Origin of the sequence: Mycolicibacterium flavescens, from assembly GCF_001722335.1 — a bacterium.
GTDB classification, from domain to species: domain Bacteria; phylum Actinomycetota; class Actinomycetes; order Mycobacteriales; family Mycobacteriaceae; genus Mycobacterium; species Mycobacterium flavescens.
The window spans coordinates 228,735-284,550 of sequence record NZ_MIHA01000004.1; the positions used below are offsets into that span (position 1 = coordinate 228,735).

Annotated in this window: 57 protein-coding genes and 2 pseudogenes (2 of these 59 only partly in view); 20 read left to right on the top strand and 39 right to left on the bottom strand. The window is 70.3% G+C overall.

Annotated elements, in window-relative coordinates; all coding sequences use genetic code 11:
• Positions 1-474, top strand: partial view of a (2,3-dihydroxybenzoyl)adenylate synthase gene (locus BHQ18_RS07295; RefSeq protein WP_069412923.1) — the final stretch only. Its footprint begins 1,200 nt before the window's first position; 474 of the gene's 1,674 nt are visible here — the last part of the coding sequence; the start codon falls outside the window, past its left edge; its stop codon occupies positions 472-474.
• A gap of 78 nt (positions 475-552) precedes the next feature.
• Here the strand turns inward: BHQ18_RS07295 and BHQ18_RS07300 are convergent, their stop codons facing one another.
• From BHQ18_RS07300 to hemW, 4 genes and pseudogenes are all read right to left on the bottom strand, one after another.
• Positions 553-5,712: a type I polyketide synthase gene (locus BHQ18_RS07300; protein ID WP_109789211.1), complete on the bottom strand. Its 5,160-nt coding sequence runs from the start codon at positions 5,710-5,712 to the stop codon at positions 553-555.
• 231 nt (positions 5,713-5,943) lie between these two features.
• Entirely contained in the window at positions 5,944-6,477 is a 534-nt protein-coding gene (locus BHQ18_RS07305; protein WP_234794104.1) for a hypothetical protein, read from the bottom strand.
• A gap of 164 nt (positions 6,478-6,641) precedes the next feature.
• Positions 6,642-7,148 (bottom strand): annotated as a pseudogene (locus BHQ18_RS28995) (sigma-70 family RNA polymerase sigma factor); the annotation flags it as partial.
• 151 nt (positions 7,149-7,299) lie between these two features.
• Positions 7,300-8,472 carry a radical SAM family heme chaperone HemW gene (hemW, locus tag BHQ18_RS07315; protein ID WP_069412927.1) on the bottom strand — a complete coding sequence of 391 codons (1,173 nt, stop codon included), beginning with the start codon at positions 8,470-8,472 and terminating at the stop codon, positions 7,300-7,302.
• Positions 8,473-8,565: 93 nt separating this feature from the next.
• Here hemW and BHQ18_RS30900 point away from each other — a divergent pair, with 93 nt between their 5' ends.
• From BHQ18_RS30900 to BHQ18_RS07330, 4 genes are all read left to right on the top strand, one after another.
• Positions 8,566-8,670, top strand: a complete 105-nt coding sequence (locus BHQ18_RS30900; RefSeq protein WP_411550515.1) for an Ms4527A family Cys-rich leader peptide — start codon at positions 8,566-8,568, stop codon at positions 8,668-8,670.
• Positions 8,671-8,771: 101 nt separating this feature from the next.
• On the top strand, positions 8,772-10,454 hold the full coding sequence (locus tag BHQ18_RS07320; RefSeq protein ID WP_069412928.1) for a nitrite/sulfite reductase: 1,683 nt from the start codon (positions 8,772-8,774) through the stop codon (positions 10,452-10,454).
• 28 nt (positions 10,455-10,482) lie between these two features.
• A complete protein-coding gene (locus tag BHQ18_RS07325) occupies positions 10,483-11,187 on the top strand; it encodes a phosphoadenylyl-sulfate reductase (protein ID WP_069412929.1) in 705 nt (234 codons plus the stop codon).
• Positions 11,188-11,194: 7 nt separating this feature from the next.
• Positions 11,195-11,899: a sirohydrochlorin chelatase gene (locus BHQ18_RS07330; RefSeq protein ID WP_069412930.1), complete on the top strand. Its 705-nt coding sequence runs from the start codon at positions 11,195-11,197 to the stop codon at positions 11,897-11,899.
• 2 nt (positions 11,900-11,901) lie between these two features.
• Here BHQ18_RS07330 and BHQ18_RS07335 read toward each other — a convergent pair whose 3' ends face one another.
• Complete coding sequence (locus tag BHQ18_RS07335; protein ID WP_084293926.1) at positions 11,902-12,681, bottom strand: acyl-CoA dehydrogenase family protein; 780 nt, start codon at positions 12,679-12,681, stop codon at positions 11,902-11,904.
• A gap of 36 nt (positions 12,682-12,717) precedes the next feature.
• On the opposite strand from BHQ18_RS07335, the gene BHQ18_RS30055 reads away from it, so the two are divergent.
• Positions 12,718-12,894 (top strand): hypothetical protein, encoded by a 177-nt coding sequence (locus BHQ18_RS30055; RefSeq protein WP_165614541.1) that lies wholly within the window; start codon positions 12,718-12,720, stop codon positions 12,892-12,894.
• Here the strand turns inward: BHQ18_RS30055 and BHQ18_RS30905 are convergent.
• The 7 genes and pseudogenes from BHQ18_RS30905 to BHQ18_RS07360 form a co-directional block, all read right to left on the bottom strand.
• A pseudogene (locus BHQ18_RS30905) lies at positions 12,816-13,088 on the bottom strand (oxidoreductase); the annotation flags it as partial. The gene BHQ18_RS30055 and the pseudogene BHQ18_RS30905 sit on opposite strands and share 79 nt — an antisense overlap.
• An 84-nt stretch (positions 13,089-13,172) precedes the next feature.
• A complete protein-coding gene (locus tag BHQ18_RS07340; RefSeq protein ID WP_069412931.1) occupies positions 13,173-14,231 on the bottom strand; it encodes a sulfate/molybdate ABC transporter ATP-binding protein in 1,059 nt (352 codons plus the stop codon).
• Between the two features lie 17 nt (positions 14,232-14,248).
• On the bottom strand, positions 14,249-15,061 hold the full coding sequence (gene cysW, locus BHQ18_RS07345) for a sulfate ABC transporter permease subunit CysW (protein ID WP_069412932.1): 813 nt from the start codon (positions 15,059-15,061) through the stop codon (positions 14,249-14,251).
• The gene (gene cysT / locus BHQ18_RS07350; protein WP_069412933.1) at positions 15,058-15,924 is read right to left on the bottom strand and encodes a sulfate ABC transporter permease subunit CysT; all 867 of its coding nucleotides are present in this window, start codon (positions 15,922-15,924) and stop codon (positions 15,058-15,060) included. The genes cysW and cysT overlap by 4 nt, the downstream gene beginning before the upstream one ends.
• The gene (locus BHQ18_RS07355; protein WP_069412934.1) at positions 15,921-16,934 is read right to left on the bottom strand and encodes a sulfate ABC transporter substrate-binding protein; all 1,014 of its coding nucleotides are present in this window, start codon (positions 16,932-16,934) and stop codon (positions 15,921-15,923) included. Before BHQ18_RS07355 ends, cysT begins: the two co-directional genes overlap by 4 nt.
• A gap of 130 nt (positions 16,935-17,064) precedes the next feature.
• Complete coding sequence (locus BHQ18_RS30910) at positions 17,065-17,157, bottom strand: Ms4533A family Cys-rich leader peptide (protein WP_353378917.1); 93 nt, start codon at positions 17,155-17,157, stop codon at positions 17,065-17,067.
• A 137-nt stretch (positions 17,158-17,294) separates the two neighbouring features.
• On the bottom strand, positions 17,295-17,492 hold the full coding sequence (locus BHQ18_RS07360; RefSeq protein ID WP_069412935.1) for a hypothetical protein: 198 nt from the start codon (positions 17,490-17,492) through the stop codon (positions 17,295-17,297).
• An 11-nt stretch (positions 17,493-17,503) separates the two neighbouring features.
• Here BHQ18_RS07360 and BHQ18_RS07365 point away from each other — a divergent pair, with 11 nt between their 5' ends.
• A complete protein-coding gene (locus BHQ18_RS07365) occupies positions 17,504-18,742 on the top strand; it encodes an FAD-dependent oxidoreductase (protein ID WP_069412936.1) in 1,239 nt (412 codons plus the stop codon).
• Between the two features lie 56 nt (positions 18,743-18,798).
• Positions 18,799-20,835, top strand: a complete 2,037-nt coding sequence (locus tag BHQ18_RS07370) for a glycoside hydrolase family 15 protein (RefSeq protein ID WP_109789214.1) — start codon at positions 18,799-18,801, stop codon at positions 20,833-20,835.
• 99 nt (positions 20,836-20,934) lie between these two features.
• Here BHQ18_RS07370 and BHQ18_RS07375 read toward each other — a convergent pair whose 3' ends face one another.
• The 7 genes from BHQ18_RS07375 to lepA all read right to left on the bottom strand — a co-directional run bounded on the left by BHQ18_RS07375 (position 20,935) and on the right by lepA (position 28,746).
• The gene (locus BHQ18_RS07375; protein ID WP_069412937.1) at positions 20,935-21,981 is read right to left on the bottom strand and encodes a uroporphyrinogen decarboxylase/cobalamine-independent methonine synthase family protein; all 1,047 of its coding nucleotides are present in this window, start codon (positions 21,979-21,981) and stop codon (positions 20,935-20,937) included.
• 23 nt (positions 21,982-22,004) lie between these two features.
• Positions 22,005-23,237, bottom strand: coding sequence for an acyl-CoA dehydrogenase family protein (locus BHQ18_RS07380; protein ID WP_069412938.1), 1,233 nt, complete (start codon positions 23,235-23,237; stop codon positions 22,005-22,007).
• 42 nt (positions 23,238-23,279) lie between these two features.
• Positions 23,280-24,236: a LysR family transcriptional regulator gene (locus BHQ18_RS07385; RefSeq protein WP_069412939.1), complete on the bottom strand. Its 957-nt coding sequence runs from the start codon at positions 24,234-24,236 to the stop codon at positions 23,280-23,282.
• A gap of 54 nt (positions 24,237-24,290) precedes the next feature.
• Positions 24,291-25,274, bottom strand: coding sequence for an isopenicillin N synthase family dioxygenase (locus BHQ18_RS07390; protein WP_069412940.1), 984 nt, complete (start codon positions 25,272-25,274; stop codon positions 24,291-24,293).
• Positions 25,275-25,356: 82 nt separating this feature from the next.
• Entirely contained in the window at positions 25,357-26,058 is a 702-nt protein-coding gene (locus BHQ18_RS07395; RefSeq protein WP_069413037.1) for a sensor domain-containing protein, read from the bottom strand.
• A gap of 63 nt (positions 26,059-26,121) precedes the next feature.
• A complete protein-coding gene (locus BHQ18_RS07400) occupies positions 26,122-26,844 on the bottom strand; it encodes a sensor domain-containing protein (RefSeq protein ID WP_069412941.1) in 723 nt (240 codons plus the stop codon).
• A gap of 9 nt (positions 26,845-26,853) precedes the next feature.
• A complete protein-coding gene (gene lepA, locus BHQ18_RS07405; RefSeq protein ID WP_069413038.1) occupies positions 26,854-28,746 on the bottom strand; it encodes a translation elongation factor 4 in 1,893 nt (630 codons plus the stop codon).
• 42 nt (positions 28,747-28,788) lie between these two features.
• On the opposite strand from lepA, the gene BHQ18_RS07410 reads away from it, so the two are divergent.
• Positions 28,789-29,391 carry a type II toxin-antitoxin system PemK/MazF family toxin gene (locus BHQ18_RS07410; RefSeq protein ID WP_069412942.1) on the top strand — a complete coding sequence of 201 codons (603 nt, stop codon included), beginning with the start codon at positions 28,789-28,791 and terminating at the stop codon, positions 29,389-29,391.
• A gap of 95 nt (positions 29,392-29,486) precedes the next feature.
• Here BHQ18_RS07410 and BHQ18_RS07415 read toward each other — a convergent pair whose 3' ends face one another.
• Positions 29,487-30,092, bottom strand: a complete 606-nt coding sequence (locus BHQ18_RS07415; RefSeq protein WP_069412943.1) for a GNAT family N-acetyltransferase — start codon at positions 30,090-30,092, stop codon at positions 29,487-29,489.
• On the bottom strand, positions 30,085-30,513 hold the full coding sequence (locus tag BHQ18_RS07420; RefSeq protein WP_069413039.1) for a CBS domain-containing protein: 429 nt from the start codon (positions 30,511-30,513) through the stop codon (positions 30,085-30,087). Before BHQ18_RS07420 ends, BHQ18_RS07415 begins: the two co-directional genes overlap by 8 nt.
• Before the next feature lie 132 nt (positions 30,514-30,645).
• Here BHQ18_RS07420 and BHQ18_RS07425 point away from each other — a divergent pair, with 132 nt between their 5' ends.
• Complete coding sequence (locus BHQ18_RS07425) at positions 30,646-31,500, top strand: ribonuclease Z (protein ID WP_069412944.1); 855 nt, start codon at positions 30,646-30,648, stop codon at positions 31,498-31,500.
• 6 nt (positions 31,501-31,506) lie between these two features.
• On the opposite strand, the gene BHQ18_RS07430 is transcribed toward BHQ18_RS07425, so the two are convergent.
• Genes BHQ18_RS07430 through BHQ18_RS07440 form a run of 3 tightly spaced genes read right to left on the bottom strand, consistent with a single transcriptional unit; the run spans position 31,507 to position 34,989 of the window.
• Positions 31,507-32,346, bottom strand: a complete 840-nt coding sequence (locus BHQ18_RS07430) for a transglutaminase family protein (RefSeq protein WP_069412945.1) — start codon at positions 32,344-32,346, stop codon at positions 31,507-31,509.
• Positions 32,346-33,320: an alpha-E domain-containing protein gene (locus BHQ18_RS07435; protein WP_069412946.1), complete on the bottom strand. Its 975-nt coding sequence runs from the start codon at positions 33,318-33,320 to the stop codon at positions 32,346-32,348. The genes BHQ18_RS07430 and BHQ18_RS07435 overlap by 1 nt, the downstream gene beginning before the upstream one ends.
• Positions 33,321-33,333: 13 nt before the next feature.
• On the bottom strand, positions 33,334-34,989 hold the full coding sequence (locus BHQ18_RS07440) for a circularly permuted type 2 ATP-grasp protein (RefSeq protein WP_372516632.1): 1,656 nt from the start codon (positions 34,987-34,989) through the stop codon (positions 33,334-33,336).
• A gap of 158 nt (positions 34,990-35,147) precedes the next feature.
• Here BHQ18_RS07440 and rpsT point away from each other — a divergent pair, with 158 nt between their 5' ends.
• Positions 35,148-35,408: a 30S ribosomal protein S20 gene (rpsT, locus tag BHQ18_RS07445; protein WP_069412947.1), complete on the top strand. Its 261-nt coding sequence runs from the start codon at positions 35,148-35,150 to the stop codon at positions 35,406-35,408.
• A 22-nt stretch (positions 35,409-35,430) separates the two neighbouring features.
• On the opposite strand, the gene holA is transcribed toward rpsT, so the two are convergent.
• The 3 genes from holA to BHQ18_RS07460 are packed head-to-tail and all read right to left on the bottom strand — an operon-like array spanning position 35,431 to position 38,758.
• A complete protein-coding gene (gene holA / locus BHQ18_RS07450) occupies positions 35,431-36,390 on the bottom strand; it encodes a DNA polymerase III subunit delta (protein WP_069412948.1) in 960 nt (319 codons plus the stop codon).
• The gene (locus BHQ18_RS07455; RefSeq protein WP_234794105.1) at positions 36,387-37,931 is read right to left on the bottom strand and encodes a ComEC/Rec2 family competence protein; all 1,545 of its coding nucleotides are present in this window, start codon (positions 37,929-37,931) and stop codon (positions 36,387-36,389) included. The genes holA and BHQ18_RS07455 overlap by 4 nt, the downstream gene beginning before the upstream one ends.
• Complete coding sequence (locus tag BHQ18_RS07460; protein WP_069412949.1) at positions 37,928-38,758, bottom strand: ComEA family DNA-binding protein; 831 nt, start codon at positions 38,756-38,758, stop codon at positions 37,928-37,930. Before BHQ18_RS07460 ends, BHQ18_RS07455 begins: the two co-directional genes overlap by 4 nt.
• Positions 38,759-38,871: 113 nt before the next feature.
• Here BHQ18_RS07460 and BHQ18_RS07465 point away from each other — a divergent pair, with 113 nt between their 5' ends.
• The 3 genes from BHQ18_RS07465 to BHQ18_RS07475 are packed head-to-tail and all read left to right on the top strand — an operon-like array spanning position 38,872 to position 41,556.
• Positions 38,872-39,603: a hypothetical protein gene (locus tag BHQ18_RS07465; protein WP_069412950.1), complete on the top strand. Its 732-nt coding sequence runs from the start codon at positions 38,872-38,874 to the stop codon at positions 39,601-39,603.
• Positions 39,604-39,649: 46 nt separating this feature from the next.
• Positions 39,650-40,447 carry an SDR family NAD(P)-dependent oxidoreductase gene (locus BHQ18_RS07470; RefSeq protein ID WP_084293943.1) on the top strand — a complete coding sequence of 266 codons (798 nt, stop codon included), beginning with the start codon at positions 39,650-39,652 and terminating at the stop codon, positions 40,445-40,447.
• A gap of 23 nt (positions 40,448-40,470) precedes the next feature.
• Positions 40,471-41,556 carry an NAD(P)H-dependent amine dehydrogenase family protein gene (locus tag BHQ18_RS07475; RefSeq protein ID WP_069413042.1) on the top strand — a complete coding sequence of 362 codons (1,086 nt, stop codon included), beginning with the start codon at positions 40,471-40,473 and terminating at the stop codon, positions 41,554-41,556.
• Here BHQ18_RS07475 and BHQ18_RS07480 read toward each other — a convergent pair.
• From BHQ18_RS07480 to BHQ18_RS07530, 11 genes are all read right to left on the bottom strand, one after another.
• Positions 41,516-42,118, bottom strand: a complete 603-nt coding sequence (locus BHQ18_RS07480; RefSeq protein WP_069413043.1) for a maleylpyruvate isomerase family mycothiol-dependent enzyme — start codon at positions 42,116-42,118, stop codon at positions 41,516-41,518. The genes BHQ18_RS07475 and BHQ18_RS07480 overlap by 41 nt on opposite strands.
• 17 nt (positions 42,119-42,135) lie before the next feature.
• Positions 42,136-42,612 carry an SRPBCC family protein gene (locus BHQ18_RS07485; RefSeq protein ID WP_069412952.1) on the bottom strand — a complete coding sequence of 159 codons (477 nt, stop codon included), beginning with the start codon at positions 42,610-42,612 and terminating at the stop codon, positions 42,136-42,138.
• Positions 42,602-42,925 (bottom strand): ArsR/SmtB family transcription factor, encoded by a 324-nt coding sequence (locus tag BHQ18_RS07490; RefSeq protein ID WP_069412953.1) that lies wholly within the window; start codon positions 42,923-42,925, stop codon positions 42,602-42,604. The genes BHQ18_RS07485 and BHQ18_RS07490 overlap by 11 nt, the downstream gene beginning before the upstream one ends.
• A gap of 58 nt (positions 42,926-42,983) precedes the next feature.
• Positions 42,984-43,820, bottom strand: coding sequence for a DegV family protein (locus BHQ18_RS07495; RefSeq protein WP_069412954.1), 837 nt, complete (start codon positions 43,818-43,820; stop codon positions 42,984-42,986).
• A complete protein-coding gene (gene octT / locus BHQ18_RS07500; RefSeq protein WP_069412955.1) occupies positions 43,811-44,533 on the bottom strand; it encodes a diglucosylglycerate octanoyltransferase in 723 nt (240 codons plus the stop codon). The genes BHQ18_RS07495 and octT overlap by 10 nt, the downstream gene beginning before the upstream one ends.
• A complete protein-coding gene (gpgP, locus tag BHQ18_RS07505) occupies positions 44,523-45,179 on the bottom strand; it encodes a glucosyl-3-phosphoglycerate phosphatase (protein WP_069412956.1) in 657 nt (218 codons plus the stop codon). The genes octT and gpgP overlap by 11 nt, the downstream gene beginning before the upstream one ends.
• Entirely contained in the window at positions 45,176-45,559 is a 384-nt protein-coding gene (gene rsfS, locus BHQ18_RS07510; protein ID WP_069412957.1) for a ribosome silencing factor, read from the bottom strand. Before rsfS ends, gpgP begins: the two co-directional genes overlap by 4 nt.
• Positions 45,556-46,230 carry a nicotinate-nucleotide adenylyltransferase gene (gene nadD, locus BHQ18_RS07515; RefSeq protein WP_084293944.1) on the bottom strand — a complete coding sequence of 225 codons (675 nt, stop codon included), beginning with the start codon at positions 46,228-46,230 and terminating at the stop codon, positions 45,556-45,558. The genes rsfS and nadD overlap by 4 nt, the downstream gene beginning before the upstream one ends.
• An 85-nt stretch (positions 46,231-46,315) precedes the next feature.
• Complete coding sequence (locus tag BHQ18_RS07520) at positions 46,316-47,767, bottom strand: vWA domain-containing protein (protein WP_069412959.1); 1,452 nt, start codon at positions 47,765-47,767, stop codon at positions 46,316-46,318.
• Position 47,768: 1 nt separating this feature from the next.
• Positions 47,769-48,644 carry an AAA family ATPase gene (locus BHQ18_RS07525; protein ID WP_069412960.1) on the bottom strand — a complete coding sequence of 292 codons (876 nt, stop codon included), beginning with the start codon at positions 48,642-48,644 and terminating at the stop codon, positions 47,769-47,771.
• A gap of 18 nt (positions 48,645-48,662) precedes the next feature.
• Positions 48,663-49,919, bottom strand: a complete 1,257-nt coding sequence (locus BHQ18_RS07530; RefSeq protein ID WP_069412961.1) for a glutamate-5-semialdehyde dehydrogenase — start codon at positions 49,917-49,919, stop codon at positions 48,663-48,665.
• A gap of 73 nt (positions 49,920-49,992) precedes the next feature.
• Here BHQ18_RS07530 and BHQ18_RS07535 point away from each other — a divergent pair, with 73 nt between their 5' ends.
• From BHQ18_RS07535 to BHQ18_RS07555, 5 genes are all read left to right on the top strand, one after another.
• Complete coding sequence (locus BHQ18_RS07535) at positions 49,993-50,886, top strand: PfkB family carbohydrate kinase (RefSeq protein ID WP_069412962.1); 894 nt, start codon at positions 49,993-49,995, stop codon at positions 50,884-50,886.
• Positions 50,883-51,719: an enoyl-CoA hydratase/isomerase family protein gene (locus tag BHQ18_RS07540; RefSeq protein ID WP_069412963.1), complete on the top strand. Its 837-nt coding sequence runs from the start codon at positions 50,883-50,885 to the stop codon at positions 51,717-51,719. The genes BHQ18_RS07535 and BHQ18_RS07540 overlap by 4 nt, the downstream gene beginning before the upstream one ends.
• A 110-nt stretch (positions 51,720-51,829) precedes the next feature.
• Complete coding sequence (locus BHQ18_RS07545) at positions 51,830-52,159, top strand: ArsR/SmtB family transcription factor (RefSeq protein ID WP_069412964.1); 330 nt, start codon at positions 51,830-51,832, stop codon at positions 52,157-52,159.
• Positions 52,159-52,761, top strand: a complete 603-nt coding sequence (locus tag BHQ18_RS07550) for a cation efflux transmembrane domain-containing protein (RefSeq protein ID WP_069413045.1) — start codon at positions 52,159-52,161, stop codon at positions 52,759-52,761. Before BHQ18_RS07545 ends, BHQ18_RS07550 begins: the two co-directional genes overlap by 1 nt.
• 17 nt (positions 52,762-52,778) lie before the next feature.
• Entirely contained in the window at positions 52,779-53,384 is a 606-nt protein-coding gene (locus BHQ18_RS07555) for a methyltransferase family protein (RefSeq protein WP_069413044.1), read from the top strand.
• A gap of 34 nt (positions 53,385-53,418) precedes the next feature.
• Here BHQ18_RS07555 and BHQ18_RS07560 read toward each other — a convergent pair whose 3' ends face one another.
• Positions 53,419-55,461: an NAD(+) synthase gene (locus BHQ18_RS07560; protein WP_069412965.1), complete on the bottom strand. Its 2,043-nt coding sequence runs from the start codon at positions 55,459-55,461 to the stop codon at positions 53,419-53,421.
• A 43-nt stretch (positions 55,462-55,504) separates the two neighbouring features.
• On the opposite strand from BHQ18_RS07560, the gene BHQ18_RS07565 reads away from it, so the two are divergent.
• Positions 55,505-55,816, top strand: the 5' portion of a protein-coding gene (locus BHQ18_RS07565) for a cysteine hydrolase family protein (RefSeq protein WP_069412966.1). Its footprint extends 228 nt past the window's final position; the window shows 312 of its 540 coding nt (coding positions 1-312); it begins with the start codon at positions 55,505-55,507; its stop codon lies off the right edge, out of view.

The following is a 55,816-nucleotide window of genomic DNA, read 5'->3' on the forward strand; positions in this document are numbered from 1 at the left end:
GGTGAACTGCTGGTCCGCGGCCCGTACACGCTCAACGGGTACTACCGCGCCGAGGAGGCCAACGCGCGCTCGTTCACCCCGGACGGCTTCTACCGCAGCGGGGACCGGGTGCGCATCTTCGCCGACGGCCCGCGCGCCGGCTACGTCGAGGTGACCGGCCGCATCAAAGACGTCATCCACCGCGGCGGTGAGACGGTCTCGGCGTCCGACCTCGAGGAGCACCTGTTCGCCCACCCCGCGGTGTACGCCGCGGCCGCGGTCGCGCTGCCCGACGAGTATCTCGGCGAGAAGATCTGCGCGGCAGTCGTGTTCAAGGGCGCGCCGATCACCCTGGCTCAGCTCAACGAGTTCCTCGACGAGCGCGGCGTCTCGTCGCACTGCAGGCCCGATGTGCTCGCGCCGCTGCCCGCGCTGCCCAAGACCGCGGTCGGCAAGGTCGACAAGAAGAAGGTGGTCAGCCAGCTGACCGGCTGAGCCGCCGCCGCCGAAACTGAGGTTGTGTAGCAGAACCCGCCGATATCTCGCACATACCTTCAGTTTCGCGGCCGGCGGTCAGGACACCTGTTCGGCGGCCGGCGCGCACAGCAGCTCGCCGATGTGCTCGCAAACGGCTGCGGCCGTGGGGTATTCCCACAGCAGCGTCGGCGGCAGCGACAGCCCGGTCTGCTTCTCCAGGCTGCGCAGCAGCCCGACCGTCATGATCGAGTCCACGCCGAGCTCGACCAGCGGCAGCCCGGTGTCGACGTCGTCCACGGCGACCCCCAGCTGGGCGGCGACCGCGGCGGCCACCACCTCGGCGATCCGCTGCGGGTCGGCGCCGGCCAGATCCGGGACCGCGACGTCGTCGACAGCGGCTTCGTCGTGCGCGGCGGGCGCCACATCGGCCAGCATCGGCACCGATGCGGCAGCCGGAAGTACCGGCAGCACAACGACATTGGCTTCGTCGTACCGCATCGCCAGGTCCAGCGCCCGCATGGCCTCGTCGGCGCCGATGGTGTCCATGCCCAGCGCGTCGAGTTGGGCGGCGACGAATCCCGACGTCGACCCCATGCCCAGCCCCCGCCACGCGGTCCACGCGACGCTGACCGTGCGGTCGCCGAGCCGGCGACGGTGGCGGGCCATCACGTCGAGGAACGAGTTCGCGCACGCGTAGGCGCCCTGGCCGGGGAAGCCCGCGAGGTAGCCGCACGACGAGAACAGCACCATCCAGTCCAGTTGCTCGGGCGGGAACACCTCGTGCAGGGTCAGCGTGCCGTCGACCTTGGGCCGCATGGCCGCGGTGAAATCGTCGGCCGTGGTGTTGACCAGCAGCGCGCCCGCCTCGACACCGGCGGCGTGGATCACCCCGCGCACCGGCGGCAGTTCACGCAGCGCATCGCGCAACACGTCGGCGGCGCCGGCGGCGGCGATGTCGACCGCGAGCACCCGCACCGACACCCCGCGCTCCTCGAGCGCCGAAACGGTGCGCACCAGTTCCGACTCGGCGTCCCAGTCCGTGCGGTTGGGCATCCCGCTGCGCGACAGCAGCACCAACCGGCGGGCCCCGATGTCGGCCAGCCGCTGCGCCATCCGCAGACCCAGCGCACCGGTGCCGCCGGTGATCAGGTAGGTGCCGCCCGCCGAGCACTGCAGCGGGCTGCCGGTGCCGCGCGGGGCCGGCGCCAGCCGCGCCGAGCGGGCCCGGCCGTCGCGCACGACGACCACGGGATGCCCGTGCACGGAGGCCAGCACCCCGATCGGCAGCGGTCCGGCCGCGACGTCGAGCACGCCGCCGAACACGTCCGGGTGCTCGGCCGCGGCGACCCTGGCCAGGCCCCACAGCGGCGCGTGGGCCACGTTGACACCCTCGTACACCTGGTCGGTGAGCACCCAGAGCCGCGCCTTGGCGCCGTGGTCGAGCAGCGCGCGCAGCGTCTGCATCACCGCACCGACCGAAGCCTGCGGGTCCTCGCCGCGGCGCGGGATCAGCAGCACCGCGGTGTCGCGGTTCAATGCCGCAGCGGCGCCGGCGAATTCGGTGGCGTCGGCATGCAGGTCGTAGGGCACCTCGGCGGCCGACAGGTCACGCACCACCTGTTCGCGGGTGGCGTCGTCGCCGCCGACCACCGTCACCGCGGCCGGTCGGGCGTCGTCCTGCCACGGCACCGGATGCCACGACAGCTGGTGCAGCATCCGCGAAACGTCGCTGCCCGAAGGGTTCTCGAGTTCGTCGAACGTCATCCCGGTCAGCGCCGCCAGCACCTTGCCGGACTCCTCGGCCAGCACCACGTCTGTCGTCGTCCCGCCGGGCCGGCGCCGGACGTGCAGCAGCGCGACGTCGGGCGCCTGCCCGTGCACCTGGACGCGTTCGATGCGGGCCGGCATCCGCAGCCGCGGCGGCCCGCCGAACACCGTCGAGGCCGCCGAGGTGGCGGCATCGAGCAGCGACGCCCACGTCGCCGGGGTGGTGCGGTCACCGCGGGCGGCGACCTTGGCGATCAGTTCGCCGTCACCGCCGTGCAATTCGAGGATCTCCCAGTCGAATCCCATCGCGGCCACGCCCAGCGTGGCGAGCGTGTCGACGACGTGGCCCGACGGCAGCGCCTCGGGGCAGCGGTCGCGGGCGGCGCCCTCGTCGAGGACGTCACCGACGAGGTCCTCGATGTCCTCGTCGGCGGCGACCACCGCGCTGGAGTGGGTGAGCCAGCCGCCGTCCTCGTCGTCCTCGTCGTCGACGAGGCGGGTGGCCAGGGTCAACCCGCGATCCTGCAGCACGACCTGCACGTCGCGGGCGCGGCCCGGGGCGACGGGTGTCCGCAGCCGGACGTCGACGAGATCGCCGGCGCGGCCGCGTCGGCTGTCCATGGCGCGGGCGGCGGCCAGGAACGTGTTGACGATGACCGCGGCGGGCACGATCTCGGTGCCCTTGACCGGGTGGTCGCCGGGGTAGGGCCGGGTGTCGAGGTCGACGCGGGTCTGCCACATGCGGGAGGCCACCGCACCGGTCACCTCGGTGCGGCCGCCGAGCAGGGTGTGGCTGTCCACGTCGTGCACCGCGCGCCCGCCGGGCGGCGGGGTCGGGGTGCGCCAGAAGCGCCGGTGCTGCCACTGGGTCACCGGTACGTCGGCATCCCACGGCGCCGCGGCGGGCAGACCGACGTCCACGGGCGCGCCGTGGCAGTGCAGCTGCGCGACGGCCGTTGCGACGGAGCGCGTTTCGGGACGGTCGCGGCGCAGCAGCGGGACCACCGCGTGGTCGTCGACGCCGGATTCGGTGAGGGTCTCGACGATCGAATGCGCGACCACCGGGTGCGCCGAGACCTCCAGGAACAGCCGGTGTCCGTCGTCGATCGCGGCCGAGACGGCTTCGGCGAACCGCACCCGGTCGCGCAGGTTGGCCACCCAGTAGTGCTGATCGCGGCGCGCCGCCGAGCGCGGATCGGGCAGCGCGGTGGTGTAGAGCGGGATCTGCGGTGGGCGCGGCGGCGGCAACTGGCCGGTGAGCCGGCCGAGCTCGGCGGTCAGATCGTCCATCGCGGGGCTGTGGAACGCGACGTCGGTGTTGACGCGGCGCATCATCACGCCCTCGTCGCCCCACTGCCGGCACAGGTCCTCGACCCCGGCGACCACACCGGAGATCACCGTCGACTGCGGGGAGGCGCTGATCGCCGCCACCACGTCGGTGCGGCCGGCCAGCCGGCGCTCGGCTTCGTCGAACGGCAGGCGCGCCAAGGCCATCGCGCCCTTGCCGAGCACCGACCGGAAGCCGCGGGCCCGGTAGCAGGCGACCGCGGCGCCGACGGTCAGGTCGAACACCCCGGCGGTGACGCACGCGGCGACCTCGCCGACCGAGTGTCCGATGATCGCTGCGGGCCTGACACCGCGCCCGCGCAGCACCGCCGCGAGACCGACCTGCATCGCAAAGGTCAGGGCCTGCACCTGGTCGGTGCCGCCGAGTTCGCCAGTGGACAGCGCCGCGCGCGCCGAGAAGCCGAGTTCAGCGCCGAAGACCGGGTCGATGGTGTCGATCACCGCTGCGAACTCCGGTGCAGCGGTGAGTAGTTCGCGACCCATTCCGGTCCAGTGCGAGCCGTGGCCGGAGAACACCCACACCGCGCCGTCGGCCGCGGAGCGCAGCACCGATCCGGTGACCGCCCCCGGGTCGCCCCCGGCGACGGCGGTGAACGCCTCGGCGGCCGCGGCGGCGGTGTCGGCCACGACCGCGGCGCGCACCGGTTCGTGCGAGCGCCGCGACCACAGCGTCGCCGCGACCGGCTCGAGCGCCTGGGTGTCGTCGTCGCGGAGGCGGTTCGCCAGCGCGCGGGCCTGTGCCTGGACGCGGGTGGTCGACCGCGCCGAGATCGGCAGGATCATCGGGAAGCTCTGCGGCCGCGCGGTTTCGGCAGCCTGTGTGTCGGGCGCCTCCTCGAGCAGGACGTGGGCGATGGTGCCGCCGTAGCCGTAGCTGCACACCGCGGCGCGGCGCGGGGCACCGGCGGCGTGGTCCCACGGCTCGGTGCGCGTGGGGACCCGCAGGCCGCTCGCGGCCCAGTCGACGGCCGGGGTCAGCGTCGTGACACCGGCGGTGGGCGGAATGGTCCGATGGTGCAGCGCGAGGGCCGCTTTGATGAGCCCGATGACCCCGGCGCCGCCTTCGAGGTGACCGACGTTGGGTTTCACCGAGCCGATGCGGCACGGCGCGTCGGCCGGCCTGCCCTGCCCGTAGACCGCCGCCAGCGCGCCCACCTCGGTGGGGTCGCCGCTGGGCGTGCCGGTGCCGTGCGCCTCGACGAAGCTGACGCTCTCGGGCGCGACGCCCGCGAATTCGCATGCCCGCCGGAACATGTCGGCCTGCGCCTCACCGTTGGGCGACATGATGCCGACAGTGCGGCCGTCCTGCGCGACGGCGCCGCCGCGCACCACCGCGTACACGTGGTCCCCGTCGCGCAGCGCGTCGCTCAGGCGTTTGAGCACGACCACACCCGCACCTTCGCCGCGGCCGTAACCGTCGGCGGCGGCGTCGAATGTCTTGCAGCGTCCGTCGGGTGCGGTGGCGCCCGCCACGTCGAGCACCCGGGTCAGGCCGGGTCCGATGAGTGCGCTGACCCCGCCGGCGATCGCCAACGACGTCTCACCGGTGCGCAGCATCTGGCACGCCTGGTGCACCGCGACCAGCGATGCCGCGCACGCGGCGTCCAGCGCGACGCTGGGGCCGCGCAGATCCAACAGGTGCGACACCCGGTTGGCGATGCCGCACAGCGAGGTGCCGATACCGGTCCACGCCTCGATACCGGGCAGGTCCTCCATGATCAGCTTGCCGTAGTCGTTGGAGTTGACGCCCATCAGCACCGCGGTGTCGCTGCCCGCCAACGACTTCGGCGGCACCCCGGCGTGTTCGAGCGCCTCCCAGCTGACCTCGAGCGCGAGCCGCTGCTGGGGGTCCATGAGTTCGGCTTCGCGCGGTGAGACGCCGAAGAACTCGGCGTCGAAGCCGGGCAGGTCGTCGAGGAACGTGCCCCACCGCGTGACGTCTTTGAGGATCGCGGCGTTGCGCGGGTCGCGCCGCAGGTACGGCTCCCAGCGTTCCTCGGGCACCTCGCGCACGTCGCTGCCGCCGCCGAGCAGGAACTTCCAGAACTGCGCGGGTGTGCCGATGTCGCCGGCCACTCGGCAGCCGATCCCGATGATCGCGACGGGCTCGGGGTGGGTGTCGGTCGGGTGGGCCTCCGTCACGTCAGCCAAGCCCCCAAAGTCTGGATAGCCTTGCCTAATAACCCACACGCCATGGCGGCAATAGTGGCACAATCTCGGCCGCTTTTGGAATTTACGGCGGCAGTCGAAGGGTGGTGCCGGTCACGTCGCCGACGCTCCCGGGCGACGGCTGTGGGGCGCCGATTTCCACGCCAGGGCTGCGAACCCGGTCAGATCGCGACCCTGCCGCAAATTTCGGCGACCGGCGGCACGTCAGAAGGTGCGCACCGCCAGCGGTTCGTCGCTGCCCGACACGCGGATGTCGATGGCGGCGATCTCGGCGGTCGGGATGCTTGTCGCCGCGGACAGGCCGTTGGCTTCGTCGCCGGCCGGACGCCAGGAGCCGACCGCCGTCTGGGCGCCGTCGCGCGTCGTGACCACCAGGTCGTAGCTGTCGACGTCGCGGGCCCAGTCCTTGGTGTACTCGCACGCCCAGTTGAGCTCGGTGCCCCACTGCTTCTCGGTGACGGCCAGTTGGGCGGTCAGCCCCGGGCGCTGGCCCGGCTGCATCGGCGACATCGCCACCGTCTGCACCGACGGCGCCGAGCGCGGGAACACCGTCGCCCCCACCACGCCGCCGAGCACGGCCAGCGCCGCGGCGACCGCGACCGCACCGACCATCGTCGCGCGCCGCGACCGGCGTTGCCGCTGCGCGTCCAGCGAGGCCACCCCGGGCGGCGGCACCGAGGAGTCGGCGGGCGGCTCGATCAGCGCCAGGGCCTCTTCCGGGCTGAGCACGTCGAGCATTGCGGGCAGGTCGGCGAAGGCCTCCAGGTCGGCGGCGCGGTCGGGGTTCTTGGCGAGGTACTCCTCGTAGGTGCGGCGCTCGTCGACGTCCAGCGCCCCGAGCACGTAGGCCGCGTCCCACTCGGCGATCTCATCGGGCGTCCGGTCGGGTGTCTGGTTGCGCACTGGACCACTCCCCTCTCCTGCAACGCTATTCGCAACGCGCGCAACGCGTAGTGAAGTCTGGATTTGACGGTGCCCGGCGGGACGTTCTCCGAGCGGGCGATGTCGGCGACGGTCTGGCCCAGGTAGTAGGAGCGCACGATCGCGGTGCGGTGGTCGGCGCTCAGCGATTTGAGCGCCTCGGCGAGTATCCACTTGTCGACCGCGGGTCCGATCGCGTCGAGCGAGGGCCGCTCGGGCAGGTCGTCGGTCTGCAGTTCGCGGCTGAAGCGTGCGCTGCGCCGGTCGTCGATCACCAGGTTACGGGCGACGGTGAACAGCCAGGCGCGGGCCGCGTCGCCGGGCTGGTCGAGGATCTCGCGCTTGCGCCACAACCGCAGCAGCGCCTCCTGCACGACATCCTCGGCGAACGGCATGTCGCCGCGGGTCAGCCGCAGCACGTAGCGCAGCAGCGCCTGGCGGTGTTCGTCATGAACCGCGCGCAGCAGGTCCGCCTGATGCTCAGTCATGACCACCCCCGGTCAAGGCCATCCCCGCTTTCCCGTCATCCACACCGAACACAACGACGAGACGTCGGCAGCCGTTCACTGCTCCCGGCGACTGTGGGGTCGTGTCACGCGCGCCAGGGAAAAGCGTGCCTCAACCCCACACTCGGCGCATCTAATCGAGCAGATCGCGGACCACCGCGTCGGCCAGCAGGCGGCCGCGGTCGGTGAGCACGAGCCGGTCGGCGGCGCGGCGCAGCAGCCCGCCGTCGACCATCGCGTCGGCGCGGGGACGCTCGGTGTCGGTCAGCACACGCGCGGGCAGCCCCGAGCGCAGCCGGACCCGCAGCATCACGTCCTCGATGTGCCTGGTGTCGGCGTCGAGGCGCTCGTAGTCGGCGACCGGGAGCACACCGTCGGCGAGCTGGCGCGCGTAGCCGGTCGGATGCTTGGTGTTCCACCAGCGCACGGCGTCGACGAAGCCGTGCGCGCCGGGTCCGGCGCCCCACCATTCGCCACCGTTCCAGTAGCCGAGATTGTGCCGGCATTCGCCGCCGGGCCTGCTCCAGTTCGACACCTCGTACCAGTCGAAGCCGGCGTCGCGCAGCCGGCCGTCGAGCAGCTCGTACCGGCGGGCCAGGACGTCGTCGTCGGGCATCGCGAGTTCACCGCGCCGGACCCGGCGGGCCATCGCGGTGCCGTCCTCGACGATCAGCGCGTAGGCCGACAGGTGGTCGACCCCGGCGGCCAGCGCCGCGTCGAGCGAGCGCAGCAGATCGTCGTCGGACTCCCCGGGGGTGCCGTAGATGAGGTCGAGGCTGACGTGGTCGAACCCGGCCGCGGCGGCTTCACGCGCCGCCTCTGCGGCCCGTCCCGGCGAGTGGGTGCGGTCCAGGGTGGCCAGCACGTGCGGGGCGGTCGACTGCATGCCCAGCGAGATCCGGGTGTAGCCGGCCGCGCGCAGCTGCTCGAACAGCACCGGCGAGGTCGACTCCGGGTTCGCCTCGGTGGTCACCTCGGCGTCGGGGGCGAGGGCGAAGTTCGCGCGGACCGCGTCGAGCACGGCGGTCAGCCCCGCCGCGCCCAGCAGCGACGGGGTACCGCCGCCGACGAACACGGTGTCGATACGCACGGCGCCGACGTGGCCGGCCGCCGCGGCCAACTCGGCACCCAGCGCGGCCAGCCACCCGTCGGGGGTGGCGCCGCCGAGCTCGCCGGGGGTGTAGGTGTTGAAGTCGCAGTACCCGCAGCGCGTCGCGCAGAACGGAACGTGGATGTAGACGCCGAACGGCCGGCCCGGGGTCGGGCGCAGGGCGGGCAGCGCGACGGGCGCCGTTCGGACGGTCATGCAGCCAGTCTCCCAGAGCGCCGTTGGACTCACGGTGAGCGCAAATATGGCCCGGTTAGGGCCGATGCGCGAGTTCATGGCACAATTGACAACGTGTGCGCCGTCAGTAGCTTTCCCCAGCGTGTAGCGCTGGTGGCTCGGCGTCACGTCGACTTCAAGCGCGTGTGTACCTGTTGTTGTCTGCCCTCACGCGTGTGATTTAGGTCCCAGCCCACCCCGTACTTTCAGCTGGCCGCCGGATCCGCGCCGCCGGACAGCCCCGGCGATGACGCGCGATCCGGCTCCACGAAGGAGCCACCATGACCACAGCGGAATCCGCCCCCAAGCCCGCCAAGCGCAAGCGCGCCGAAGGCCAGTGGGCGCACGGCTACCGCGAACCGCTCAACGCCAACGAGCAGTTCAAGAAGGACGACGACGCGCTCAACGTGCGCAGTCGCATCATCGACATCTACTCCAAGACCGGTTTCGACGGTATCGACAAGCAGGATCTGCGGGGTCGGTTCCGCTGGATGGGGCTCTACACCCAGCGCGAGCAGGGCTACGACGGCACCTGGACCGGTGACGAGAACGCCGACCTGCTCGAGGCCAAGTACTTCATGATGCGGGTGCGCTGCGACGGCAAGGCGCTCTCGGCCGCCGCGCTGCGCACCCTGGGCCAGATCTCCATCGACTTCGCCCGCGACACCGCCGACATCTCCGACCGGATGAACCTGCAGTATCACTGGCTGCGGGTCGAGGACGTGCCCGAGATCTGGGAGCGGCTGGCCGCGCACGGCCTGCAGACCACCGAGGCGTGCGGCGACTGCCCGCGCGGGATGCTGGGCTCGCCGCTGGCCGGCGAGTCCCTCGACGAGGTGCTCGACCCGACACCGGCGCTCGACGAGATCGTGCGGCGCTACATCGGCAACCCGGAGTACTCCAACCTGCCGCGTAAGTACAAGACCGCGATCTCCAGTCTGCAGGACGTCGCGCATGAGGTCAACGACATCTCGTTCATCGGGGTCAACCATCCCGAGCACGGCCCGGGCCTGGATCTGTGGGTCGGCGGCGGGCTGTCGACCAACCCGATGCTGGCCCAGCGCGTGGGCGCGTGGGTGCCGCTCGACGAGGTGCCCGACGTGTGGGAGGCCGCGACCGCGGTGTTCCGCGATTACGGGTACCGGCGGCTGCGGTCCAAGGCGCGGCTGAAGTTCCTGATCAAGGACTGGGGTGTCGAGAAGTTCCGCCAGGTGCTCGAGGACGAGTACCTGGGCCGCAAGTTGATCGACGGCCCGGCGCCCGAGCCGGTCAAGCACCCGATCGACCACGTCGGCGTCCAGAAGCTCAAGAACGGTCTCAACGCCGTCGGTGTGTCCCCGATCGCGGGCCGGGTGTCGGGCACGATCCTGACGAAGGTGGCCGACCTGGCCGAGGCCGTCGGCTCCGACCGGATCCGGTTCACCCCGTATCAGAAGCTGATCATCCTCGACGTGCCCGACGACAAGCTCGAGGAACTGTCGGCGGGACTGAACGCGCTCGGGCTGCCGCCGGAGCCGTCGCACTGGCGCAAGAACCTGATGGCTTGCACGGGTATCGAGTTCTGCAAGCTGTCGTTCACCGAGACCCGGACGCGCGCGCAGGTGCTGGTGCCTGAGCTGGAGAAGCGGCTCGAGGACATCAACGCCCAACTGGACGTGCCGATCACCGTGAACATCAACGGCTGCCCGAACTCGTGCGCGCGGATCCAGGTCGCCGACATCGGGTTCAAGGGCCAGATGGTCGACGACGGCAACGGCAACTCGGTCGAGGGTTTCCAGGTGCATCTGGGCGGGAGCCTGGGCCTGGACAGCGGTTTCGGCCGCAAGCTGCGGCAACACAAGGTGCTGTCCAGCGAGCTCGGCGACTACATCGACCGGGTGGTGCGCAACTTCGTGAAACAACGCGAGCAGGGTGAGCGTTTCGCTACGTGGGCGATCAGAGCGGACGAGGCGGATTTGCGATGAGCGCTTGCGCGAAGAGCGGAGAACACCGGTGAGCGAATTGGCGACGGACATCGATCTGCAGGCACTGGCCGAGCGCGGCGCGGCCGAACTCGACGGCGCCAGCGCACTCGACCTGCTGCGCTGGACCGACGAGAACTTCGGCGGCAACTACGTGGTGGCGTCGAACATGCAGGACGCGGTGCTGGTGCACATGGCCGCGCAGGTGCGTCCCGGTGTGGACATCCTGTTCCTCGACACCGGTTACCACTTCGCCGAGACCATCGGCACCCGCGACGCGGTCGAGGCGGTCTACGACGTCAACATCGTCAACGTCAGCCCGGAGCGCAGTGTGCCCGAGCAGGACGCGCTGTTCGGCAAGGACCTGTTCGCCCGTGAGCCCAACGAGTGCTGCCGGATGCGCAAGGTCGAGCCGCTGTCGAAGGCGCTGAGCGGCTACTCCGCGTGGGTGACCGGGATCCGCCGGGTGGAGGCCCCGACCCGGGCCAACGCCCCGTTCATCAGCTGGGACAACGCTTTCGGGCTGGTGAAGATCAACCCGCTGGCGGCGTGGACCGACGAGGAGATGCAGGCCTACATCGACACGCACGGGGTGCTGGTCAACCCGCTGGTCGAGGAGGGGTATCCGTCGATCGGCTGCGCGCCGTGCACGGCGAAGCCGGTCGAGGGCGCCGATCCGCGCAGCGGGCGCTGGGCGGGCACCGGCAAGATCGAATGCGGGCTGCACGCGTCGTGAGGTTCTCGTGACGCTGGTGCTCACCGCGCACGGCAGCGCCGACCCACGCTCGGCGGCGGTCACCCACGCGGTGGCGGGCCGGATCCGCCGGCTGCGGCCGTGGCTCGACGTCCGTGCGGCGTTCCTCGAACAGACCGGACCGGACCTGGGTGAGGTGCTGCGCGGGCTGGACGGCCCCGCCGTGGTGGTCCCGTTCCTGTTGGCCAGTGCCTTTCACGCGCGCATCGACATCCCCGCGGTGATCGAGGAGTCGCGCGCGGTGGTCGACCGTGCCGAGGTGCTCGGCGAGGATCCCGCGCTGTTGACCGTGCTGCGTCAGCGGCTGACCGAGACCGGGGTCTCCCCCGACGACGACGACCTCGGCGTGCTGGTCGTCGCGGTGGGCTCGTCGCACCCGGCCGCCAACGCCAGGACTGCGACCGTCGCCCAGCATCTGTCGCGGGGAACCCGATGGGCGGCAACCGAAGTCGCGTTCGCCACCGGACCGTACGCCGGTGTCGCCGAGGCCGCCGACCGGCTGCGGGCCCGCGGGGCCGAGCGGTTGGTCATTGCCCCCTGGTTCCTGGCGCACGGTCGGATCACCGACCGGGTCGCCAGTTATGCAGCGGCGCAGTCGATTCCGATGTCCGAGCCGCTCGGTTCGCACAACCTGGTGGCCGCGACGGTGCTGGACCGCTACGACGCGGTGACGGCCGTCGACGTCGCCGCCTGACCTCACACGACCGGGCTGATCTGCTCGGCCACCCCGAGCAGCGACTTACCGAACACCTCGTATCCCACGGCCGCGTTCAGCCCGGCATGCCTGGCCATGACGTTCGCGTCGCGCCAGAACCGTTGCAGCGGGTGGGCTTCGGCGAAGGATCCGGCACCGTGCACATCGAGCAGCATCTGGATGGAGTCGAGGATCTGGCGGCTCGCATACCCCGCGGCGGCCCGCATCCGCGCGCGGTCGGCGTAGTCGACCGGCTGACGGGCGGTGGTCGCGGCGTCCATTTCGTCGGCGATCCGGTAGGCGTGCATCCGGGCGGTGTCGACCTTCAGAGCCGCCTCGGCGATCTGCACCTGGACCCCGACCGATTCGCTCTGCCGGGTGTAGACCGTGTGATGGATCCCCTTCGTCGCCGCCTTGGCGACGGTGTGCTCCAACGCCGCCTTCGCCAGACCCAGCAGCGGGCCCAGGATGACCACCGTCGAGAACGCCCCGACCGGCAGCCGGTAGATGGGTTCGCTGAGGGGCGGTTCGGCACCGATGACGGCGCTCAGCGGAAGTAGCCGGTGCTCGGGCACGAACACGTCCTCGGCCACCCAGGTGTGGCTGCCGGTTCCGCGCATGCCGACGGTGCGCCAGTTCTCGTCGAGCACAAGGTCTGTCCGGGGCACCAGCGCGAAGTACTGCTCGGCCGGCGCCGTATCGGCCTCGACCGTGACGCCGACCGCAGCCCAGTCGGCATGCGGCGACCCCGACGCGTAGGACCAGCGGCCGCTGAACCGCACCCCGCCGTCGACCCGGCGACCGTCGCCGGATCACCGGTGGCCGTGATCCTGACATCCGGGGTGTCCGCGAAGACCTCCTCCTGCGCGCGATCGCCGGTGAGGGCGGCCGCCCAGGAACCGCCGGCGCCGATGCAGACCACCCACGCCGCCGACCCGTCGGCGACGCCCAGCGTTTCGGTGACCTCCACCAGCGTGCGGACCGACACCGCGTAACCGCCGAAGCGACGCGGGGCGAACAGCCGGAACAGACCGGCACCGGTCAACGCATCGATCACCTCGTCGGCCTGCCGCCGATCGGCCTCCCCGTGCGCAGCGAACCGGGCCAGCACCGGCTGCAGTTGCTGTGCCCGGCTTACCAATTCGGCCCGGCTCGGAATGTCGGTGCTCGTCGTCATCGCATCTCCCATCGCGGTCGTCCCCTCCTCAGAGAGGTAAACGACCACGCGGCGGGATCGCCTCACCGGTGTGACGACGCTCACGCGACGCCGTTCTCAGGCGTTGGTCAGAGCCCCGTCGTCGTCGGCGCTGTCGCTGTGCGGGATGTCGGTCCCGCCGGGCAACTGCGGCACTCGGGTGGCGCGCACGTAGACCGTGTCGCCCTCCTTGAGCGCGAGTGCCTCGGCGTCGCCGCGGGTGATCTGCGCGGTGAACGACGTGTGATCGGTGGCGCTGGTCAGTTCCACGCGAACCTCGAAGCCCAGCATGACGATCCGGTTGACCGTCGCGCGCAGCACACCGGTGGCCTGGATCGAGTCGTCGGACGAGGCGATGGCCATGTCGGGTGTGCGTCCGACCCGGATGTCGTGCGGGCGCACCAGCGACCCGTTGAGGGAGGACACCGCGCCGAGAAACGACATCACGAACGCGTTGGCCGGGGCGTCGTACACCTCTTCGGGTGTGCCGACCTGCTCGATGCGCCCCTTGTTCAGCACCGCGATGCGGTCGGCGACGTCGAGCGCCTCGGACTGGTCGTGGGTGACCAGCACCGTGGTGACGTGCACCTCGTCGTGCAACCGGCGCAGCCAGGCCCGCAGGTCCTCACGCACCTTGGCGTCGAGCGCGCCGAACGGCTCGTCGAGCAGCAGCACCTGCGGGTCGACGGCCAGCGCGCGGGCCAGCGCCATGCGCTGGCGCTGCCCGCCGGAGAGCTGGTTGGGGTAGCGGGTCTGAAAACCGGCCAGCCCCACCACTTCCAGCAGGTTGTCGACCTTCTCGGTGATCTCGGCCTTGGGCCGCTTGCGGATCTTGAGCCCGAACGCGACGTTGTCGCGCACGGTCAGGTGTTTGAACGCCGCGTAGTGCTGGAACACGAAGCCGATACCGCGGCGCTGCGGCGGCACGTCGGTGACGTCGCGGCCGTTGATCGTGATGGTGCCGGTGTCGGGCTGGTCCAGCCCGGCGATGGCGCGCAGCAGTGTCGACTTGCCCGAGCCGCTGGGCCCCAGCAGGGCGGTCAGCGAACCCGACGGCACCTCGAAGTCGACGTCGTCGAGTGCGGCGAACTCACCGTAGCGCTTGTTGGCGCCCCGCACGACGATCGCATCGGTCATGTCTGTTCTCCCTGAACCTATTTGCTCGCCCGCGCCCGTCGGGCGTCGAGCACCACCTGCGCGATCAGCACCACCACCGCCACCGTCATCAACAGCGTCGACACCGCGTACGCGCCGTACTCGGCGCCGCGGGCGTACCGGTCCGACACCAGCAGGGTCAGCGTCTGAGACGTGCCCGGCAGGTTGGACGACACCATCAGCACCGCGCCGTATTCGCCGAGCGTGCGCGCGATCGTCAACACGATGCCGTACGTCAGACCCCAGCGGATCGACGGCAGCGTGATCCGCCAGAACGTCTGCCACCACTGCGAACCCAGCGTCGCGGCGGCCTCCTCCATGTCGGTGCCGATCTCGTGCAGCACCGGTTCGACCTCGCGGATGACGAACGGCACGGTGACGAAGATGCTGGCCAGCACGATGCCCGGAATGCCGAAGATGATCTTGAACCCGAGGCTGTTCTCGACGAACCCGAACAGCCCCGCCGATCCCCACAGCAGGATCAGCGCGACACCGACCACCACCGGCGACACCGCGAACGGCAGATCGATCACCGCCTGCAACGCACTCTTGCCGCGGAACTTGTTGCGCGCCAACACCAGCGCTGTCGGCACGCCGAACAGCACGTTGAGCGGCACCACGATCGCCACCACCAGCAGCGACAGGTTCAGCGCCGAGATCGCGGCCGGCGTCGTGATCGACTCGACGAACGCACCGAACCCGGGGGCGAACGTGCGCCACAGGATCAGGCCCACCGGCACCACGACCAGGATCACGATGTAGGCCAGCGCGACGTAACGCAGCAGGTGCTTCACGACCGGCGACGGTGTCACTGCGCCAGTTCCTCCCGCTTGGCCGCCCGCGACCCGATCGCCCGCAGGATGAACAACACGACGAACGAGATCAACAGCAGCACAATGGAGATCGCCGCCGCGCCGGTGCGGTCGTCGTTCTCGATCAGCGTCCGGATCCACTGCGAGGACACCTCGGTCTCACCGGGCACCGCACCACCGATGAGCACCACCGAACCGAACTCGCCGATCGCCCGCGAGAACGCCAACCCGGCGCCGGACAGCAGCGCGGGCAGCAGCGCAGGCAGGACCACCCTGGTGAAGATCACCCGGTTGCTGGCGCCCAGTGACGCCGCGGCCTCCTCGACCTCGCGGTCGAGTTCGAGCAGCACCGGTTGCACCGAACGCACCACGAACGGCAGCGTGACGAACAGCAGCGCCACCCCGATCCCCCACTTGGTGTGCTGCAGGTGCAGGCCGACGGGGCTGGCCGGGCCGTAGAGCGCCAGCATCACCAGGCTGGCCACGATCGTCGGCAGCGCGAACGGCAGGTCGATGACCGAGTCGACCAGCCGCCTGCCCGGGAAGTCGTCGCGGGTCAGCACCCACGCCACCAACAGGCCGAACACCATGTTGACCGCGGTCACCCCGAACGACACCGTCAGCGTCACCCGGAACGACTCGACCGCGGCGTTCGAGGTGACCGCCGCCCAGAACGCCTGCCAGCCGCCGCCGGCGGCCTGCCAGAGGATCGCCGCCAGCGGCAGCAGCACGATCAGGCTCAGCCAGATCGACGCGGCTCCCACGCGCAGCGAGGTGGTGCCGTGGCGGCGGCCCAGGAAAGCGGACGCCCGGCCCGGCTCACCGTCGGTGAAGTCGGGCCGGGCTGCCAGCGAAGAGGTCATCCGGTCGCCTGGGTGTAGATCTTGGTGATGGAACCGTTGTCCTTGTCGAACAGCGCGGGATCCACCTCGGCCCAGCCGCCGAGGTCGGCGATGGTCCACAGCTTGGCGGGGGCGGGGTACTTGTCCTTGAACTCCTCGAGCACGCCGGGGTCGACGGGCCGGAAACCGGCCTCGGCCCACAGTTTCTGGGCCTCCGGGGTGTACAGGAAGTTCTTCAGCGCGGTGGCCTTGTCCTGGTGCGTGCTGGTGGTCACGACGGCGACCGGGTTCTCGATCTTGAAGGTCTCCGGCGGGTTGACGTACTCGAGGTCGAAGTTCAGCGCCTCGTTCTCGTAGGCCAGCAGCACGTCGCCGCTGCCCTGGCGGAACACGTCGGTGGCCTCACGGCCCGAGCCGGGACGCAACTTGATGTGCTCGGTCACCAGTTCGGTGACATAGTCCAGACCGGCCTGCGGATCCTGGCCGCCCTTGCTGGCCCACGCGTACGGCGCCAGCAGGTTCCACTTGGCCGACCCCGAACTCAGCGGGCTGGGCGTGATGACCTCGACGCCGGGCTTGAGCAGGTCGCCCCAGTCCTTGATGCCCTTGGGGTTGCCGGGGCGCACCGCCAGCGACACCACCGAACCGAACGGGATGCCCTTGGTGGCGCCGGCGTTCCAGTCCTCGGTCACCTTGTCGGCCTTGACCAACCGGGTGATGTCGGGTTCGACGGAGAAGTTCACGATGTCGGCGGGCTTGCCGTCGACGACGGCGCGGGACTGATCACCGGAGGCGCCGTAGGACGTGGTGACCGCGACGCCCTTGCCTTCCGGGGTGGCGGCGAACGCGGGGATGACTTTGCTCCAGCCGGGTTCGGGCACCGCGTACGCGACGAGCGTCAGCGTGGTGTCGGCCTTTTCGCCGGCGGTGTCGCCGGCGACGTCGCTGGACCCGCCGCCGCACGCGGCCAGCAGGGTGGCGCTGGCGGCGAGTGCGGCGGCGACGCGCCAGGTGTTGCGAATGGTGACCATCGGGGACCTTTCCTGAAGGGACTTCGGTGTGAACGGGATGGAACCCGTCTCGACGGAAAGGCGTTGGATCAGCCCCTAAGGCGTGACCTCGACAGCCGTTACCGACACCAGACCGCGGACGGGTGAGGAGTCAGCGACAACAACAGACATCAGCGACGGCGGAAAAACCCACGGCAATGAGGGCCAGGATGTGGCCACTCTTGTTGCCGGACGCCGTTTGCATGGCGCGAATCGTAACAGAGCCGCAGCGACGTTCCCGTCCGAGCCTGCGGTCTCAGCGGGTGAACCACCACATGACGATGACCAGAACAACCAGGAAGACCAGCACCAGCGTCACCCGGGACCGCGGCATCCCGCCCCTCATCGTTCGATGTCCGAATCGTCGTGACGGACGCGGCGCACCAACTTGATTCCGTTGCCGAGCGCACCGTCGAGCACCATCGCGATGCCGTAGGCCAGCGCGAGCACGACGGGCATCACGACGGCGGTCTGAGCGATGAACGGCAGGCCGGTGAGCCACAGTTCGACGCCGTCCCACCAATTCAGGAAGCCGCCCACACCGCCACCCTATGCGATGCCAGAATGACCCCGTGCCGAGCGGACGGACCACAGCGTTGATCGCCGGAGGTGGCCCCGCAGGCGTCATGCTCGGGTTGCTGCTCGCCCGCGCCGGCGTCGACGTCACGGTGATGGAGAAGCACGCCGACTTCCTGCGCGATTTCCGCGGTGACACCGTCCACGCCAGCACCCTGCGGCTGCTCGACGAACTGGGGCTGGCCGACGAGTTCGCGCGTATCCCGCACCGCGAGATCGAGACGCTGCGAATGTCGGTGCAGGGCAGCGTGCTGGAGATGGATCTGCGTCGAATTCCCGGTCCGCACAAGCACATCGCGCTGGTTCCGCAGTGGGACTTCCTGGAGCTGCTGGCGTCGTCGGCCCAGCGCGAGCCGACGTTCACCCTGCTGCGCAGCACCGAGGTGCTGGGCCCGCTGCTCGACGGCGACACCGTGGTCGGGGTCCGCTACCGCGGCGGGAACGGCCAGATCGGCGAGATGCGCGCGACGCTGACCGTCGCCTGCGACGGCAGGTCGTCGACGCTGCGCACCGCGATGGGCCTCAAACCGCGCGACTTCGGCGTCCCGATGGACGTGTGGTGGTTTCGGGTGCCCCGCGAGGACGGCGACCCGGCGGGGCTGGCCGGCCAGATCGGCGCCGGCCACGTGTTGGCGGCCATCGACCGCGGCGACTACTTCCAGTGCGCGTACGTCATCCCGAAGGGCCGCGACGCCGAGTTGCGGGCGGCCGGCATCAGTGCGCTGCACCGGGGCGCGGCGGCGCTGGCGCCGTGGCTGGCCGACCGCGTGGCGACGGTGACGTCGTTCGACGACGTCAAACTGCTCGACGTGCAGCTCAACCGGCTGCGGCGGTGGTACACCCCCGGTCTGCTGCTGATCGGCGACGCCGCGCACGCGATGTCGCCGGTGGGCGGGGTCGGGATCAACCTCGCGGTGGCCGACGCCGTCGCGGCCGGCCGCCTCCTGGCCGGACCGTTGCGCGCGGGCACGCTGTCCACCCGGCACCTGGCCCGCCTGCAGCTGCGTCGCCTGGTGCCGACGATGCTGGTCCAGGCCGTGCAGCGGATGATCCACCGCAGGGTGATCGAGGTGGCGGTGACCTCGCCGGGAGAGGCGAGCGCGCCCCCGTTGATCCGCCTCGCCGGCCGGATTCCCGCGCTGCGCCGGGTGGCCGCCTACGGCGTGGCGATCGGGCCGTTGCCCGAGCACATCCCGGCGTTTGCCCGGCGCTGAGCTGACACGCCGCCGATGAGTGGACGACGAGCAGGTCGGCAGTCGATGATGTCGGCATGGTTTTGCAGCAAGCCGGACATTCGGACGGAACCCCGCAGTCAGGTGCCGCGTCGATGCCCGCGCCGTCGGTGGCCGCGAACAGCCCGCTGACCGTCACGGCGCCGACTCCGTACGCGCCGACCGGGGCGCTGCGCAACCCGTTCCCGCCGATCGCCGACTACGGGTTCCTGTCCGACTGCGAGAACACCTGCCTGATCTCGTCGGCCGGGTCGGTGGAGTGGCTGTGCGTGCCGCGGCCGGATTCACCCAGCGTGTTCGGCGCGATCCTGGACCGCGGCGCCGGCCACTTCCGGCTCGGCCCCTACGGGGTGTCGGTGCCGTCGGCGCGACGCTATCTGCCGGGCAGCCTGATCCTGGAGACCACCTGGCAGACCCACACCGGCTGGCTGATCGTGCGCGAGGCGCTGGTGATGGGTCCGTGGCATGACCTCGACGCCCGCTCACGCACCCACCGTCGCACCCCGATGGACTGGGACGCCGAGCACATCCTGCTGCGCACCGTGCGCTGCGTCAGCGGCACCGTCGAGCTGGTGATGAACTGCGAGCCGGCGTTCGACTACCACCGCATCCCGGCGACCTGGGAGTACTCGGCGCAGGCCTACGGCGAGGCGATCGCGCGGGCCAGCCGCGACGCCGACGCGCATCCGACGCTGCGGCTCACCACGAACCTGCGGCTGGGGCTGGAGGGCCATGAGGCGCGGGCCCGCACCCGGATGAAGGAGGGCGACAACGCGTTCGTCGCGCTGTCGTGGTCCAAGCATCCGGCGCCGCAGACCTACGACGAGGCCGCCGACAAGATGTGGCAGACCAGCGAAGCCTGGCGCCAGTGGATCAACGTCGGCGACTTCCCGGACCACCCGTGGCGGGCGTACCTGCAGCGCAGCGCGTTGACGTTGAAGGGGCTGACCTACTCCCCGACCGGCGCGCTGCTGGCCGCGCCGACCACGTCGCTGCCGGAAACCCCTCAGGGCGAACGTAACTGGGACTACCGCTACGCGTGGGTGCGGGACTCGACGTTCGCACTGTGGGGTCTGTACACGCTGGGGCTGGACCGCGAGGCCGACGACTTCTTCGCGTTCATCGCCGACGTGTCGGGCGCGAACAACGGTGAGCGCCACCCACTTCAGGTGATGTACGCCGTCGGCGGCGAACGCACGCTGGTCGAGGAGGAGCTGCCGCACCTGTCCGGCTACGACGGGGCCCGGCCGGTGCGCATCGGCAACGGCGCCTACAACCAGATGCAGCACGACATCTGGGGCACCATGCTCGATTCGGTGTACCTGCACGCCAAGTCGCGCGAGCAGATCTCCGACACGCTGTGGCCGGTGCTCAAGCAGCAGGTCGAAGAGGCGATCAAGCACTGGAAGGAGCCCGACCGCGGGATCTGGGAGGTCCGCGGCGACCCGCAGCACTTCACCAGCAGCAAGATCATGTGCTGGGTCGCGTTGGATCGCGGCTCGAAACTGGCCGAGTTCCAGGGCGAGAAGTCCTATGCCCAGCAGTGGCGCGCGATCGCCGAGGAGATCAAGGCCGACGTGCTCAAGCACGGCGTCGACAAGCGCGGGGTGCTGACCCAGCGCTACGGCGACGACGCGCTCGACGCGTCGCTGCTGCTCGCGGTGCTGACCCGCTTCCTGCCGCCCGAGGACCCGCGGGTGCGGGCGACGGTGCTGGCGATCGCCGACGAGCTCACCGAGGAAGGCCTGGTGCTGCGCTACCGCGTCGAGGAGACCGACGACGGGCTGTCCGGCGAGGAGGGCACGTTCACGATCTGCTCGTTCTGGTTGGTGTCGGCGTTGGTCGAGATCGGCGAGATCAGTCGGGCCAAGCATCTGTGTGAGCGGTTGCTGTCGTTCGCCAGCCCGCTGCACCTGTACGCCGAGGAGATCGAGCCGCGCACCGGCCGGCATCTGGGCAACTTCCCGCAGGCGTTCACCCATCTGGCGTTGATCAACGCGGTGGTGCACGTGATCCGCGCCGAGGAGGAGGCCGACAGCTCCGGGGTCTTCGTCCCGGCCAACGCCCCGATGTAGCTCACCTTTTCCTGCGCGAGCAGTCGCAAAGTGCCCTCATTTCGGCGGTTTTCAGGTCACTTTGCGTCTGCTCGGCGTGGACCAACTCGGCAGAAAAAGTCAGCCGGCCAGCGCCGGTTCGCGGGCCGCGGCGTAGTCGCTCCACGCGACGAGCACCGCTTCGAGCTGTTCGGCCGAATGCCGACCGAGCCCGCACTCGGTCGAGATCCCGAACTCCGGCAGGAACTCCGCGGCCAACGCGGCCCGCGTCCTGGCGCCGTCCGCGCCGTCCTCGGCGTGCAGCAGACCGAGGTAGATCTCGGTGTCGGCCTCCAGCGCCAGCCCGCTCAGCGGCTGCCAGTGCGCGCGGCGGTTCCACGCCGCGACCGTCGCCGCCTGGATCGCGTCGATGCGGCGCGGCACATGCCGCGACAACCCGTTGGCCAGCGTGACGATCGCCGACGCGTCGCGCGGCAGGATGTGCCGACCTCCGCGGGCGGCCGCCTCCTCGTCGGGCGGGTCGCCCATGAACGGCGAGGCACCGAACTTCGAATCGCCGTAGCACAGATGGAATGTCAGCTCCGCGTCGTCGTGCACCCAGGACGCCAGCCGCGCGGTCGCCGCGAAGATCGGCTCGAACCCGCCGTACGGGTTGGGGAACCAGCCCTCGATCGTCGCCAGCTCGGTCGGCAGATCCCACTGGATCGCCAGATCGCCGGGCGGGATCGCCTCCTGCAGCGCGGCGACGCTGTCCTTGAGCGCCTGCTCGTAGGCGTAGGCGACCTCCACCTGGGAGTCGAAGTGCGCGAACGAGTTCACCGCGTTGAACGGCGTCGGGATCGACACCAGGAAGCGGGACCCGTCGGCCAGCACACCGTCGCGGCGGGCGGCGGCGAAGCGGGCGTAGGACTCGGCGGCCACGCTGTGATAGTCCAGCGCCCCGAACGCCACCGACGTGCCGGCCCGCACCCGGGCCTTGCCGTCGACGACCTCGAGTGTCGGGTTGTCCAGGAAGTGCCCGGCCTGGGTGAGCACCCAGTTGGCCCGGTCGCCGGGCTCGCCGTCGGGAACACGGGTCACCCCCGGCTGCAACCGGGAACCGACCAGCCGGAACGCGTCGTCGACCGTCGCGATGTTGATGCTGCCGGTGAGGTAGAAGCCTGCCATGGTGAATCCTTCGCTAGGAGTGGTCAGAGAAGGACACCGAGCCGCGGCGGCTTGGTGCCGTGAAGCGTGTAATTGCCGAGGTGGACGTACTTCCACCGGGCCGGGTCGTGCAGCGAGTGCACCCGCACATTGCGCCAGTGCCGGTCCAGCGCATGCCCGCGGTCGGTGGCCGAGGCGCCCGCCAGTTCGAAGATGCCGCTGGCGATCTCGACCGCGAACTCCTGCGCGAGCGCCTTGGCCGCCGCCACCTTCAGCGACGCGGCCGCGGCCGCCTCGCGGGTCACCTCCGGGGCGGCCAGCGCCTCGTCGACCAGCGCGGCGCCCTGGGCCAGCAGCGCTTCCAGCGCGTACAGCCGGGCGGTGAGCTCACCGAAGCGACGCACCACGTGCGGTTCGTCGCCGGCGTTGTCGACGCCGGCCTCAAACCAGGGCCGCGACTTGGTTGTGACGAACCGCGCGCCGTCTTCCAGTGCGGCACGGGCGATTCCGATGTCGACCGCGGTGTGCAGCGCCTGGTCGAACGCGCCGAGGACCGCGGGCGGCGCGGTCACCGGGTCCGGGTCGGGCCCCTCGTCGATGACGAAGTCGGCGTCGACGGCGACGTTGTCGAACACCACCTCACCGCTGGCGGTCCCGCGCTGCCCGAAGGCCGACCACCGGTCCAGGTTCAACGTCACGCCGGGATCGGTGGGCCGCACGAACACCGTTGCGCCGTGCGGTGGTTCGGTGCCCGCTATGCGGGCGGCGACGGCGATCCAGGCGGCGCCGAGGGTTCCGGTGGCGTAGTACTTGGTGCCGTCGAGCCGCCAGGTGCCGTCACCCTGACGTGTGACGGTGGTCCGCCGCTCGGCGCTGGTTCGGGTGCCGCGCTCGACGGTGGCGTTGCCCAGTTGCGCACCGGCGAGCACGTCGCGGTAGATGCTCGGCGCCGGTTCGGTGTTCTCCAGCCCGCTGATCGCGTGGGTGAGCACGAAATGTGACAGCAGCAGCTGACCGACCGCCGAATCCGCCTGCGACAGAATGCGCAGCACTTCGACGGCGGTCGCCCGCGGCAGGTCCGGACCGCCGTGCGCGGCGGGCACGATGATGCCGAGCAGCCCGGATTCACCGATCTGGCGCAGTTGCTCCTGGGGCCAGACGCCGGTGAGTTCGCGCTCGACCGCGCCGGCCGCGATGTCCGCCGCGATCGACTGCGCGATGCGCAGCGCCTCATCCGGCGAAGTGAGGACGGGCGTGGTGCTCTCGGTGGTGGTCATGTTCAGCAACCTAAGTGGCTCGATGGTGCGGGGGAAGGCGGATCAAGCGACGCTGAAGGGGCGTTCAGCAACGCTGTACACGGGCTGCGAACAAAATTGGGCGCCCGCCGCGCGGGCCAGCGAGACGAAAGTGCCGAGCGGTGTGCTGGCCGCCGGTTCGTGTGCCGTCGCGATCGCGATGCGTCGCACCGGCCGTCGCCCCAGCACGCGGCGCAGCACGACATCCGGGTGCGCACCGCCGTACGCCGCCAGCGACGGCACCAGCGACACCCCGAGACCGGCGGCCACCAGACCCTGCACGGTGGAGTAGCCCTCGGCACGGAACGTCACCGAAGGAACGAAACCCGCCTGGCGGCAGGCCTGCTCGAACACCCGGACGTCGGGGCACACCCCGGTCTCGGTGCTCACGATCCACTGCTCGTCGGCGAGCGCGGCGAACGGCACCTCGGCCGCACCGGCCAGCCGGTGGCTCGCGGGCAGCACCACGTAGAACTCGTCGTCGTAGACGGGAACCCCGTGCAGCCGTGGGAACTCCGGCCGCTCGCCGGGGACTTCGGTGATCACCGCGGCGTCGACGTCGCCGGCGGCGAGCAGGCCCACCCCGTCGGCCGGGTCGGCCGCGACCAACTCGACGTCGACGTCGGGGCACAGCGCGCGGAACCGCGCGATCGCCGGCGGCAGGATGGTGGCGGCCGCGCTGGCGAACGAGGCGACGCGGATCGCGCCGGGCCGCGCGCTGCTCATCCGCGCCAGGTCCCGTTCGGCGGCGGCGATCGCGGGCAGGATCGCCTCGGCGTGCTCGAGCAGCCGGCTGCCCGCGGCGGTCGGTCGCGCCCCGTTGGGGCCGCGCACCAGAAGCGTCACGCCGATGTCGCGTTCCAGCGCCGTGATCTGTTGCGACACCGCCGATGTCGTGTAGTTCAGCGTCACCGCCGCCGACGACAGCGAGCCGCTGCGCACAACCTCCTGCAGCACCACCAGCCGGCGAACATCGAACACGGCCGAAATCTATCCGCGCCGGCGGCTCCCGCCGACAGTTGCGATCACCCCGAATCAATCAGTACGCGACAGCGTGATCCCGTGGTGCAGCGCGGCGACGTCGGGGTGCGCCCGGGTGCGCGACTTCCAGGCGTTCTCGCCGTACGTGTTGAAGATCGGGTTGTCCGGATCGGCTTCCACACCGCGCGACAGCGCCGCGAGCTCCGGCGGCAGCTCGATGATCGGGATCAGCGCATCGAGCGCCGGGTTGAGGAAGTACGGGATCGACACCCGGTCGGCGCCCGGCGGCGGCGCCAGCACCCGGTGCCGGGTGGCGCGCAGATAGCCGCCCGTCGCGACCTCGAGCAGTTCGCCGATGTTGACGATCAACGCGTCCGGCAGCGGCGGGACGTCGATCCACTCCCCCGCGGCGCCCTCGACCTGCAGCCCCCGCGAGCCGGGCTCGACCAGCAGCAGGGTCAGCACGCCGGAGTCCTTGTGGGCGCCCACCCCCTGCGAGGTGTCCGCGGTACCGGGATAGCGCACCACCTTGAGCAGCGTGGCGGGGCGGTCGGCGAACGCCGCGTCGAAGGTGTGCTCGGCGGCGCCCAGCGACACCGCCCAGTGCCGCAGCAGTCGCAGCCCGACGCCGGACAGCGTGTCGGTCCAGTCTTCGAACGCGTCCCGGAAACCCGCGGGAACCGTCGGCCACAGGTTCGGTCCCTGCAGCCGCCAGTACCCCTCGGCGCCGTCGATGACCGGCCGCTCCGGGCCGATGTCGATCTGTTCGCGCCAGTCGACCTCACCGTTGGTCAGCTCACCGCCGATGCGCGAATATCCGCGGAACTGCGGGCTTTTCAGCTGGCTGATCTCGTTCTTGACCGCGGAGGGCAACGCGAAGAAGTTCCGGGCCAGGGTCAGCACCCGCTGCATCTGCGCGCGCGAGACGCCGTGGCCGACGAGGTAGAAGAACCCCGCGTCGTGGGCCGCCTCGCGCAGGCGCGCACGGAAGCGGCCGGGTTCGGTGTCGGCCTCGGCCAGATCGAGTACCGGAAGCATGCGGCCATTGTGGGGCGCGACGGCCACGGCTGCCACCGCGGTTAACCGAGCGGACAGAGGTGTGAAGAAACCGTTGAACCGGCTACCGGGAGGCGTTGTCGACCATGCCGGCGGCGATCTCGGCCGCCTCCTCGCCGATCGTGTACCCGCACGCCCACGCCTCAGCGGTCAGGTTCGACACCACCGACAGCGCGTGCTGGCACGCCCAGCCTTCGGCGTCCTCCTGCGTGGTCACCTGGGTGATCAGCGTGTCCTCGGCTCGCAGCGCGTCGAGCGACCACAGATAGTCGTCGCCCGAACTTGTCACGACGACAGTCGAATCGCCGCAGTCTTCCCAGGCGACTTTCGATTCCTCGAAGAACTGCTGCGCCTCGTCGGCCGACGGGTAGAGCACCGCGGTCTGCTCGACCCAGTGGGCGTTGTCCTCGTCGGGTTCGCGGGCGACCTGGTCGCGCATGTCGGTCCACCCGCTGCCGGCGTACACCGGTTCCTCCGCACCGTAGATCGCGCCGAGGCAGGCGGGGTCGGAGACGAGGTCGGAATGGTCGGTCATCTCCTCGAGCTCGGCGGTCACCTGCATCGTCGTCGAGCCCATGATCCCGTTCACCTCCCCGATGCTCAGCAACACATCGTCGAGTTGGGACGCCTCGAGCGGCGGCACGTCGAGCCGGCCGGCGCCGTGACCACGCACCGCGGTCCCCGACACCGTGCTCACGCACCCGCTGAGCAGCGCCGATACCGCGAGGACGGCGCCCGCGGCAAGAACCCGGCGAACCGTACCGATGAAGGTCACCGCGTAATTGTGACCGACCCGTGGCAAATTCGGGCAGTGGCCGTCAATTCGGGGTCAGCGCACGCCGATCTTCTGCAGCATCAGGTTGGCCACCGCCACGGCATCGCGGGCCCCCGTCCCGTCCGGCCCGGCGGCGTCGCTGATCTCGACGTCGACCACGCAGTCCGCGGCCACACCGAGCGCGCGCTGGACCGTCGAACCGGCGTCCTGCATCACGACCGCCGACACGATCGACGAGTCGACCCCCACGTCGGTGATCCGGCTCGACCCGTCGCCGCCGCGCTCGGGCTGCCGCAATTCCAGGGTCTTGCCGTTGCAGCGGTGCCATTTGTCGGCCGAGGCGGCGAAGAACTGCTGCGCGGCGTCGGCGTCGGCGAACTGGACGACCCCGAAGAACCCGGTTGCGCTGGGGCCGTTGGCATCTCCGCCCGCCCACGACTGGCTGACCACCGACCGCACCGGAGCCGACTGGTAGACGACCTTCTGCAACTGGTAGCCGGTGCTGACACAGTCGGGCGGGCTCGCCTCGGCCTCGCGCACACCCTGCAGCAGCATGTCGGGACCACCCTCGACGAGCTGACCCATCAAGCCGGCCGCGCCGAACATCGAGGTCATCTCCTCGACCGTCGGCAACGCCTGATCCAGCGTGCGGTCCGGCGACGGCGCCACCGCCTCGGCGATCCGCACGACCGGCGGCTCACCGGCCGGGGACGCGCAGGCCGCCGCCAGGAGCGCGCACGCGCCCACCGCCGTCGTCACCGCAGCGCGCCTGCCCATCGGAGCGGACTACTTCTTGGCCTTGTCGGCGGCTGACGAGTCGGTGGACAGCGCGGCGACGAACGCCTCCTGCGGCACCTCGACGCGGCCGATGGTCTTCATCCGCTTCTTGCCTTCCTTCTGCTTCTCGAGCAGCTTGCGCTTGCGCGTGATGTCGCCGCCGTAGCACTTCGATAGCACGTCTTTGCGGATCGCGCGGATGTTTTCGCGAGCAATGATCTTCGAGCCGATCGCGGCCTGCACCGGAACCTCGAACTGCTGGCGCGGGATCAGCTCCTTGAGCTTGGTGGTCATCTTGTTGCCGTAGGCGTACGCCGACTCCTTGTGCACGATCGCACTGAACGCGTCCACCGGCTCGCCCTGCAGCAGGATGTCGACCTTGACCAGGTCGGCCTCCTGCTCACCGGCCTCCTCGTAGTCGAGGCTGGCGTAGCCGCGGGTGCGCGACTTCAGCGCGTCGAAGAAGTCGAAGATGATCTCGCCGAGCGGCATCGTGTAGCGCAGTTCGACGCGCTCGGGCGACAGGTAGTCCATGCCGCCCAGCTCGCCGCGCCGCGACTGGCACAGCTCCATGATCGTGCCGATGAACTCGCTGGGCGCGATGATCGTGACCTTGACGATCGGCTCCCACACGCTGCGGATCTTGCCGTCCGGCCAGTCCGACGGGTTGGTGACGACGATCTCGCTGCCGTCCTCCTGCAGCACGCGGTAAACCACGTTCGGTGAGGTGGAGATCAGGTCGAGGTTGAACTCGCGCTCGAGCCGCTCGCGGGTGATCTCCATGTGCAGCAGGCCCAGAAAGCCGCTGCGGAAACCGAATCCGAGCGCCACCGAGGTCTCCGGCTCGTAGGTCAGCGCGGCGTCGTTGAGCTGCAGCCGGTCCAGCGCGTCACGCAGGACCGGGTAGTCGGATCCGTCGACCGGGTACAGCCCGGAGTACACCATCGGCTTGGGTTCGCGGTAGCCGGTCAGCGGTTCGGCGGCGCCGTGGCGCACGGTGGTCACCGTGTCCCCGACCTTCGATTGCCGGACGTCCTTGACGCCGGTGATCAGGTAGCCGACCTCGCCGACGCCGAGCCCGTCGGACGCCTTCGGCTCGGGCGAGACGATGCCGACCTCGAGCAGTTCGTGCGTCGCCCCGGTGGACATCATCTTGATCTTCTCGCGCGGGTTCAGCTTGCCGTCGACGACGCGGACGTAGGTGACCACGCCGCGGTAGATGTCGTAGACCGAGTCGAAGATCATGGCGCGGGCGGGCGCGTCGGCGTCACCGACCGGCGGCGGGATGAGCCGCACCACCTCGTTGAGCAGCTCGGGAACGCCCGCGCCGGTCTTGCCCGACACGCGCAGCACGTCGGACGGTTCGCAGCCGATGATGTGGGCGAGTTCGCCGGCGTAGCGGTCGGGGTCGGCGGCGGGCAGGTCGATCTTGTTGAGCACCGGGATGATGGTCAGGTCGCGATCGAGCGCCAGGTACAGGTTGGCCAGCGTCTGGGCCTCGATCCCCTGCGCGGCGTCGACCAGCAGCACCGCGCCCTCGCAGGCCTCCAGCGCCCGCGACACCTCGTAGGTGAAGTCGACGTGCCCCGGCGTGTCGATCAGGTGCAGCACGAACTGCTCACCGTCGACTTCCCACGGCAGCCGCACGTTCTGCGCCTTGATCGTGATGCCGCGTTCGCGTTCGATGTCCATCCGGTCCAGGTACTGCGCGCGCATGTCGCGGTCGGCGACGACGCCGGTGATGCCCAGCATCCGGTCGGCCAACGTCGACTTGCCGTGGTCGATGTGCGCGATGATGCAGAAGTTCCGGATCTGCGCCGGCGGCGTGAATGTCCGGTCGGCGAAATTACTGATTGGGTTTCTCCTGGTAGACGTGTCCCGGGTTGCCAACAGCGTATCCAGGGAACGGCCCCGGCACACAATCGCGCCGGGTGCGGCTCGCTTATGCTCGAAAACATGGCTCCGCCCTGGAAATCGTTCCAAAGATTCGCGGAGAACCTGGTGTTCAACGAGGCGCCGAAGGTCATCCGCCAGATCGGCCGGTCCGAGGCCGTGCAGCGTGGCATCGCGCAGGGCATCAAGGTCGGCCTCGACGTCATCGCGGGCCCCCCGAAGCAGGAGGCCGCGGCGATCACCGCGGGCCGGCCCGTCACCAGCAACGCGGTCCCGACCGCGCACCGCGCCCGCAAGGTCGTCTACGCCCCGGACCTCGACGGCCGCGCCGACCCGGGCGAGATCGTGTGGACCTGGGTGGTCTACGAGGACGACCCGACGCAGGGCAAGGACCGGCCGGTGCTCGTCGTCGGGCGCGACCGCGAAACGCTGCTGGGTCTGATGCTGTCGAGTCGGGACCACCACCGCGACGACCCGGACTGGGTCGGCATCGGCACGGGTACCTGGGATTTCGAGGGCCGGGAGAGCTGGGTGCGGCTGGACCGGGTGCTCGACGTGCCCGAGGAGGGCATCCGCCGCGAGGGCGCGATCCTGGAACGGCACAAGTTCGAAGTCGTCGCCGCCCGCCTGCGCGCCGAATACTCCTGGAGCTGAAACCGGGCCAGCATTTGCGCGAACGTGCGCGTCTGTTCACGACACGCCGCCGCAAAACCGGCATTCGCGCACGCTCACGGCACCGCGACCGTGCCCTACCGTGGCCTCCGCCACATGGGCCACAGCGACGGACCGCCCTCCGGCAACCGAATCTCCCCGGTGACGGTGAACCCGAAGCGCTCGTAGTACGGGATGTTGTCCGGGTTGCTCGACTCCAGATACGCCGGCGCGTACTCGGCGTCGCAGCGGTCCAACCGCGACCGCATCAGTGCCTGACCGAAGCCGGTGCCGCGGACCGTCGGGTCGCTGCCGATCACCGCCAGATACCAGTGCGGCTCCTCGGGATGCTTCTCCTTCATCAGGTCCGAGACCAGCTGGCCGCGCTGCACATGCCTGCCGAACGCCCGGATGAACCCGGGCATCATCCGCAGCTCCTGCAGCCGGGACTGCTTCCATTTTCCCGGCGGGTCCCACAGCGCCGCCGCCCCGACGTGGTCACCGCCGGCGACCTCGGGGGCTCCGGTGCGCAGGTAGTGATGCCGGACCATGGTCGCGAACATCCGCGCGAGGGCCCGTTCCCGGGTGGCGTCGTCGGGCACCATCCACATCATCACCGGGTCGCGCTCGAAGGCACGCGCCAGCACCGCCCCCATCTGCCGCACGTCGCGCCGACGGGCGGCGCCCACCTGGATCTCAGCCACGCGTGATGTAGGCCTGCAACTGCTCCTGTTGGGTCTCGAGTTCCTCCATGCGGGTCTTGACCACGTCGCCGATGCTGACGATGCCCGCCAGCCTGCCGTTTTCCATAACCGGGACGTGTCGCACCCGGTTCGTCGTCATCAACGCGCTGAGGCTGTCGACCGAGTCGGTCGGCGCGCACGTCGCGACGAAGCTGGTCATGATCTCCGACACCGGTTGCCGGAGCAGGTCCGCGCCGCGGGAGTGCAGCGCGCGCACCACGTCGCGCTCCGAGACGATGCCGACCACCCCGTCCGGCGACACCACCACCATCGCGCCGATGTTATGCACGCTCAGCTCGGTCAGCAGCCCCGACACCGACGTCTCCGGCGTGATCGTGGCCACCGCAGCCCCTTTACCGCGCAACACATCGGCGATCCGCATCGAAGCCTCCCTCGTGATGTACGTCACAGGCTAGGTGGGTCGGCGACGAACCGGAAGGGCTTCGACGTTGCAACCCGGTCACACCGGGCCTTTGCGACGTATTCGACGCGGCCGTCAGGTATATGTGGGGCCATGATCGAGGTCACTTTGCTCGGCACCGGAAGCCCCATCCCCGACGCCCGGCGGGCCGGCCCGTCGACGCTGGTCCGCGCGGGCGGGCAGACGTTCCTGGTGGACTGCGGTCGCGGCGTACAGCAGCGGATGACCGCCGCCGGCGCCGCCGCCAACGGGCTCTCGGCGCTGCTGCTGACCCACCTGCACAGCGACCACATCGCCGACCTCGGCGACGTCATCATCACCCGCTGGGTCTCGACCTTCACCCCCGATCCGGCGCCGCTGCCGATCATCGGCCCGCCGGGCACCGCCGAGGTCGTCGACGCCACCCTCAAGGCGTTCGGCTTCGACATCGGGTACCGCATCGCCCACCACGCCGACCTGACCGGTCCGCCGCCGGTGCAGGTGTTCGAGTACACAGACGGCGAGGTGTGGAACAGCGACGGCGTGACGATCCGGGCCGCGCCCACCGACCACCGGCCCGTCGCGCCGACGATCGGGTTCCGCGTCGAGCACGCCGATGCCTCGGTGGTGCTGGCCGGCGACACCGTCCCCTGCGACACCCTCGACGAATTGGCCGCGGGCGCAGGTGCACTGGTGCACACCGTGATCCGCTCGGATCTGATCGACAAGATGCCGATGCAGCGCATCCGCGACATCTGCGATTACCACTCCTCGGTGGAGCAGGCCGCCGACACCGCGGCGCGCGCCGGTGTCGGGATCCTCATCCTCACCCACTACGTGCCCGGCATCGAACCCGGCCAGGAAGACGAGTGGCGTGCCCTGGCCGCCGAGCGTTTCGACCGCCAGATCGAGCTGGGCGACGACCTGCTGCGCGTCGAGGTCCATCCCGGCGTGTGCGGCAAGCGCTGAGAGCGCTCAGGCCAGCCGGGTGATCTCGACGACGACGTCGAGGTCGGTGGACCCCTCACCGGAGTAGATGCCCTTGAGCGGGCTGACATCCGAGTAGTCGCGGCCCACGCCGACGCTGACGTACTGCTCGTTGATCGCGGCGTCGTTGGTCGGGTCGTAGTTCCACCAACCGCCCGTCCAGGCCTGCACCCAGGCGTGGCTCTGCCCGTCGATGGTGTCCCCGACCACGGCGCTGCGATGCGGATGCAGATACCCCGACACGTATCGTGACGGAATCCCCATGGAGCGCAGCAGGATCAGCGTCAGGTGCGCGAAATCCTGGCAGACCCCCTTACCTTCGCGCAGGGCGTCGAGCCCCGACGAGTGCACGCCGGTGGTGCCCGCGACGTAGGCGAGTTCGCTGTGCACCCAGTTCGCCGCCGCGGTGACGGCCTCACGCGGCGTGTGGTCCTTGATGATCCGCTGGCCGACCCGCCGGATCCGCTTGCTGTCGGGGGTGTAGTGGGAGGGCGCGAGCACCTCGTCGAACCGGTCGACGACGGCCTCGGACTGCAGGTCCTCCCAGGTCACTTCGTCGTCGGGCATCTGGTCGGGATCGGTCTCGACCACCGACGACGACGTCACCTCCAGTTCGGTGTGCGGGGCGTGCAGGTCGAACGCGGTGACCGCGGTGCCCCAGTAGTCGACGTAGCGGTAGGACCGCGTGGCGGGGACCGTCTCCACCCGGTTGAGGATGACGTTCTGCCGGGAATCCGACCGCGGCGTCAAGCGCGCCTCGTTGAACGAAGCGGTCACCGGCGACTTGTAGGCATAACCGGTCGAGTGCACCACCCGCAGCCGCCACATCAGATTTCGCCTTCCTCGATGACCAGCGTCCCGTTGTGGCCGGCGTCGTGCCAGGCCACCCACGGCGCGGAGTGGAAGTACTGCAGCGCCAACGCTTCTCCGACATCGGCGCACGTCTTCTGCAGGTTGGCCAGCCGCTGCTCGAGTGATTCGAGCAGCACGCCCGGGCGCAGGAACTCCAGCTCGCTGCGTGCCCTGCCCAGCAGCCGCTGCGCTTCGGCGGTGGCGCCGAGCCGGCTGTGCGGCCGGTTCATCAGCTCGTCGAGGCTGTGCTCGGCCAGCCGCAGGGAGAAGAAGATCGACCTCGGGAACAACCGGTCCAGCAGCATGAACTCGACCACCCGGCCGGCGTCGAGCACCCCGCGGTAGGTCCGCAGATAGGTGTCGTGCGCGCCTGCCGAGCGCAGCAGCGTCACCCAGGCCGGCGACGACGCGCTGTCGCCCACCCGCGACAGCAGCAGCCGCACCGTCATGTCGACGCGTTCGATCGCGCGGCCCAGCACCATGAACCGGTACCCGTCGTCGCGGGACAGCGTCGAGTCGGCCAGCCCGGCGAACATCGCGGCCCGACCCTCGACGAACGACAAGAATTCGTGCGGGCCGAGCCTTTTGGCGGCCCGTTCCCGCTCGGCCAGCGCGTTGTACGTGGTGTTGAGGCACTCCCAGATCTCGGTGGAGGTGACTTCGCGTGCGCCGCGGGCATTTTCGCGTGCCGCGGAGATCGCGTCGACGATGGAGCCCTGCGTGCCCCGGCTGAACGCCACGATGTCGGTCAGCGACCACACGTCGAGGGGTTGGTCGTCGGGCGGTTCCATCCCCAGCACCCGCAGCAGTGTGCGCGACGCCTGGTCGGGGTCGACGCTGGAATCCTCCAGTAGCTGGTGCACGGTGACGTCGAGGATGCGCGCGGTGTCGTCGGCGCGTTCGACGTAACGGCCGATCCAGTACAACGATTCGGCGTTGCGGGCCAACATGTCAGATCACCGCCTACTGCTGCTGTTGGTCTTGGGTCTGCGAGTCCGAGCTCTCGGCCTTGGGTCCGCGCGCGGACTTCGGCAGCGACCGCACCACCTCGGCGGCGCCGAGTTCGCGGTCGGCGACCGAGGTGCGCGACGCCAGCACCCAGGTGTCCTTGGACCCACCGCCCTGGCTGGAGTTCACCACCAGCGAGCCCTCGGGCAGCGCGACGCGGGTCAGCCCGCCGGGCAGCACCCACACGTCGTCACCGTCGTTGACCGCGAACGGACGCAGGTCGACGTGCCGCGGCACCAGTTGGTCGCCGATCTGGGTCGGCACCGTCGACAGCTGCATCACCGGCTGCGCGATCCAGCCGCGCGGATCGTTGCGGATCTTCTTGGCGATCGTGGCCAGTTCCTTCTCCGAGGCGTCCGGCCCGAACACGATGCCGTACCCGCCGGACCCTTCGACCGGTTTGATCACCAGCTCGTCGATGCGGTCGAGGACCTCTTCGCGTTCGTCGTCGAGCCAGCAGCGCAGCGTGTCGACGTTGGCCAGCAACGGCTTCTCGCCGAGGTAGTACTCGATGATCGTCGGCACGTAGGTGTAGACGAGTTTGTCGTCGCCGACGCCGTTGCCGACGGCGCTGGAGATCACGACGTTGCCGGCGCGCGCGGCGTTGAGCAGCCCGGCCACCCCGAGCACCGAGTCGGGCCGGAACTGCATCGGATCCAGGAAGTCGTCGTCGATGCGGCGGTAGATGACGTCGACCTGCCGCTCGCCTTCGGTGGTGCGCATGTAGACGGCGTTGTCGCGGCAGAACAGGTCGCGGCCCTCGACCAGTTCCACGCCCATCTGCCGGGCCAGCAGCGAGTGCTCGAAGTACGCCGAGTTGTACACACCGGGGGTCAGCACGACGACGGTCGGGTCGGCGACGTTGTTGGCCGCGGCGTTGCGCAGCGACCGCAGCAGGTGCGACGAGTAGTCGCCGACCGCGCGCACCCGGTGGGTGGCGAACAGGTTCGGGAACACCCGCGCCATGGTGCGGCGGTTCTCCATCACATAGGACACCCCGGACGGGGAACGCAGGTTGTCCTCCAGGACCCGGAAGTCGCCCTTGGCGTCGCGGATCAGGTCGATGCCCGCGACATGGATGCGCACCCCGTTGGGTGGGGTGATGCCGACGGCCTCGCGGTGGAAGTGCTCACAGGAGGTGATCAGCCGGCGCGGGATGACGCCGTCGCGCAGGATCTCCTGCTCGCCGTAGATGTCGTCGAGGTACAGCTCGAGCGCCTTGACCCGCTGGATGATGCCGCGTTCGAGGCGCGTCCACTCGGCCGCCGAGATCACCCGCGGCACCAGGTCCAGCGGGAACGGCCGCTCCTGACCCGACAGCGAGAACGTGATGCCCTGGTCGACGAATGCGCGGCCCAACGCTTCGGCGCGGGCCTCGAGCTCGGAGGCGTCCGACGGGGCGAGCTCGGCGTAGATGCCCTTGTACGGGCCGCGGACGTTGCCCTGGCCGTCGAACATCTCGTCGAAGGCGTTTACGTAGCTACCCCGGTCGCTGTAACCGGCGAAGACACCGTCGTACCGCTTGGGCGCCTTGCCGTTGCCGCGGGACCGGGCGCTCGGGCTGGGGGCGGCGACATCCGCTGCCCGGGCGCGGGGCGTTCGCAGGCTCATCCCTGACATGCTGCAGCACTTCGGACGTTTCGGCAGGCCAGGAGAGTCACTTTGGGCATTTACCCACACCGCTGGTAACCTGAACCCTCGCTGCCCGGCTACCGGGCGCCTACCAGACTTTGGGCAACCCCTAACCGGATTTACGAAGGACTACACGCGTGGCCAACATCAAGTCGCAGGAAAAGCGGATCAAGACCAACGAGCGGCGCCGGCTGCGCAACAAGTCGGTCAAGTCGTCGCTGCACACGGCGGTCCGCGGCTTCCGGGCGGCCGTCGAGGCCGGCGACAAGGACAAGGCCACCGAGCTGCTCGCCTCGACCAGCCGCCAGCTGGACAAGGCCGCCAGCAAGGGCGTGATCCACAAGAACCAGGCCGCCAACCGCAAGTCGGCGCTCGCCTCGGCGCTCAACAAGCTCTGATCGACGCGCGCGCTCCTCGAGTTCAGTCCTCGATGAGTTCGGCGACCTTACGGACCGTCGACTCCAACGCGTAGTCCGCATCCGCGGCGGCGCCCTTCACATCGGCATTGAGCGCGGCCACCAGACGCATCGCCTCGGCGACCGAGGTGCGTGACCACCGCCGCGCCTGTTTCTGCGCCTTCTGCACGCGCCACGGCGGCATGCCCAGCTCCGACGCCAACCGGTAGGGGTCCCCCGACAGCGGGCCGACCCGGGCGATCGTGTGCACGGCTTCGGCCAGCGCGTCGGCGAGCACCACGTGCGGCTCCCCGCGCATCATCGCCCACCGCAGCGCTTCGGCCGCACCGGCGACGTCACCGACGACCGCCTTGTCGGCGATGTCGAACCCCTTCACCTCCGCCTTGCCGGAGTGGTAGCGGCGCACCGCGGCGGCGTCGACCGCACCGCCGGTGTCGGTGACCAGCTGCGAGCAGGCCGCCGCCAGTTCGCGAAGGTCCGAGCCGATGGCGTCGAGCACCGCGGTCACCGTGTCGTCGCCGACTTTCGCTTTCAGCGTGCGGAATTCACGCCGCACGAAGTCAGCGCGGTCGGCGGCCTTGGTGATCCTCGCGCACGGGTGCACTTGTGCGCCAAGCTTTTTGAGTTGTTCGGCGAGAGCCTTCGCGCGGCCGCCGCCGGAGTGCACGACGACGAGCACGGTGCCCGGCGGCAGATCCGCTGCGGCGTCGGCGATCAGCGTGACGGCGTCCTTGCCCGCCTCGCCCGCGGATTCGAGGACCACGACCCGTTCCTCGGCGAACAGCGACGGGCTCAACAGTTCGGCGAGCTCGCTGGTGCTGACGTCGCCGGCGCGCAGCCGGTCGACCGGCACGTCCTGGGTGCCGGCCTTGACGCGCGCGTCCCGCAGCACGGCCGCGACCGCGCGTTCGACGAGCAACTCCTCGTCCCCGAGCACCAGGTGCAACTGCGACTCTTCGCTCACCCCCCGATCGTGTCACGTCCGCCCGACAGGCCCGAAACCGTCCACGCCAGCAGGCAGATCGTCGCCCCGAACGCCGCGCGGCGCACCCACCGCCAGCGCCACGCGCCGACGAGCGCGATCCCCGCGGCCGCGATCACCGCCGCGCCGGCCGGGCCGGACGGCACCGCGAGCGAGGCGCCCGGCACGCTCGCCGCCCACCGCGCGACGCCCAGCAGCCACCACAGCTCGGGGCCGGTGAAGCGGATCAGCAGCCCCGCGCCGGCCGGCCACAGCGGGCTCAGCGCCGCGGCCGCGGTACCGAGCACCGTGATCGGCACGACGACGGGCGCCACCGCGAGGTTGGCCGCCACGGCCACGACGCTGAACGTTCCCGCCATGCCCGCGACGAGCGGCGCGGTGACCAGTTGCGCGGCGACCGCCACGCTGACCGCATCGGCCAGCGGTTTGGGCCACCCGCGCGCGACCAGCCGACGCGACCACACCGGGGCGATCACGACGAGCGCGGCCGTCGCCGACACCGACAGCGCGAACCCGATGTCGACCGCCAGCTCGGGCGCGGCGATCATCAGCACGAGCACGCTGGCCGACAGCGCCGGGATGGCCTGGCGCCGCCGGTACGACAGCACCGCCAGCAGCGTGATCGCGCCCATCACCGCGGCGCGCAGCACGCTGGCGGTGGGTTGGACGACCACGACGAACGCCAGCAGCGCGACGGCGGCGACGGCGACCGCGAAGCGGGGCCCGATCAGCCCGGCCGACAGCAGCACCGCTCCGCACACGATCGTGACGTTGGCCCCCGACACCGCGGTCAGGTGCGTCAGCCCGGCCGCCCGGAACTCCTCGGTGGTTGGGCGCGGAACCGCCGAGGTGTCGCCGAGCACCAGCGCCGGCAGCGTCGCGGCCTGATCGACCGGCAGCGAGCGGCGGGCGGCGGCGGCGAACTCGGCACGCACCCCGTGCGCCGCCCGGTGGATGGCCGCTGCCTCACCCAGCGTCGGGTCGCCGACCGCGGACAGCACCGCGACCGTCAGGTCGCGCCGGGTCGGCCGGCCGATCCGCGCTTTCAGCCGTACCGGGGTGCCCGCGGTCAGCTCGGCGACATCGCCGGTCGAGGCGAAAACCACGACCCGGCCGGATACTTCGTGGCCGTCGAGCAGCAGCAGCGAGGCGCGGAACATCGTGCGCGCGCCGATCACCCGCGGTGTCTCGGTGGGCGTGACGACGACGGAGGCGAGCGTGCCGTAGCGCTGCGCCACCGGGTGCTCACGCAGTTGGCCGACCTGCAGCCCGATCGCGACCGCGAACGCGCACCCCACCGCCGCGACCGCCAGCACGCCCGGGCCGACGGTTCGCCCGCCTGGCCGGCGCGCATCAGCGAACCACCCGACCGCGGCCGTCGCTGCGACCGCGACGAGGGCGGCGAGCACCGCACCCGCGGTGTGCCAGAGGATGCCCGACGCGGTCACCGCCCAGGCGGTGACTGCCGCCGGAACCAGGCGCAGATCGAGTGGGCTCGCGTCGGCGCCGTCCACCGACGTCACACATGGACGAGGTTGCGCAGCTTCTCCAGCCGCGCCGGTCCGATGCCGTCGACGTCGCCGAGTTGTTCAACCGAGGAGAACCGGCCGTTGGCGTCGCGCCAGGCGATGATCGCCGTCGCGGTCACCGGCCCGATCCCCGGGAGGGCGTCGAGTTGTTCGAGGGTCGCGGTGTTCAGGTCGACCGAGCCGCCCTGCGGTGCGTCGAGCCCCTGCGCGGGCGGTGCGCCCGCCGTCGTCGCGGTGTCGGCGTTGACCGAACTTCCCATCGCGGTGGGTTCGCCCGGCGGCGCGGCGATCCCGACCACGATCTGCTCACCGTCGCCCACCCGTCTGGCCATGTTCAGGCCCAGCAGGTCGGCGCCGTCGAGCGGCCCGCCGGCGGCGGTGAGCGCGTCGGCGATCCGCGCCCCCGCATCGAGGGTGACCAGCCCGGGTTTGTGCACCAGCCCGACCACGCTGACCACCACGGGCCCGGCCGGTTCGGCGCTCGGCGTCGGGCTGGCCGACGAGACCATCTGTACCGGAGGCAGTTTCGCCGCGGCCACCGCCGGGCTGTCATTGCGCATCAGCACGAAGACCGTCACCAGAACCGCGACCGCGCCGAGGCCGGCCAGCCCGAGCATGCCGGCCCGGCCGGGGTCGGTCCGCACGGTCGCCACCCACCCCGCCACACCGCCGTTCGGGGTGTCGGGCAACCAGCGGGTCAACGCGGTGTCCGGCGGGTCGTCACCCTCGGCGTCGCGGGAGCCGGGTTCGGCGCCGGGGCAGGTCTCGACACCGGCGCCCAGCCGTCGTTGCAGTCGCTGCGCAGGCAGTTCGGTTCGCATGTGTCGAACGCTAGGCCCGGGTGCCGACGCCCAGATGCGACCGGGGCGGCGCACGACGCGCCCTGGGGATGAAATCAGCGTTGGGGATAACCGGCATGTCTACAGTTGTCGCTGTGGAGCGTCGTGTGCCGATCGCCGCCGGCGTCACGTTCGCGGTGCTGTACGGCGTTGCGCTGGCGACGGTTCCGCCGCTGCCCCGAATCGGCGAGTCCGGCCTGGCCGTCGTCGCCCACATCAACGACAACGCCACCGCGATGCGCACGCAGGCGCTGCTGGTGGCCTTCGCCGCGCTCGCGCTCGTCGTCGTGCTCAGCCACGTCCGCAGCCGGCTCGCCGGCGCGTACGCCTATATGTTCACCATCGGCTCGGCGCTGGTGCTGACGAAGATCACCGTCGCGACGTGGTTCACCGCGGGTCTGGCGCTGCACCCGAGCGAACTCGGGTCCGCGACCGCACGCACGCTCGCCGACGTCGTGTCGATGTCGATGCCGATCCTCACGGTGGCCAACATCATGGTGGCCGCGCCGGTTCTGTTGGCGGCGAACGAGGGTCGGTTCCCGCGCTGGGTCGGGATCGCCGCCGCGGTGTTCACCGTCGAGCAACTGATCGAGACCATCACGATCATCGGGCCGCCCGGCAGCTTCATCTCACCGGGTGGACCGATGAACATCTACCTGGGCGGCCCGCTGTTCGTCGCGTTCTTCCTCGCGCTGGGGGTGGCGTTGTCGCTGCCCGAAGACGGCGGCGAGGACACCGACGCGGACACCCTCGACGCGCCGACCGATGCTCCCGACGAAACCGGAACCGGGCCCGACGCTCCCGCCGACGAATCGTCGGAGCGGTAATCCGCCGATCTGCGCCCACGATGCCGCTAGCATTCCCCGGGTGACTCTGCAGCGATACACCGACCGTCGAGTGCTGATCACCGGAGCCGGGTCGGGCATCGGACAGGCCACCGCGCTGCGCATCCTCGACGAAGGCGGCACCGTGGTCGCGGCCGATGTCAGCGAGTCCGGGCTGGCCGACACCCGAACCAAGGCCGGCGATTCCGGCGCACGGCTGACCACCACGGTGGTCGATGTGGGCAGCGAGGACTCGGTGATCGACGGCGTGGCCTCGGCCGTGGCCGCGATGGGCGGACTCGACGCGCTGGTCAACGGCGCGGGCATCCTGCGCTCCTGGCACTTCACCGACACCACGCTCGCCGATTTCGAGCACGTGCTGCGGGTGAACCTGATCGGGACGTTCCTGGTCACCCGAGCGGCGATACCGGCGCTGCTCACCGGGACCGCGCCCGCGGTGGTGAACTTCAGCTCCACCTCGGCCAACTACGCGCACCCGTACATGGCGGCGTACGCGGCGTCCAAGGGCGGGATCCAGGCGATGACGCACACTCTGGCACTGGAGTTCAGCAAGGCCGGAATCCGCTTCAACTGTGTACAGCCGGGTTCCATTTCGTCGGGAATGACCGACGGCACAGGGCAATCCAGGCAGAGCATCGGGCCGGGCCTGCCTGAGGACGCCGACTACACGCTGTTCGGCAAGATCACGCCGACGCTGGCGGTCGAGGGCGGCGGGATGTTCGCCCGACCCGACGCGGTCGCCGCCGTCGTTGCCATGCTCGCCGCGCCCGAGGCGTACTTCGTCACCGGCACCGAGGTCCGCATCGACGGCGGCACCCACATGTGACCGATTGGCACCGAGGAGAATTCGTGACACCGAAGCTGCGCGTCATCCAGTGGACCACCGGCAACATCGGCCGACGATCGCTGCACGCGATCCTCTGCCGCGACGACATGGAGCTGGTCGGGGTGTACGCCCACGGCGCGGACAAGGTCGGTGTCGACGCCGCGGACCTGGCGGGCTGGGGCCGACCCACCGGGGTCGCGGCCACCAACGACATCGGCGCGCTGCTCGCGCAGAAGCCCGACGCGTGCTGCTACAACCCGTTGTGGCCGAACGTCGACGAGTTGGTGGCCCTGCTGGAAGCCGGGGTCAATGTCTGCTCCAGCGCGGCGTGGATCACCGGCGGCAAGCAGACTCCCGACGACCTCGACCGCATCCGAAAAGCCTGCGAGAAGGGCAATTCCACGATCTTCGGCAGCGGGGCGCACCCGGGGATGTCGAACATGGTCGGCATGGTGCTCAGCGGCGCATGCGAGCGGGTCGACGAGATCCGCATCACCGAGTCGGTGGACTGCTCGACCTACGAGTCGGCGGGCACGCAGACCGCGATGGGTTTCTCCCAGGACCCCGACACACCGGGTCTGGCCGAGTCGGTCCGCCGCGAGAGCGAGGTGTTCGCCGAATCGGCGGCGATGATGGCCGACGCGATCGGCGCACGACTGGACCGGATGACCTTCGACGTCGAGTTCACCGCCGCCACCGGTGATTCGGACCTCGGCTTCATGCAGATCCCGAAGGGAACGGTCGCGGGGGTCTACGGCTACCACCGCGGCTGGGTCGGTGAGCGCAACGTGGTCAGCGTCGGGTTCAACTGGATCATGGGTGAACACGTCACCCCACCCAAGCCGCTCGAACACGGGCATGTGATCCAGGTTTTCGGGCTTCCGAACATGCGCACGGTGCTGCACTGCCTGCCGCCGCGGGACTGGACCGAGCCGGGTTTCATGGGCCTGGGCATGATCTACACCGCGCTGCCGGTCACCAACGCGGTGCCCGCCGTCGTCGCCGCGCCGCCGGGGATCGTCACGCTCAAGGATCTGCCCCCGGTCACCGGCCGCGTGGCCGGCCAGCTCAGAGCCGCTGCGCCAGAGTCGCTTTCCCCGGGCCGTTGAGGTCGGCGAGCGCCGCAGGCCGCCCGGTCATCGCCATCATCAGCGCCTCGCCCGGCCCGCTGACCTCCGGGCCGCTGCCGTGCCGCCAGTCGACGTCGGTTGCGCGCAGCGTCAGTCCCCTGATCCGGCGTCCGGCACCCAGCCGGGGATTGCCCGGGATCAGCGGCAGGATCCGCGCCAACCGGTCCGCCGGCATGACGCGGGGGCGGTCCAGGGCACGCCGGATGTCCTGGTGGTGCACGGTGCCGTCGACGAGGGCGATCATCCCGCCGAACCCGGCCGTCAGACCCGACGGTGTCAGGTGACGGCGCAGTCGGTCGAGCAGTTCCTCGGTCGACAGCCCGGACAGTTCGTCGACACCGACCTGGTTGGTGCGCACCACCCAACCCTTGGCGAACCGGCGCGCCAGCGCAGGAACGCCCAGCCCCTCATAGCTGACGACGTGCGCGACAACGTCTTTGACCGTCCACCGCGTGCACAGGCTGGGACGCGACCATTCCTGTGGAGTCAGGTCGGCCAGCAGTTCGGCCAGGTCGGCCCGCTCGGCGTGGGCCAACTGCATGAGGTCGGGTGCCGGCGTCACCGGTCGACCAGGTCGATGTAGCGGCGAAGGTACAGCGGCCAACCGCCGTCGCCGTCGACACCGGAGGCCACCGCCTCCCAGCCGTCGCCGTGGCGGTCGATGTGGCGGTGTTCGAGTGTCACGCGGGTCCGCCCGTCGGGTTGCGCGGTGAACAGCACCTCGACCTCGCTGGCCTTCTCGGGGTCGGACTGGACCTGCCACGTCGGGCCGATGTCCCACATGAACACCACGCGGTCGGGCGGTTCGTAGGCGACGACCCGGGCCCATCTGCACTCGCTGCCGTCGCTGCCGCGGTCGTAGATGTGCCCGCCGACGCGGGCCTCGAACACCGTCTCGACGATCGGCACCCCGAGCAGGTTGTGCTCCCGGGGTTTGAAGTCGCCGAAGCGCTCGGTGAACACCGAAAACGCCTTCTCGATCGGCGCTTTGACGGTGATCTCGTGCCGGACGACGGTCGCACGGTCAGCGGTCATGATCGCTCTCCTCTTCGACGATCCGCTGGAAGCCCTCCAGGGCCCGCATCCAGAACCGGTCGAGTTCGTCTCGCATGGCCGCGAGGCCGGCCGGTTCCAATTGGTAGACGCGCCGGGTCCCGTCGGCGCGATCGCACACCAGACCGGCCCGCTTGAGCACCTTGAGGTGTTGGGACACCGCCGGACGGCTGACCGGCAGCTCACGGGCCAGCTCACCGACTGCCATGGGCCGGTGCGCGAGCCGCTCGACGATGGACCGTCGGGTGCGGTCGGCCATCGCCACCCACGCATCGGCCTCTTGGTAAGCCGTCACGAACGGTAAGTTATCACTTACCGATAGTCGTGGCAACGAGGTCGTCGAGGGGCAGGAACTACTCCGCGGTCTGGACGACGACGCCGATCGCCCCGGCGCCGACGTGAATCGACAGCACCGGTCCCATATCGCAGACCGACAGCGACTCCACCTGCGGCAGGCGGTCGGTCAACGCGGCGCCGACCTGATCGGCGCCGTCGTGGTTGTCGACGTGGTGCACCGCGATCGACGCGCGTCGTTCGCCCACCAACTCGACGACGCGGTCGATCATCGCGGCATGTGCCTTGCCGATCGTGCGGATGCGCTGATCGAGCACCAGGCGGCCGTCGACGTCGAGGCGCAGCAGCGGTTTGAGCGACAGCGCGGTCCCGAGCCAGGACGCCGCGGTCCCGATCCGGCCGCTGCGCCGCAGGTTGTCGAGCCGGTGCACGACGATGAACGCGTGGTTGCGCTCCACGGCCGAACGCGCTGCGGCCTCAACGGAATCCACGTCGGCGCCGGCCGCGGCGGCGTGCGCGGCGGCCAGCGCGACGAACCCGACGCCCATCGCCGCCGACCGCGAGTTCACCACCCGCACCGCCGAGCCGAACTCGCGGGCGGCCTGCACGGCCGAGCTGTAGGAGCTCGACAGCGCCGCCGAGAGGTGCACCGCCACAACGCCGTCGCCGCCGCTGTCGCGCAGCGCATGCTGGTAGGTCTCGGCCAGATCGGCGGGCGACGCGCCGGCGGTGGTGGCCCGCGGCACCGCGTGGATGTCGTAGGGCACCTCGTCGATACCGTCGCGGAGATCGATCAGGTCGACCAGCACGTGCAGCGGGACCTGACGGATGTTCCACTGCTTGCACTCGTCGGGCGCCAGTCGCGACGACGAGTCGGTGACCACCACTACGGACATGGGATGCCGGCTTCGGCGAGCGCCTTGAGCATCAGGTCGGCCACCGCGCGATGCCCCTCGAAGTTCCAGTGGATCCCGTCCGGGTTGCCCTGCCCGCTCATCACGTACTCGCCGACCGCGGCCTTGAGGTCGACGAGCGGAACATCATGGCGCTCCGCCCATTCGGTGATCGCCCGCACGGTTCCCTCACGGCCGTGATGGGCCCGCCCGTAGGTGTCGGCGATGTGCACCGACGGCAGACAGGCCACAACGGGTATGCCGGGCCGGTTGAAATCGATGGCGCCGCGCGTCATCTCGAGGTACTCGGCGGTCAGGTGCGGCGGCAGGGCCGCGCGCGACACCGGCGACAGCCGTGGCTGCAGCCAGCCGTAGCCGTCGCGCACCCAGCGCCGCAGGAACGGCGGCCGCACGTAGCGGATCAGTTCGCGCAGCGCGGTCGGCAGCGGTGAGGGCAGCGAGTCCATCCCGCCGGTCGCGAACACCACGGCGCCCGCCCGCGGCAGCGCTGCCCACGCCCGCGGGTCCTGCGTCGCCGCCCACCACACGTCGCGGGAGGTCCAGCCGATCCTCCCGATCACCTCGACGTCCCAGTCCAGCTGGGCGGCAACGAGGTTCGGCCAGATCCGAGGGTCGTCGGCGGGCAGCCCGCCGGTCGGGCCGTAATAGGACAGCGAGTCGCAGAAGATCAGCAGCGTCGGACGCTCAGAGGACATCGCCGGCCACCTGCGCCGAGGCGTTCCACACGTCGAGGCGCCATCGCAGGCCCCCGGGGTCGCCGTGCCCGGACAGCTGCACCCAGCTGGCGTTGCCCATACCGCCCAGGATCGGCCAGTTCTCGACCGGCAGATCGAGCAGCGCGGCGGTCAGTGCCGCGATCAGCCCGCCGTGGGCGACCAGCACCACCGGACGGTCGGGGTCGACGGCGCCCCAGTCGGGGTAACGCTCGATCAGCTCGGTCACCGCGGGCAGGCTGCGCGCGGCGACGTCGACCCGGCTCTCCCCGCCGGGCGGCGCCCAGCGAGAGTCGTTGCGCCACACCAGCCGAGCCCCGGGCGCTATGGCGTCGACCTCGTGGTGCGTCATCCCCTGCCACTCCCCCAGATGGGTTTCGCGCAGCCGGGTGTCCACGTGCACCGGCAGGCCGGCGCGCTCGCCGAGCGCCACCGCGGTGTCCGAGGCCCGGCGCAGATCCGAGGACACGACCACCAGTGGCTGGCGCTTGGCCAGCACCTCGGCCGCCGCAACGGCCTGCTCGCGGCCCAGGTCGGTCAGGTCGGTGTCGAGTTGACCCTGCATCCGGCTACCCGCGTTGTACTCGGTCTGGCCGTGCCGCAGCATCACCAGTCGGCGCACCCTCACTGCTCACCGTCCGGGGCGGGCGAGTCCAGGTCGACCGGCAGTACCGGGCAGTCACGCCACAACCGGTCCAGCGCATAGAAGTTGCGCTCGTCCTGGTGCTGGATGTGCACCACGATGTCGACGTAGTCGAGCAGCGTCCAACGACCTTCCCGGGTGCCCTCGCGACGGGCGGGCTTGTGGCCGGCCTGACGCATCTTCTCCTCCACCTCGTCGACGATCGCGTTGACCTGCCGCTCGTTGGAGGCCGAGGCGATGACGAAGCAGTCGGTGATGACGAGTTGGCCGGAGACGTCGATGACGACGACGTCGTCGGCGAGTTTGGACGCGGCCGCCCGCGCGGCCACGGTGGCCATCTGGACGGCTTCGTCGGAGGCGCTCATTCGTGCTTCCCCTGTGTTGTGAGTGGTTGGGCGGCATAGAGTTTGCGTTTGGTGACGTACTGGACCACACCGTCGGGGACCAGATACCAGATCGGCCGGTTCTGTCCGGCGCGCTCGCGGCAGTCGGTCGAGGAGATCGCCAGCGCGGGCACCTCGACGAGTTGCAGCGCGTCCTCGGGCAGTTCCTTGATCGCGGCCGCGACGTGCTTGCCGTCGAGTTCGTAACCGGGTCTGCTCACGCCGACGAAACTGGCGATCGCGAACATCTCCTCCCAGTTCTGCCACGTCAGGATCGAGGCCAGCGCGTCGGCGCCGGTGATGAAGAACAGGTCGGCGTCCGGGTTGAGCCGGTGCAGGTCGCCGAGGGTGTCCTTGGTATAGGTGGGCCCGCCGCGGTCGATGTCGACGCGACTCACGCTGAACCGGGGGTTGGACGCCGTGGCGATCACCGTCATCAGGTAGCGGTCCTCGGCGGCGGTGACGGCGCGCTTCTGCCACGGCTGACCGGTCGGCACGAACACCACCTCGTCGAGCTCGAACCGGTCGGCCACCTCGCTGGCGGCCACCAGGTGACCGTTGTGGATGGGGTCGAACGTCCCACCCATCACGCCGAGCCTGCGCCGAAGAGCCACAAACAGGCAGCTTACGGGAGCAGCCGAGCCGGCCGACATCCCGGCGAGCAGACATAGAATCGCCCACATTCGCGGTTTTTTGTGCGATTCCGCGTCTGCTCGCGGGGATGAGGCGCGGGGATAATCAGACCGGCAGGAGCGCGTCGATCACGCTGGCCAGCTGCTTGGCCGAGCGGCACTCGTGCATCGTGATGACGTCCTCATACCGCGGCACCGCCGAGTCGCCGCTGCCCCACAGGTGGCGCGGTTCGGGGTTGAGCCAGTGCGCGTGGCGGCTGGAGTTCACCATGTGCGCGAGCAACTCGACCTCTGGGTTGCGGTAGTTGTTGCGGCCGTCGCCGAGCACCAGCAGCGCGCTGCGCGGCGAGAGCACATTGGGCCAGCGGTCCATGAACGACACGAACGCGTGCCCGTAGTCGGAGTGTCCGTCGCGGGTGTACACCCCGGCCTCGCGGGTGATCCGCTGCACGGCCACCGCCAGGTCGGCGTCGGGGCCGAACAGTTCGGTGACCTCGTCGGTGGTGTCGATGAAAGCAAAGACGCGGACCCGGCTGAACTGCTGGCGCAGCGCGTGCACCAGCAGCAGCGTGAAGTGGCTGAACCCGGCCACCGAGCCGGACACGTCGCACAGCACCACCAGTTCGGGCCGCGCCGGGTGCGGCTTCTTGAGCACCACGTCGATCGGCACCCCGCCGGTGGACATCGACTTGCGCAGCGTCTTGCGCAGGTCGATCTCGCCGGCGCGGGAACGGCGCCGCCGTGCGGCCAGCCGCGTCGCCAGCGTGCGGGCCAGCGGCTGCACCACCCGCCTCATCTGGCGCAGCTGGTCGCCGGAGGCGCGCAGGAACTCGACGTTCTCGGCGAGCTGCGGCACCCCGTACATCTGCACGTGGTCACGGCCGAGCTGTTCGGCGGTGCGCCGCTTGGTCTCCCCTTCGACCATCTTGCGGAGCTGGTTGATACGTTGCGCGGCAAGCGCTTTGGCGATCTGCTCCTGGGTCGGCGTCGGCTCGTCACCGTAGGGCGCCAGCAATCCGGCCAGCAGCCGGCCCTCGAGGTCGTCGAGGTTCATCGCCTTGAGCGCCTGATACGACGAGTACGACGGCCCCCGACTGGAGTTGTACCGGCCGTAGGCCTCGACGATCTGGGCGATCATCGCGGCCAGCCGTTCGTCGAGGTTGGCCAGATCCTCGTTGTCGGCGAGCATGTCGAGCAGCGCCGAGCGCATCGCCTCGACGTCCTCGGGGGGCAACCCCTGGTCGTCGGACTCGGAGTCGTCGTCGTCCGACTCCGTCAGTACGGTCTTGGCGCCCAGCGCCGCCGGGAACCACAGGTCGAACAGGGCGTCGTAGGTGTCGCGATGGTCGGGGCGGCGCAGCACCGCGCACGCGATGCCCTCGCGCAGCGCCTCGCGGTCCTGCACACCGAGCACCGACACCACCCGGCCGGCGTCGACGGTCTCCGACGGCCCTACCGAGATACCTTGTCCGCGTAGCGCTTCGACGAACCCGACCAGATGGCCGGGTATGCCGTGCGGCGCCAGCGGCTGCGGTGGGCGGGTCCGGCGGAAGGCCATGTCAGTTCAGCCTCAGCTCGCCGGAGGCCTTGATCTGGTCGGACTGGTGTTTGAGCACCACACCGAGGGTGGCGGCGATCGTCGCGTCGTCGAGCGTGTCGAGCCCGAGCGCAAGGATGGTCCGGCCCCAGTCGATGGTCTCGGCCACCGACGGCAGCTTCTTAAGCTGCATCCCGCGCAGCACGCCGATGACCTTGACCAGTTCGTCGGCCAGCCGCTCGGGCAGCTCCGGCACCCGCGACAGCAGGATGCGCCGCTCGAGTTCGGCGTCGGGAAAATCGATGTGCAGGAACAGGCACCGACGCTTGAGCGCCTCGGACAGTTCGCGGGTGGCGTTGGAGGTCAGCACGACGAACGGCGGCCGCTCGGCGGTGATGGTGCCCAGCTCCGGGACCGTCACGGCGAAGTCGGACAGCACCTCGAGCAGCAGGCCTTCGATCTCGATGTCGGCCTTGTCGGTCTCGTCGATCAGCAGCACGGTGGGGTCGGTGCGCCGGATCGCGGTCAGCAGCGGCCGCGACAGAAGGAACTCCTCGGAGAAGACGTCGTCGCGGGTGCTGTCCCAGTCACCATGTCCGGCCTGGATGCGCAGGATCTGCTTGGCGTGGTTCCACTCGTAGAGCGCGCGGGCCTCGTCGACACCCTCGTAGCACTGCAGCCGCACCAGCTCCGAGCCCGTCGACTGCGCGACCGCGCGGGCCAGTTCGGTCTTGCCGACGCCCGCCGGCCCCTCCACCAGCAGCGGCTTGCCCAGCCGGTCGGCGAGGAACACCGCGGTCGCGGTGGCGGTGTCGGGCAGGTAGCCGGTTTCGGCCAGCCGCCTGCCGACATCCTCGATGTCGGCGAACAGCGGCGCAGGACGCGCAGGGACACTCACGGAATCGGTCTCCTCATATCAGGCCGGGCGGGTGTGGCCAGTAACGGGCGAGCCCCACACAATCCACTTGGTTGACGTCAGTTCGGGCAGACCCATCGGTCCGCGGGCGTGCAGCTTCTGGGTGGAGATGCCGATCTCGGCGCCGAACCCGAACTGCTCACCGTCGGTGAACGCCGTCGACGCGTTCACCATCACCGCGGCCGCGTCCACCCGTTCGGTGAACCGTTGAGCGGCGGCCAGATCGGTGGCCACGATGGCCTCGGTGTGCCCGGTGCCGAATTCGTTGATGTGCGCGATCGCGGCGTCGACGCCGTCGACCACCGCCACCGCGATGTCCATCGACAGGAACTCGGCCCGCAGGTCGTCCTCGGACGGGTTGTCGTGCACGGTGACTCCGGCCTCGCGCAGCGCCGCGGTCAGCCGGGGCACCGCGGTGTCGGCGATCGCGGCGTCGATCAGCACGGACTCGGCGGCGTTGCAGACGCTGGGCCGGCGGGTCTTGGCGTTGAGCAGGATGCGCTCGGCGACATCGAGGTCGGCCGAAGAGTGCACATACACATGGCAGTTGCCGACGCCGGTCTCGATCGTCGGCACCGTCGCCTCGCGCACCACCGCGTCGATCAGCCCGGCCCCGCCGCGCGGGATCACCACGTCGACCAGCCCGCGCGCCTGGATGAGGTGGATGACGCTGGCGCGGTCCTCGCTGGGCAGCAGCTGCACGGCGTCGACCTCGAGCAGTTCGGTGGCCAGCGCGGCGCGCAGCGCGTTGACCAGCGCGGCGTTCGACCTGGCCGCCGACGAGCTGCCGCGCAGCAGCACGGCGTTGCCCGACTTCAGCGTCAGCCCGAACGCGTCCACGGTGACGTTGGGCCGGCCCTCGTAGACGATGCCCACGACCCCGAGCGGCACGCGTTGCTGACGCAGCTGCAGACCGTTGGGCAGGGTGCGTCCACGCAGCACCTCGCCGATGGGGTCGGGCAGGCCGGCGACCTGGCGCAGACCGCCGGCGATCCCGTCGATGCGGTTCGGGTTCAGCGCCAACCGGTCGAGCATGGCCTCCGGGGTGCCGGCGGCGCGCGCGGCCGCCAAATCGGCCTCGTTGGCTTCCAGGATCTGGCCGGCCGACATCAGCACGTGGTCGGCGGCGGTGTTCAGCGCGCGGTTCTTGGTCTCGGTGCTCAACGTGGCCAGCGCGCGCGAGGCGGCGCGCGCCCGGCGGGCCGCGTCGTGGACCTGCGAGCGCAGATCCAGTCCCGAAGGTGCCTGCACACTCATCGATCCAGGGTATCGAACGGTGTTCAGGCGTTCGACACGTGTCAGCTGGGTGCGCTGGGTTAGCTTTGGCGTCATGGTGGCGCGCGACTGCAGCCGGGTGTGCGTGGTGGGCAGCGTCAACGCCGATCTGACGTTCTCCGTGGCGGCGCTGCCGCGGCCCGGCCAGACCGTGCTGGCGTCGAATCTCGCGGTCGCACCAGGCGGCAAGGGCGGTAACCAGGCGGTCGCGGCGGCCAGGGCGGGCGCGACGGTGCAGTTGGTCGCCGCGCTCGGTGACGACGCTGCCGCCGCCGGATTGCGCGAGCACCTCGCGGGCAACGGGATCGGCCTCGACGGTGTGGTCACGGTGCCCGGTCCCAGCGGCACGGCCGCCATCGTCGTCGACGCCGGTGCCGAGAACACGATCGTGGTCGCGCCGGGGGCGAACGCGTCGCTGCGCGTCGACGCGCCCGAACTGCGCGCCGTCATCGCCGGCAGCGACGTCGTGCTGATGCAACTGGAGATCCCGATGACGACGGTGCTCGCGGCCGCCGAGGTGGCGCGCGCGGCCGGTGCGGTCGTCGTCGTCAACGCCTCCCCCACCGGTGCGCGACCGCACGAGCTGCTGGCCCTGTCCCGCCTGGTCGACGTCGTCGTCGTCAACGAGGCCGAGGCCGGCGAATGGCATTGGCCGGTACCGCATCTGGTGATCACCCGCGGTGCGCGCGGGGCCAGTTACCTCGGTGACGGGGAACGCTTCGACGTGCCGGCCCCGGCGGTGCGGGCGGTGGACACCACCGGCGCGGGCGACGTGTTCGCCGGCGTGCTGACGGCCGCCTGGCGCTCTGGCCACGAGATCGCGCTGCGGCGGGCCTGCGCGGCGGCGGCGCTGTCGACGCTGGTGCCCGGCGCCGGCGACTGCGCACCGTACGCCGACGCCATCGACGACGCTGTATCGGAACCGAACCAACCAGAAAGGCACCTATGACAGCCGCCGACCCGACGACGACCGCCCCCCGACCCCCCGACGGTGACTGGCTGGGCACGCCGTACCTGAAGTTCAGCCGCGAGGGCGCGTTCGGTGTGTGCCGCCTGGACCGGCCGCAGGCGCGTAACGCGATGACGCCTGCGATGTACTTCGGGATCCGCTACGCGGTGCGCCACGTCGACGCCGACCCGGACCTGGCCGGTCTGCTGATCACCGGCACCGGTGACGTGTTCGCCCCGGGCGGGGACATGGGCGGCGGTGACGGCAGCGACGACTGGCTGACATTCGGCTCGGCGCTGGGCATGGACGTGACCCCGTTCGAGACGCTGCGCCAGTCGGTCAAGCCGGTGGTGGCCGCGGTCAACGGGCTGTGCCAGGGCGGCGGGCTGCAGATCGCGCTGTGCAGCGATATTGCGGTGGTCAGCGACCGCGCCACGTTCCGGGTGCCCGAGTTGCTGCGCGGCATCGCCGACACGTACTACAGCCAGATGCTGACGCGGCTGATCGGGCCGGTGCGCACCCGCGACCTGATGTTCACCGGGCGCACGCTGAGCGCGCAGGAGGCCTACGAGTGGGGCATGGTGGCTCGCGTCGTGCCGCACGACGAGCTTCTCGACACGGCCCGCGAGGTGCTCACCCAGTGCAGCCGCACCGCGCCGGGCGCCCGCGGGGTGATCAAGTCGAACATCGACAACTACCTCGGCCTGTACGACCGCATCGGCATGCAGGCCAGCCTGTCGGCGCCCGAGGTGGTCGAGGGGTTCCGGGCGTTCAAGGAGCGCCGCTCCCCCGAGTGGGTGCATCCCGACCTGCGCATCGACGGCCGCCTCTAGAGGCGCGATTTCGGTGCGCTACCAGTCGGTGAGCGATCGGTAACGCCCCCAAACCGCGACATAACGGTTCAAGGTTAGCTGAATTCAGCTGAGGATGTACTGTCTACCGCATGCAGACAGTCACCCACAGCGACGCGCTGTCGCGTTTCGGTTGCGCGTTGTCCGATCCGACCCGCGCGGAGATCCTGCTGATGCTGCGCGACGGGTCCGGCTACCCCGCCGAGATGGCCGACAAGATCGGCGTCTCGCGGCAGATCCTGTCCAACCACCTGGCGTGCCTGCGGGGCTGCGGGCTGGTCGTCACGCACCCCGAGGGCCGTCGCACCCGCTACGAACTGTCCGACCGGCGCATCGCCCACGCCCTCGACGACCTCGTCGGACTGGTGCTCGACGTGGACCCGGCCTGCTGCCCGGCCAGCGCCGAGGACGCGTGCTGCTGATGACGGCGCCCACCCGGCGCGCTGTGCTCGCCCGGCGCATCCGGTTGCTGGTCGCGGCGACGATCACCTACAACGTGGTCGAGGCGGTCGTGGCGCTGGCCGAAGGCGCCCGCGTCTCGTCGGCGGCGCTCGTCGGGTTCGGACTGGACTCGGTCGTCGAGATCGCGTCGGCGGCCGCTGTGGCGTGGCAGTTCTCCGCGCGCGACCCGGAGACGCGCGAGAAGACCGCGCTGCGGTTCATCGCGTTCTCGTTCTTCGCGCTGGCCGCCTACGTCACCGTCGACGCGCTGCTGGCGCTGACCGGCCGCGGTGAAGCCGAGCCGTCCGTCATCGGCATCGTGATCGCGGCGCTGAGCCTGGCGATCATGCCCGCCCTGTCGTTGGCGCAACGACGCGCGGGCCGCGAATTCGGTTCCGCCTCAGCGGTCGCCGATTCCAAGCAGACGCTGCTGTGCACCTACCTGTCGGCGATCCTGCTGGCGGGCCTGGTGCTCAACAGCCTGTTCGGCTGGTCGTGGGCCGATCCGGTCGCGGCGCTCGGCATCGCCGCCATCGCCGTCCGTGAAGGCGTCAACGCGTGGCGCGGCGACCCGTGCTGCTGATCCAGGGAGGTCTCATGATGCCCATCGTCGCCCTCACGCTGTTCGTGGTGTTCGCTGTGCTCGGATTCGGTTGGCGCAGTTGGCAACAGAAACGCCGCACCGGGTCGACCGGGTTCCGCGGTGTCAGCGGCGCGCCGTGGTCTGCGGAGTGGTTGGCCGGCGTCGGTTTTGTCGTGGCGATGGCCGCCGCGCTGGCCGCTCCGATCCTGCAGCTCGCCGGCGTGGTGCATCCGCTGGTCGACAGCCCGGTCCTCAACGTCGCCGGGGTTGCGGTGGCGGTCACGGGGATCGCCGCGACGCTGTACGCGCAGGTCGACATGGGCGAATCCTGGCGGATCGGGGTCGACGCCGCGGAGACGACGACGCTGGTGCGCCGCGGGGTGTTCGGCTGGGTGCGCAACCCGATCTTCACCGCGATGCTGGTGTTCGCGGCGGGGCTGACGCTCCTCACGCCGAATCCCGTTGCCGTCGCCGGGTTCGCGCTACTGGTGGCGACGATCGAAGCGCAGGTGCGCATCGTCGAGGAGCCCTACCTGCTCACGACGCACGGCGACGACTACCGCGACTACCTCGCGACCGTCGGCCGGTTCGTGCCCGGGGTCGGACGCGTGGTTTCGGTGTAGTTGGTGGCGCTGACCGCATCCAACTACACCGAAATCACTCCTCGGGGATCTCGCGTTCGATCTCGTCGAGCCAGGTGCGGGCCGACATGTCCGACGGGGCGCGCCAGTCACCACGCGGCGACAGCGACCCACCGTGCGACACCTTCGGCCCGTTGGGCACCGCCGATCGCTTGAACTGCGCAAACGAGTAGTACCGTTGCGCGAACACTTGCAGCCAGTGCCGAATCTCCTTGAGCGAGTACGACGGCCGCTTGTCGTCCGGATAGCCCGGCGGCCACTGACCGCGCTCGGCGTCGCTCCACGCGTGCCAGGCCAGAAACGCCACCTTCGACGGCCGGAACCCGAACCGCAGCACCTGGAACAGTGAGAAGTCCTGCAGCACATACGGTCCGACCTTGGACTCGCTGCTCTGGATCTCCTCGTCCTCGCCGGCGGGCACCAGTTCCGGGGAGATCTCGGTGTCGAGCACCGACTGCAGGACCTCGTTGACCGCATCATCGAACTGCCCTGACGTGATCACCCAGCGGATCAGGTGCTGGATCAACGTTTTCGGTACACCGCCGTTGACGTTGTAGTGCGACATCTGGTCACCGACGCCGTACGTCGACCAGCCGAGCGCCAGCTCGGACAGATCCCCGGTGCCCAGTACGATCCCGCCGTGCTGATTGGCCAGCCGGAACAGGTAATCGGTGCGCAGACCGGCCTGCACGTTCTCGAAGGTGACGTCGTAGACCTTCTCGCCGCGGCCGAACGGGTGGTCCATGTTCTCCAGCATCAGCTGCGCGGTGGACTTGATGTCGAGTTCGGTGAACGTCACGCCCAGCGCCTCGGCCAACCGCAGCGCGTTGCCCTTGGTCCGGTCACCGGTGGCGAACCCCGGCATCGTGTAGGCCAGAATGTCGCTGCGGGGCCGCTGTTCGCGGTCCATGGCCCGGGCCGCGACGATCAGCGCGTGTGTGGAGTCCAGGCCGCCGGACAGCCCCAGCACGATCTTGGGATAGTTCAGCGCCCGCAGCCGCTGCTCAAGGCCGGACACCTGGATGCTGTAGGCCTCGTAGCAATCCTGTTCCAGCCGTTGGGCATCCGACGGCACGAACGGGAACCGCTCGATGTGGCGCAGCAGCCCGACGTCGCCGGCCGGCGGGTCGAGCACGAACTCCACCCGACGGAACTCGTCGGTGCTCGCACCGTGATGCCTGCGGTTGTCGTCGAACGTGCCCATCCGGAGGCGTTCGGCGCGAATCAATTCCAGGTCGACGTCGGCGACCGAGCGTCGCTCCCCCTTCGGGAACCGCTCGGACTGCGCGAGGCATTCGCCGTTCTCCCAGATCATCGTCTGCCCGTCCCACGCGAGGTCGGTGGTCGACTCGCCCTCCCCCGCCGCGGCGTAGACGTAGGCCGCCAGGCAGCGCGCCGACGCCGAACGCGCCAGCAGGCAGCGGTCTTCGGACCGGCCGATGGTGATCGGGCTGCCGGACAGGTTGGCCAGCACCGTCGCCCCGGCCAGCGCCGCCGACGCGCTCGGCGGGATCGGCACGAACATGTCCTCACAGATCTCGACGTGCAGTACGAAGCCCGGCATGTCGGTGGCGGTGAACAGCAGATCCGGGCCGAACGGCACGTCCGCGCCGCCCATCCGGATCGAGCCGCGCACGTCGTCACCCGGCGCCATCTGGCGGCGCTCGTAGAACTCGCGGTAGGTCGGCAGGTAGGACTTGGGCGCGACGCCGAGCAGCCGGCCGCGATGGATCACCACGGCGGTGTTGTAGATCCGGTGCCGGTAGCGCAGCGGGGCGCCGATCACCAGCACCGGCATCAGGTCGGCGGACGCGGCGACGACGTCGAGCACGGCGTCCTCGACCGCGTCGAGCAGCGCGTCCTGCATCACGATGTCCTCGATCGAGTACCCCGACAGCGTCAGCTCCGGGAACACCGCCAGCGCGACGTTGTCGTCGTGGCAGGCCTTCGCCATGCGCAGCACCGATTCGGCGTTGGCGCGCGGATCGGCCAGCGTCGTGTGATGCGTGCAGGCGGCGACCCGAACGAACCCGTGCCGGTACGCCGAATAGAAATCCATGCCTCATTGTTGCCCGAAAACAGAACCGGGTATGCAGGAGCCCATGAGTGACACCGCCGTGCTGGTCGTCGACATGATGAACACCTACCAGCACCCCGACGCCGACAAGCTGGCCCCGCACGTCGCCGAGATCATCGATCCGCTGGCCCGGCTGGTCGCCGAGGCGCGCGACCGCGACGACGTCGAGTTGATCTACGTCAACGACAACTACGGCGACTTCAGCGCCGAGTTCAGCGACATCGTGGACTCGGCGCTCCACGGTGAGCGCCCCGACCTGGTCGAACCGATCGTCCCGCAGAAGGGCTGCCGGTTGATGACCAAGGTGCGCCACAGCGCGTTCTACGCCACCTCGCTG

Coding starts and splice junctions, on each gene's coding strand:
- BHQ18_RS07530 (WP_069412961.1), bottom strand. CDS start 49,919: ATGAGTGTGCAGGCACCTTCGGGACTGGATCTGCGCTCGCAGGTCCAC.
- BHQ18_RS07495 (WP_069412954.1), bottom strand. CDS start 43,820: ATGTCCGTAGTGGTGGTCACCGACTCGTCGTCGCGACTGGCGCCCGAC.
- BHQ18_RS07555 (WP_069413044.1), top strand. CDS start 52,779: ATGCCCATCGTCGCCCTCACGCTGTTCGTGGTGTTCGCTGTGCTCGGA.
- hemW (WP_069412927.1), bottom strand. CDS start 8,472: ATGACCGTCCGAACGGCGCCCGTCGCGCTGCCCGCCCTGCGCCCGACC.
- octT (WP_069412955.1), bottom strand. CDS start 44,533: ATGTCCTCTGAGCGTCCGACGCTGCTGATCTTCTGCGACTCGCTGTCC.
- BHQ18_RS07440 (WP_372516632.1), bottom strand. CDS start 34,989: ATGAGCCTGCGAACGCCCCGCGCCCGGGCAGCGGATGTCGCCGCCCCC.
- nadD (WP_084293944.1), bottom strand. CDS start 46,230: ATGTCGGCCGGCTCGGCTGCTCCCGTAAGCTGCCTGTTTGTGGCTCTT.
- BHQ18_RS07545 (WP_069412964.1), top strand. CDS start 51,830: ATGCAGACAGTCACCCACAGCGACGCGCTGTCGCGTTTCGGTTGCGCG.
- BHQ18_RS07375 (WP_069412937.1), bottom strand. CDS start 21,981: ATGGCAGGCTTCTACCTCACCGGCAGCATCAACATCGCGACGGTCGAC.
- BHQ18_RS07400 (WP_069412941.1), bottom strand. CDS start 26,844: ATGGGCAGGCGCGCTGCGGTGACGACGGCGGTGGGCGCGTGCGCGCTC.
- BHQ18_RS07540 (WP_069412963.1), top strand. CDS start 50,883: ATGACAGCCGCCGACCCGACGACGACCGCCCCCCGACCCCCCGACGGT.
- BHQ18_RS07365 (WP_069412936.1), top strand. CDS start 17,504: ATGCGATGCCAGAATGACCCCGTGCCGAGCGGACGGACCACAGCGTTG.
- BHQ18_RS07420 (WP_069413039.1), bottom strand. CDS start 30,513: ATGCGGATCGCCGATGTGTTGCGCGGTAAAGGGGCTGCGGTGGCCACG.
- BHQ18_RS07355 (WP_069412934.1), bottom strand. CDS start 16,934: ATGGTCACCATTCGCAACACCTGGCGCGTCGCCGCCGCACTCGCCGCC.
- BHQ18_RS07425 (WP_069412944.1), top strand. CDS start 30,646: ATGATCGAGGTCACTTTGCTCGGCACCGGAAGCCCCATCCCCGACGCC.
- BHQ18_RS07560 (WP_069412965.1), bottom strand. CDS start 55,461: ATGGATTTCTATTCGGCGTACCGGCACGGGTTCGTTCGGGTCGCCGCC.
- BHQ18_RS07435 (WP_069412946.1), bottom strand. CDS start 33,320: ATGTTGGCCCGCAACGCCGAATCGTTGTACTGGATCGGCCGTTACGTC.
- BHQ18_RS07485 (WP_069412952.1), bottom strand. CDS start 42,612: ATGACCGCTGACCGTGCGACCGTCGTCCGGCACGAGATCACCGTCAAA.
- BHQ18_RS07460 (WP_069412949.1), bottom strand. CDS start 38,758: ATGCGAACCGAACTGCCTGCGCAGCGACTGCAACGACGGCTGGGCGCC.
- cysT (WP_069412933.1), bottom strand. CDS start 15,924: ATGACCTCTTCGCTGGCAGCCCGGCCCGACTTCACCGACGGTGAGCCG.
- BHQ18_RS07520 (WP_069412959.1), bottom strand. CDS start 47,767: ATGGCCTTCCGCCGGACCCGCCCACCGCAGCCGCTGGCGCCGCACGGC.
- BHQ18_RS07380 (WP_069412938.1), bottom strand. CDS start 23,237: ATGACCACCACCGAGAGCACCACGCCCGTCCTCACTTCGCCGGATGAG.
- BHQ18_RS07320 (WP_069412928.1), top strand. CDS start 8,772: ATGACCACAGCGGAATCCGCCCCCAAGCCCGCCAAGCGCAAGCGCGCC.
- BHQ18_RS07550 (WP_069413045.1), top strand. CDS start 52,159: ATGACGGCGCCCACCCGGCGCGCTGTGCTCGCCCGGCGCATCCGGTTG.
- rsfS (WP_069412957.1), bottom strand. CDS start 45,559: ATGAGCGCCTCCGACGAAGCCGTCCAGATGGCCACCGTGGCCGCGCGG.
- BHQ18_RS07340 (WP_069412931.1), bottom strand. CDS start 14,231: ATGACCGATGCGATCGTCGTGCGGGGCGCCAACAAGCGCTACGGTGAG.
- BHQ18_RS07480 (WP_069413043.1), bottom strand. CDS start 42,118: ATGCAGTTGGCCCACGCCGAGCGGGCCGACCTGGCCGAACTGCTGGCC.
- BHQ18_RS07370 (WP_109789214.1), top strand. CDS start 18,799: ATGGTTTTGCAGCAAGCCGGACATTCGGACGGAACCCCGCAGTCAGGT.
- BHQ18_RS07535 (WP_069412962.1), top strand. CDS start 49,993: ATGGTGGCGCGCGACTGCAGCCGGGTGTGCGTGGTGGGCAGCGTCAAC.
- BHQ18_RS30910 (WP_353378917.1), bottom strand. CDS start 17,157: ATGCAAACGGCGTCCGGCAACAAGAGTGGCCACATCCTGGCCCTCATT.
- BHQ18_RS07305 (WP_234794104.1), bottom strand. CDS start 6,477: ATGCTCGACGTGCTCAGCCCGGAAGAGGCCCTGGCGCTGATCGAGCCG.
- BHQ18_RS07390 (WP_069412940.1), bottom strand. CDS start 25,274: ATGCTTCCGGTACTCGATCTGGCCGAGGCCGACACCGAACCCGGCCGC.
- BHQ18_RS07410 (WP_069412942.1), top strand. CDS start 28,789: ATGCTCGAAAACATGGCTCCGCCCTGGAAATCGTTCCAAAGATTCGCG.
- BHQ18_RS07430 (WP_069412945.1), bottom strand. CDS start 32,346: ATGTGGCGGCTGCGGGTGGTGCACTCGACCGGTTATGCCTACAAGTCG.